This is a genomic window from Pseudarthrobacter sp. rb (assembly GCF_056389225.1).
Map to the genome: position 1 here is coordinate 56,433 of NZ_JBWJAR010000002.1, position 48,666 is coordinate 105,098.

Below are 48,666 nucleotides of genomic sequence, written 5' to 3' on the forward strand. Positions count from 1 at the left end.
GTGCTCCGTGTAAAACGCTTTGTGGCCCTTAGCCTGTTCGTGGTCTGCGCGAGCGCAGTTTTCTCGTTCTGGCTGCTGGGCCAGCCCGGCGCCGGAGCCCGTACGGCCGTTTTCCTGCCCCCGCGTGCGGGAGCCAAGCTTCAGCCGGGGCCCGATGGCATCGCCACCGCCGTGAACGTCACGCGGAGCCCGGACGCCGAGTGGCTTGGCACGGCTGCCGCCCACACCGGAATCCCTGCACGGGCCCTGCGTGCCTACGTCAATGCGGCCGTTGCCGCCAATGAATCCGCTCCGAAGTGTGGCATCGGCTGGAACACGCTCGCCGCCGTCGGCTTCGTCGAATCAGCCCACGGCACGTACGGTGGCGGCAGCTTGAGCCCTGCCGGCCAGGCCAGCGGCCCGATCGTGGGCCCCAGCCTTAACGGTGCGGGATTCGCCGCCATAGCCGACACCGACGGCGGCGCCCTGGACGGCGACGCGAGTTGGGACCACGCGGTGGGACCGATGCAGTTCATTCCCTCCACGTGGCGGATCGCAGGCAGGGACGGGAATGGGGACGGGGCGGCGGACCCGTTCAACATCGATGACGCCGCCCTCAGTGCGGCCACGTATCTTTGCGGCCACGGGCGCGACCTCACCACAGCGCAGGGCTGGACAGCTGCCATTTACGCCTACAACCAGTCCGATGCCTACATCCGCCAGGTGAGCTCCCAGGCCACCTCCTACGCCGCGAAAACGGGCACCGCCGGTTGACTGGATCCCGCGGCGTCCCCGGGTCCGTTCCACGGGCCGGTCAGGCAGGCTGCCAGGTGACGGGAAGTTCCTTCAGCCCGTAAACGATGCTGCTGTCCATCCGCTCCAGTTGCGCTCCGGGAGCCACGGAAAGTCCCGGGAGACGGGACAGCAGCGCTTCCAGCGCAATCCTTGCCTCGAGCCGGGCGAGCGGTGCCCCGAGGCAAAAGTGGATGCCATGGCCGAACGCCAGGTGCCTGTTGGGGTTGCGGTCCACATCGAACTCGGACGCCCGCTGGAACTGCTGCTCGTCACGGTTGGCCGAGCCGATCCAGGCGACGATTGGAGCACCGGCGGGAATCAGTTGGTCACCCACGACGGTGTCCGCCACCGCCACCCGGTACATGGACTGCACCGGCGACCGAAAGCGGAGCACTTCTTCGAGGGCCGGGGGAAGCAAGGCCGGCTCGTCGATGAGCCGCTGGAGGGCGCCGGGAGACTCCGTCAGGCACAAAACGGCGTTGCCGATCAGATTGGTGGTGGTCTCGTTGCCGACTACCAGCAGCAGGGCACAAAACCCGAGCAGTTCGGGCACCGTCAGTTTTTGCCCGTCAATCTCCGCGGACAGCAGGCTGCTGATGAGGTCCGTGCCGGGACGGCTCCTGCGCTGGTCGATCAGGGCAAGGAAGTACTCGACCATCTCCGAAGTGGTGGAGTCCTGCGTTTCGCCGGCGGGGAGGGTCCGCGTCTGGCTGACAATCACGTCAGACCAGTGCTTGAAGCGCTCGCGGTCCTCGCTGGGGATGCCCATCAGCTCGGAGATGACGATGACCGGCAACGGGTAGGCAAGGTCCTTGATCAGGTCAGCGCTTCCCTTGCCGCTGATCTCCGCCAGGAGCTCGTCGGTGAGTCCGGCGATGCGGGGAGCCAGCGCGTCAACAGCCTTGGGCGTGAAGGCCTGCGTAACCAGCGAGCGTAACTGGCGGTGCCTCGGGGGATCGGTGGTGATCAGGCTGGACGCGAACAATTGCCCGGTGCCGGAGGGATTGTCACCACCCATGCGCGACGAGAACGTTGCGTGTTCGGACAACACCCGCTGGACGTCGTCGTACCGGAACACGTGCCAGCTCCCTGACTGGTCATCCTGGAAGACGGGGGCCGTTGCCCGCATGCGTTCATACTGCGGAAAGGGATCAAGCGGGTATTGGGCGGACTGGGTGACATCCATGGTGGCCTCCCTGCTCACCTGGCGCCGTGCGGTCCACGGACGGCGCCAGGCCGTCAAATGACTGACCGTAGAACCTCGATCCTAGCCAAAGCGTTTCCCTGCGTCACCACGATGTCGTAAATGCCGGCGCTTCCTGGTGGACTCCCGGCCCCGGGGTGCGCCTGCCAGTCGCCGGCGTTCGCGCCTGGCGGCAAACCAGATGGCGGCAACCATGACTCCCAACACGTCCGCGAAACCCAGGATGGCCTCCCACGGCATTTGGATGGAACTGCCCCGCAGGTTGTTGTAAAAGGATCCGAGGGGAAGAAGCAGGGGCCAGAGGACGATCAAGTTCCGGACAACGCAGTAGGCCACCGCGTAAACCACGCCGAGGCCGAAGAGGAAGAGCATTTCCTGCGCGTCCATTCCGTAGCCGACATGGTAGGCCGCATAAAGGGCAGCCGCCCCGGCCACCCCTGCTATCGGGCCGAAGCTCGCTTCCAGGCGCGCCTGGATGAAGCCCCGGAAGAATACGGCCTCAAAGAATCCCACGGTGATCGCCAAGGCTGCCAGGGGCACCCAATCGACCGGCCTGGGAAGTGGGTATCCCCACAGCGTGATGGCGAACTGCACGGCGGCAAGGATGAGCCCCAAGGCGACTGCCTGGCGCAGGTTGGCGCGGCCGATGCCCAATTCGGCCAAAGCCCTGCGGCGGATCCATGTGGTGTAGGCGAGCGGGCCGAGGACGCCGAGGAGCATGCCGGCCGCGAAGCAAAGGAACAATCCGAGTGTGTTTCCCTGGGTAAAGACCCTGAAAGCCAGCCAGAAGAGGGCCACAACACCCACATACAATGTGGCAACGGCGCCCACGTCGCGCCAGTCCGGATGTCCGGTCCAACGAGGCCGGGACATGGGCATGACGAGCGCCAGAACCAGTGCTGCGAGCGGGACGCCGACGCCGTAAACAGTAGGGTTTCCCAGCGCGAGCAGCAGGATTGCGCCCACGAGGAATACCGGCCACGCGTACCTTGGCAGGAGCTGGGCCGTTCCACTCAAGTTCGTTCCCGACATGGCTCCCCACTCCACATAACTGCCTGGTTCATGGCTCAAGTCTTCTCCCAGCCGGTGGCCGTCCGTAGGGGCCAAGGGCCCAACTGAACCCACGACGTACGGCCAGTGAGCGGCCTAAGCCAACCGGGCGCCGGTTTTTGTGGTAGCGATGAGGGGTCCCCTAAGGTTATTGCTCGATGAAAGCCCCTGAAGATACATCCGGTCAGTCGCCCGCCATCTCCCCGCGTGGACCCGTGTTTGTCGACGCGTCAGGCCGCCGGCTCCGGCGGGTCAAGATGATCGGCCTCGGGGTCGTCGGGCTTGTAGCGGCATACGTCATCCTCGTACTGGCCGCCTTCATCGGCGGGTCAGGATCCTCGGCACCATTCCTTCCCCTGCCGGCCGCCGCCGGACCCCGCGATACGCCAACAAGTCCGCCCTCTGCCGATCCTCGGGCCGGCCTGACCGGGCCCGCCGTTCCGGTTGTTGAGCAGTCGCCGGCGGCCGTCCCGGTGCCCGTCTCTGCTGTTACTGCCGTACCTCCGGCGGAGGGCGCCGCCGTCGTGCCCGCTGCGCCCGCCGCCCCCGCCGCTGCTCCTGCCCCGGCTCCGGCCGCCGCCCCCGCAGCCCCCGGAACGTCGGGAACCGCCACCGGCTCCGGTGCAACCGCCCCCGGCTCCAGCGGAACAGCGCCGGGCTCCAGCACGACCGCCCCCGGCGCGAGCGGCTCGGCGCCGGGCCAGGCCACACGGCCCACCGCCCCCGCGCACCAGTAACATGACCCGCCGGAATAAAGGTTCCCGACCCGCCGCAAGCAACGTCCCCGCTACTGTCAGGGCGCATTGGTTTGTCCTTCTCGCCACCCTGATGGCCCTGGGGCTCGCCCTGGCCGTGCAGGGATACATCCATCATCTGGGCGGAGCGCCCGGGGACTCTTTGCCGGCGGACACAGCCGCAGGCGCCGTCCCCACAACGCTCTCGCACGGCGGCCCCGTGGTGGATTCGCGCGGCGGCTCCGTGACAACCGTCAGCCCGCCGGACCGGACCATCGCCCTGACCTTCGACGACGGCCCGGACCCGGTTTGGACGCCCCGCATCCTGGACGTACTCCGGGAACACCACGTCCATGCCACCTTCTTCGTCGTTGGTTCCGCGGCGGTGGACCACCCGGACCTGGTGCGCCGCATGGTGGCGGAAGGCCACGAAGTGGGTGTCCACACGCTGACCCACACCGACCTTGGCACAGCCCCGGACTGGCGCCGCGAACTGGAGGTGCAGGGCGGACAGGATGCGATTGTCGGAGTGACGGGCCAAGCGGCTTCCCTGCTGCGCCCGCCTTACACCGCCGGCAACAGCGCCATTACGAACGGCATGTGGTCCGCGCTCCATGGAATGGCGGACGAGGGCTACCTCACCGTGCTCAGCAGCCTGGACAGCGAGGACTGGCAGACCCCGGGCACCAAAGCCATCGAAGCCAACCTGACCCCGTCGGGGCCGCAGGGGCAGGTGGTCCTGATGCACGACGGCGGCGGAGACAGGGAACAGACCGTCGCCGCGCTGGACTCCGCCCTGTCGCGCTTCTCCGCACAGGGGTACAAGGTCACAACGGTCGGGGAAGCCGTGGGCGTGGACAGCATGCGCCCCGCTTCCAGCGTTGAACAGCTGCGCGGCTCTGCCCTGGTCTGGGGGATCCGCCTCAGCGATTTCGTCGTCTGGGCGATCTCCTTGGGGCTCGTCGCCGCCGGCGTCGTGACTTTCCTCCGTGCCGTCCTGGTGATGTTCTTCGCAGCACGCCACAGCCGTGCTGCACGCCGCCTCCCCGGTTCGGGACGTGGCCGGCGCCGCGTCGACGTGATGGTGGGGCCCGTGGTGACTGAAGCGGCGACCGTGATTGTCCCGGCCTATAACGAATCCGCGGGAATTGAAGCCGCCGTCCTGTCGATCCTTGCCTCCACGCACCCGGTCGAGGTCATCGTTGTGGACGACGGGTCCACCGACGGGACGGCGGACATCGTGGAGGCCCTCGACCTGCCTGGCGTCACCGTCATCCGCAAGGAGAACGGCGGCAAACCGTCCGCGCTGAACGCAGGGATCCAGGCCGCCAGCCACGACCTTGTGGTCATGGTGGACGGCGACACGGTCTTCGAGCCTGATACGGTACGTGCCCTCATCCAGCCGTTTACCGATCCCCGGGTGGGAGCGATTTCCGGCAACACCAAGGTGGCCAACCGGGGCGGCATCCTCGGCGCATGGCAGCACATCGAGTACGTCGTAGGGTTCAACCTTGACCGCAGGCTGTTCGACGTCGCCGAATGCATGCCCACCGTCCCCGGGGCCATTGGTGCCTTCCGGATTGAGGCCCTCCGCAATGTCGGGGGCGTCAGCGACGACACACTCGCCGAGGACACCGACCTGACCATGGCACTGTGCCGGGACGGCTGGCGGGTGGTGTACCAGGAGGACGCACGGGCCTGGACGGAGGCACCCGCCACCCTTGGCGCCCTGTGGCGACAGCGGTACCGCTGGTGCTACGGCACCCTCCAGGCAATGTGGAAGCACCGGGGTGCCGTGGTTCAGGGAGGTGCGGCCGGCAAGCTTGGCCGGCGTGGACTGGGCTACCTGCTGGTACTGCAGGTGCTGCTTCCCCTCTTCGCGCCCATCGTCGACGTCTTTGCCCTCTACGGCCTGATCTTCCTGGACCCGCTGCGGATCGGGGCTCTGTGGCTGCTCTTCCTGGCGGTCCAGTTGCTCATGGCCGCCTACGCGTTCCGGCTCGACAAGGAACGGCTGGGACCGCTCTGGACACTCCCGCTGCAGCAGTTCGTCTACCGGCAGCTCATGTACCTGGTGGTCATCCAGGCCGTTGTCACGGCAGTTGCCGGAGTCCACCTTCGCTGGCACCGGATGGAGAGGTACGGCAGCCTGCGCGTCCCGCAGACCCAAAGCCAGGGCTAGGGTAAGTTCGGGCCCATGGAATGTGTCGTGATCTACAGCTTGCGTGAGGGCGTGGACAGATCCACGGTCATGGACGTCTACCCCCGCCACAAGGCGTACTACGAGGCTTTCCGGGCCGCCGGGGGAGGACTGCTCGCCCTTGGCCCCTTGCAGTCCCCGGAGCCCGGCCTGAGCTCGCTGGGCATCTTCACGTCGTACGGGGAGGCCGAACGTTTCATTGCCGGTGATCCCTTCGTGACGGAGGGTCTCGCGGACCCTAAGCTGCTCGAATGGAACGCCGTGCACCTGGCGTAGGCGGGCATGGCAAACAACCTGGACGGCGAAGGGGCTTTCTCATGGGTGACGGACTGACGACGGGCGTGCTGGAGCGCCTGTACACCGGCACGGTGTGGGCGGAGGGTCCATTGTGGGTGCCGTCGTCGCAGACGGTGCGGTGGAGCGATATCCCCAACGACCGCATTCTCGAGTTCCACCCGGACACCGGGATGACGCAGGAATACGCGACCGGCGTGGAGTTCACCAATGGCCGTACCCTCGACGCCGACGGCAGCGTTGTGCAGTGCAGCCACGGCCGGCGCCGGGTGGAGCGCGACCGCGACGGGACCGTCACCGGCCTGGTCGACTCCTTCCAGGGCCACCGGCTGAATTCACCCAACGACGTGGTGATTGCCCGCGACGCCGGCATCTGGTTCACGGACCCGCCCTACGGGATCCTTCCGGGAACAAAGGAAGGGCATGAGGGCGAGCAGGAATACGGGGGCTGCCATGTGTTCCGCTTCGACCCCGCCTCCGGAACGTTGACCCCTGTGGTGACCGACCTCGTGCATCCCAACGGACTGGCCTTCTCGCCTGACGAATCCATCCTCTACGTTGCGGACACGGCCGGCAGCGCCTACGGCGTCCCGCTGCGGATCGCCACCTACGCTGTGCGCGACGGCCACTGCAGCGCCAGGACCGGCACGCTCGAGTTGGAGGACGGCCACGCGGCCGACGGGTTGCGGGTGGACGTCGAGGGAAGGATCTGGACCTCGGCCGGCCCCTCCGTGCGGATTTACTCACCGTCCTTCAAACTCCTGGGCACCATCCCCGTGCCGGAGACCGTCTCCAACCTGTGCTTTGGCGGTCCCGACGGGCAGGACCTCTACCTGACCGCGACCACCAGCCTGTACCGGATCCGCACCACCACCACGGACGCGGCCGCACGCAACCATCCCACCGACCGCAACTGAACGCGAGGACACACCATGCAGCACCGGACACTGGGCCACAGCGGCACCGTCGTCACCAGCTTCGCGCTGGGCACCATGACCTTCGGCGCGGAAGCGACCGAAGAAACATCCCACGACATCCTGGACAGCTACTTCGAAGCGGGCGGCAATTTCATCGACACCGCCGACGTCTACAGCTCGGGAGTGTCCGAGGAAATCATCGGCCGCTGGAGGGCCCGGCGTCCCGGCCTGCGGGACACTGCGGTGATTGCCACCAAGGGGCGTTTTCCCATGGGGACGGCACCGAACGACGTCGGAACATCCCGGCGGCACCTGACCCGCACCCTGGATGATTCGCTCCGCCGCCTGGGCGTGGAGCAGATCGACCTCTACCAGATGCACGCGTGGGACCCCATAACCCCCGTGGAGGAAACCCTCCGGTTCCTGGAAGATGCCGTGACCCGCGGCAAGATCGCCTACTACGGCTTCTCGAACTTCCTGGGCTGGCAGCTCACCAAGGCTGTCCATGTTGCCCGCAGCCAGGGGTGGAACCCGCCGGTCAGCCTGCAGCCGCAATACAGCCTCCTGGTCAGGGACATCGAGTTCGAGATCGTGCCGGCCGCCCTTGACGCGGGAATCGGCCTGTTGCCGTGGTCGCCCCTGGGCGGCGGATGGTTGTCGGGCAAGTACAGGCGTGACCAGAGTCCCTCCGGAGCAACCCGTTTGGGGGAGAACCCCGAACGCGGCATGGAAGCCTGGAAGGCACGCAACGACAATCCTCGCACCTGGACGGTCATCGAAGCCGTGGAAGGCATCGCGGCCGACCACGGCGTGAGCCCCTCCCAGGTCGCCCTGGCCTGGCTGGTAGACCGGCCTGCCGTAACGTCCGTGATCCTGGGTGCCCGGTCCACAGAGCAACTTGCGGACAACCTGGCGGCCGCCGACCTGAGCCTCAGTGCGGACGAAGTCCACCGGCTCACCGAGGCCAGCCGGCCAGAGGCAGGGGTGTATCCCTACGGACCCATGGCCGAGGAGCAGCGCAGCCGCAAAATGGAGGGCGGAAGGTAGCCCCACCCCGGGAGGGGACGCCGCCGGGCCTCACTGATCGTGCTTCAACACGTCCGGCAGCTCCTCCACGTACACCGTTTGCGGCGGGTCGAAATAGATCACCAGCACTTCCGCGCCCACCGGATAATCGCTTTTCTTGTCGAATGGATGCGCGTGGAAGGCCATGGTGCCGCCAAGGTAGGGCAGCATGACTTCGCCGATGGTGCCCGGGCCGATACGCCCGGTTACCCGGCCGATCTTCCCGGTCAGGCTCCGGTCAATGTTCCTGCGGATCATGACGTGGCTGGAGTTCCTACGCGCCCGGCGCCTTGGGCTGGCGCTTGGCGTCTTCACCCTTCCGGAGCGCCGATGCGAGCGCCGGCAGGTAGTCGCCTGCCTGTGCCAGGATTCCGCCCAGCATCTTGTTGACGCCCTCGCCGCCGTTCAGCACGGTCATGTGGCCAACATGGGAGAACGGCTCGGCCGCTGCGGCGATGATGGCCGGCATGTTCTCGGCGAGCTGCTGGGAGATAACCGCGTCCTGGTTGGTACCGAGTGCTTCGGCGCGGGCCTTGATGCCGTCCGCCTCGGCCAGCGCCTTGGCCTTGATTGCAGACGCCGCGGCGTCACCTTTTGCCCTGGTCGCCGCGGCTTCGGCCTCGCCCGTGACCTTGGTGGCTCCCGCCGCGGCAGCCGCGGCGGTGGCGTTGGCCTGGGCCTGGAGCTCCGTCCGGCGGGCATTCGCCTGGGCCTCAAGCTCCGTCCGGCGTGCCAGTGCCTCAGCGGCGCTGATGTCTGCCGATTTCTGGCCCTCCGCATCGGTGCGTTTGGCGTAGGCTTTCGCGTCCGCGGGTTTCCGGATGCTGGTCTGCAGCTTCTGCTCTTCCCGGTCCGCCTCAAGCTTGGCGACTTCGGTTTCCTGCACCACCACCTGCTGCCGCGCCGTGGCCTCGGCCAGCGGGCCGGCCTGGGCGGCATTGGCGCGGGCGCGTTCGGCGTTGGCCTGCGCCACTGACTGCCGGATGGCCGAGACGCTCTGCGCATCCGCGATCAGGGCCGCCGCCTCCGCCTCCTTTTCCGCCGCCTCCCGGTTACGGGTGGCCTCCGCGATCCGGGCCTCCATCTTTACTTGGGCGATATGGGGCTTTGCGATGTTCTGGATGTAGCCGGTGGGGTCCTGCAGGTCCTTGATCTGCAGCGAGTCCACCACAAGGCCCAGCTTCTCCATCTCCACGCCGCTGGCGCCGCGGACCTGCGACGCGAGCTTGTCCCGCTCGCGGATGATCTCCTCCATCGTCATGCTGCCAATAATGGAACGCAGGTGGCCCTCGAAGACGTTGTATACCTGGCTTTCCATCTTTGGTTGCTGGCCCAGGAAGCGGCGGGCGGCATTGGCGATAAAAGGCGGCGCGTCCCCAATCTTGTAAATGACGACGCCCTCCACAACGACCTGGATTCCCTGTGAGGTGACGCATGAAACCTTGAGCTCGGTTTCATTCAGGGTCAGTGACAGGGGCCGCACGGTCTGGAGGCCGGGAAGGACCAGGGCACCCTTGCCCGTGACGATTTTGAAATCCATTCCTTCCCGGGTTTCCAGGGTTCCCCGGGTCAGCCCGGAAATGATCAGGGCCTCGTTTGGCTCAGCCACCTTCCACATCAGCTTCGTGGCAACCCAAATGAAACCAACGGCAAACAGCACTCCGAGAATAATGGCGATAAGTGGAAAGAACGGTGCAAAGTCCGGCATGGCCAGGTCCTTTCGACGCCGCAAACGGCATCACGGTAAAAACCCCAATAAATGCAGCCGTCCAATCACCCGACCAATGAAAGTGCCGTCAATTCCGGTGCACCTGGCCGGCTGTTGTAGACAGTCTGATTGGGCCCCGCCCAAGAGTCCAGAGCCGTGCCGATATTTGCCTGCGGCAACGGAATAAGGCGTACGACGGCGGCACCTGGCATCCGCCGCCGCCCGCGGCCGGGAAGCCGTTGACATGGGCAACTACTGCTCGCACGATGGGAAGACGAACCGCAATGCGGGTCCAGCGCCTGGTTTCACTATTCCTTATCCTTGTTTTGCCGTTCAAACCGGGCGTTCTACTACATCTGACCAATGGAGTGATGATGAGTATTCAAGGAGTGACCCGGGAGCAGGCCGTCAGGCGCGCCACCGTGGCAAGCGTGGTGGGCACCACCATCGAGTGGTATGACTTCTTCCTCTACGGGACTGCCGCCGCACTGGTGTTTCCCCAGCTGTTCTTCCCGGGCCAGGTGGCCTTTGCCGGTGTGCTGGCCGCATTCGGCACCCAGTTCGTCGGCTTTGTGGCCAGGCCAATCGGCGCCGCCATTTTCGGCCATTTCGGTGACCGGATCGGCCGCAAGACAACACTCATGGCCACGCTGTTCCTGATGGCGTTCGGAACGGTACTGATCGGCTGTCTTCCGACATACCAAAGCATCGGCGTGGCCGCGCCGGTACTGCTGGTGGTCCTCCGCATCATCCAGGGCATCGGCGTGGGCGGTGAATGGGGCGGTTCGGTCCTCCTGAGCATGGAATGGGGCGACCCGAACCGCCGCGGCCTGTCCGCTTCCTGGCCGCAGATCGGAGTGCCACTGGGCCTGGTGCTGTCCACCGGCGTCGTCAGGATCACCACAGCCGCCACCGGCACTGACGGATTCGTTGCCTACGGCTGGCGGATCCCGTTCATTTTGAGCATCATCCTGATCGGCGTGGGCCTGTTCGTCCGGCTCCGCGTCATCGAGAGCCCGGAGTTCGACGCGGTCCGGAAGTCGAACAAGGTGGTGCGGGCCCCGATCATCGAGGTGATCCGGCGCCAGCCCAAGGAAATCCTCCTTTCCGCCCTGGTGCGTACATCGGAGCAGGCTCCGTTCTACCTGTTCATTACCTTCGTAATTACCTACGCCACCAAGCAGCTGAAGCTGGACAGCAACTCAATCCTTGATGACACACTGATCGCGGCCGCACTCGGGCTGATCAGTGTTCCCCTGTTCGGGCGCCTTTCAGACCGTTTCGGCCGGCGCCGCGTGTATGGAACCGGCATCGTGCTGACGGCGCTGTTCGCTTTCCCCTATTTTGGGCTGCTCAACACCAGGGACGCCCTGTGGGTTGGTGTTGCCGTCGTGGTCAGCCTGATCCTGCACGACATCCAGTACGGGCCGCAGGCCGCCTTGATCGCCGAAAGTTTTGACACCGACATCCGCTACACGGGCGCCGGTCTGGGGTACCAACTGGCCAGCGTCGTCGCCGGTGGTCCCGCGCCCCTCATTGCCGCCGCCCTGCTGGCGACCTATGGGAACTCGACGTCGATCTCGCTGTACATCATCCTCTGCTGCGTGATCGCCATGGCCGCCCTGGTCTTCCTGCCGAGGGCCAAGGGAGCCCTGGCCAAGGATGCCGCTGCCGCCGCCACGCCAGGAAGCCCGTAGGACCGGATGCGGACAGACTTCGATCCTGAACAACTGGGTCCGCGGGACTTCTACAAATTCCTCACGTCCGTGGTGGTTCCGCGGCCCATCGCCTGGGTTTCGAGCACCTCCCCGGCGGGGGTGGACAACCTGGCGCCCCATTCGTTCTTCACGGTCGCCTCGGTGGACCCCCCGATCATCCAGTTCACCTCCGTGGGCGAAAAGGATTCGCTGCGGAATATCGAGGCAACCGGGGAGTTCGTAGTGAACCTCGCCCCGGCAGCGCTGATCCAGGAGGTCAACGCCACCGGGACCAACTTCAGCGCAGATGTGAGCGAATTCGACGCCGCCGGCCTGGCCCGTGAGCCCAGTGCTGCGGTCCGGCCGCCCAGGGTTAAGGAGTCTCCGGCTGTTCTGGAATGCTCGCTTCACCAGACCTTGCGGATGGGCGACTGCGTCCTGGTGTTCGGGCTGGTGGTGCACGCGTCCGTCTCATCCCAGGTGCTCAACGGCAACCACCCGGAGGTGGCCCGGCTTGATCCGCTGTCCAGGCTTGGCGGGGACGAATGGGGGAGCCTGGGCCCCGTCCACCACCTGCCTCGGATCCGGGCATCGCAATGGCCTGGCCCGTTCACACCGCGGGCCACGGGAGACAGGACGCGTGATACCCCGGATGGATGACGAATCAGGGTCTGTTGCGACGCTTTCTATTGGCAGCGGGGAACGGCTCAATGCCCTCGGCCTGAAGGACTGGCAGGAGCTGCGGCTCGCCGTCCACCGTCTGGCAGCGGTCCCTTCACTCCGCGCCGTCGTTGTGCGGGGCAGGGGAGGGGTGTTCTGTTCCGGCTTTGACGTCCGCGAATGGGAGGGAGCGCCAGACAGCGAGGTCAACCAGACATTCGGCATCATCGAAGCAGCGCTGCAGGCGCTCGAGGACCTGCCCGTTCCCACCGTGGCTGTCGTTGAGGGGGTGGCCGCCGGTGCCGGCTGCCAGTTGGCCCTCGCCTGCGACCTCCAGCTGCTCACCGCCTCAGCCCGCATCGGGATGCCCGTGGCACGCCTTGGACTGCTGGTGCCGGCAACCTTCGCAACCCGCATGGCATTGCGCGTCGGCCCCTCCCGCAGCAAGGACCTCCTTTACGCGGGCCGTATGTTGACCGCGCGCCAGGCGTGGGACATGGGGCTGGTCACCACCCTGGCCCCGGACGACAACGCGGATGCTGCGCTCGCTGCGGTCCTCGACCCGTGGAAGGGAGCCTCAGCGGCCTCCCTGAGGGCATCGAAGGCAGCGGTGGACGAGGGCCTGCGCCTGCTGACGGAAACCGGCCGCCGCGCACCACAGGGACCGGCGGTGGATCCCCATGAGTTCCGGAGCCGGGTCTCAGGCTTTCTCCATCGCCGCCGGGGCAGCCTGTAGCCCGGCTCGGCCGGCGCCGAGGATGCCGGGTCCGGACTAGGACGGGTCGGGTGGCTCCAGGACGGTGATGTCCAGCGGCATCCTGTTTGCACGGCGCAGGCGGCCGCCCAGCACGTTGCGCAGGCCGTGCGTGACCATCCGCCGCCGGGTCAGGAACCGGAATTCCGCGGCATCTGAGGTCACCAGGTCCAGGATCGGTAGCGCCGCCTCACGCGGGGCCTGTCCCCACAGCCCGACCACCACCTGCAGGCCCGTGAGGCGCTGCTCGTACCCTGCCTGCGACGCCACACGCCCCAGGAGTTGGGTCTCCACCAGTCCTGGGTTCATGCCGTGCACCCGGACGCCGGTGCCTTTGGTTTCCAGCCGCAGGGTCTCCGTGAACTGGCGGACCCACCGTTTGCTCGATGCGTAGGCGTTCTGCAGGGCCACCGGACCGCGGTCGCCCTGGCCGTACAGGTTGACCAGGTCGCCATGGCCCTGACCCAGGAACACAGGCAACGCCATCCTGGCACCATGGAACGTGCCAAGGACGTTGGTGCGAACCACTCGCGTGAAGTCATCGATGGGTGTCGACGCCGTGGGCCCGAAAACCCCGGAGGTGCCGGCGTTGTTGACCCAGATGTCCAAGGTCCCCCGGGCCAGGGCCTCGTCCCGGAGCGCCTCAACGTCTCCCGGTTCGGCGGTGTCGCAGCGCTTCCCGGAAGCCGCGATCCCTTCAGCACGCAGGCGCCGGACGGCGGCAGCAACGCCGTCGTCCGCCCTGGCTGCCAGCACCACCTCTGCGCCGTGCAGGCCCAGGACCCGGGCCATTTCAAACCCCAGCCCGCGCGAAGAGCCGGTCACCACCGCCACGCGGCCGCGAAGGACATCGTGGGTGGGCACCGCCCGTCGGGTACGCATTCCTCTGTCCTACGCCCCCGCACGCACGGGGGCAAGAGGGGCCGCCCTAGCGGTCCTTGCCGGCGGACGCGGCCTGCAGTGCTGCGGCGAGGTAAGGGGCCGTGCGGCTGCTGCGGGAACGGGCGACGGCGGCCGGGTCACCGGCGGCGACGATCGTGCCGCCGGCATCGCCACCAGCGGGTCCAAGGTCCATGACCCAGTCGGCGTCGGCCACCACGTCCATGGCGTGTTCCACCACGATTACGGTGTTCCCGGCGTCCACCAGGCGGTTCAACTGCGCCATCAGGAGCTGGACGTCGGCAGGGTGCAGCCCCGTCGTGGGCTCATCCAGGAGGTAAAGGGTGTGCCCGCGCCGGGCCCGCTGCAGTTCGGTGGCCAGCTTGATCCGCTGCGCCTCGCCGCCGGAAAGTTCGGTGGCGGGCTGGCCCAGCCGCAGGTAGCCCAGGCCCACTTCCTGGAGGGTCTGCAAGGACCGTGCGGCCGCGGGAACCCCGGCCAGGAAATCGGCCGCGGCATTGACCGTCATGCCCAGTACTTCCGCGATGTTCCTGCCCTGGTAGGTGACCTCCAGGGTCGCAGGGTTGTATCGGGTGCCGCCGCACTCCGGGCACGGGCCGTAACTGCCGGGAAGGAACAGCAGTTCCACGGCCACGAATCCTTCGCCCTGGCAGGTCTCGCACCGTCCACCGGCCACATTGAAGGAAAAGCGTCCGGGGCCGAACCCGCGGCTCCTGGCGGCATCGGTGGCGGCGAATTCCTTGCGGACGGCATCGAACAGCCCCGTGTAGGTGGCCAGGTTGGACCGCGGCGTGCGTCCGATCGGTTTCTGGTCCACTTTCACCAGGCGGTCGATCCGTTCCAGCCCGGAGACGTGCCCCACGGTCAGTGGTCCGCCCTGTTCCTCGACGTCGTCGTCCGGCTCCCCGGCGGGTGTGGCGGTACCGGCCTCACCGGTGCCGTGGAGTGCGGCTCCGGCAACGTCGGCGAGGACCCGGCTGACCAGCGTGGATTTCCCGGAACCCGAGACGCCCGTGACCGCTGTCAGGACGCCGAGCGGAAAGGCGGCGTCCAGGTCCCGCAGGTTGTGGCGGCTGACGCCCCGCAGTTCCAGCCAGCCGGAGGGTTCCCGCAGGGAATCCGTGCCCGCGCCCTCAGTTGCCGCCCCTGTTTCTTTCGCACCTGTTGCGCCGGGGAACAGGAACGGACGCGTTACCGACTCCGGTACCTCATCGAGGCCCTGCACGGGCCCGCTGTACAGCACCTCTCCGCCGTCCTCGCCGGCCCTGGGTCCAACATCCACAACCCAGTCAGCCCGGCGGACCATGTCCATGTTGTGTTCCACCACGAACACGGAGTTTCCCGACGATTTGAGCTGGTCCAGGACGGCCAGGAGGGGTTCGGCGTCGGCCGGATGAAGACCCGCCGACGGCTCATCCAGCACGTAGATCACGCCGAACAATCCCGACCTGAGCTGGGTGGCGATCCGGAGGCGCTGCATTTCCCCCGGCGAGAGCGTGGGCGTGGCCCGTCCCAGCGCCAGGTACCCCAGGCCCAGTTCCAGCAGTACGTTGATGCGCTGCAGCAGGTCGCGGGTGATGGCCACAGCCACCTCATTGGACTCGGAGGACTGCTTGCGGGACGCGGTTCCCGCTGTGGCCAGCCTGGTGGTGGGGCGGATGATGTCCGCGAGTTCGGTTATGGGCACCGCGTTGAGCCCGGCGATGGTCTGCCCTGCGAAGGTCACCGCGAGGGCCTCGGGCCTGAGCCCGGTTCCACTGCACCGCGGGCAGGGCCCGGTTTCCATGAAGCGCAGCACCTTTTCCCTCATGGCGGGGCTTTTGGAGTCGAGCAGCGTGTGCATGACGTAGCTCCTGGCGCTCCAGAACCGGCCCTTGTAAGGTTTGGCAACCCGGTCCCGCTGCGGCGTTACTTCCACCACCGGCTGTTCTTCGGTGAAGAGGATCCAGTCCCGCTGTTTCCGGGGCAACTGCCGCCACGGGATGTCCACGTCGTAGCCCAGGTGGGTCAGGATGTCGCGCAGGTTCTTGCCCTGCCACGCCCCGGGCCAGGCGGCAATCGCCCCGTCGCGGATGCTCAGGGACGTGTCCGGAACCAGGGATGCCTCACTGACGGTGTGGGCGGTGCCCAGGCCGTGGCACTCCGGGCAGGCGCCCGCCGCGGTGTTGGGGGAGAAGGCATCCGAGTCCAGCGGCGCTGCGCCCTCCGGGTAGCTGCCGGCACGGGAGAACAGCATGCGCAGCGAATTGGACAGCGTGGTGACGGTCCCCACGGTGGACCTGGAGGTCGCCGTTCCCCGGCGCTGTTGGAGTGCGACGGCGGGCGGCAGCCCGGTGATCAGGTCCACCTTGGGGTTGTGGCCCTGCTGGATGAGGCGGCGGGCGTAGGGCGCCACTGATTCGAAGAACCGCCGCTGCGCCTCGGCGTAGATGGTGCCGAAGGCCAGGGACGACTTGCCGGAACCGGAAACCCCGGTGAACGCCACGATCGCATCCCGCGGCACATCCACACTGACGTTCCGCAGGTTGTTTTCGCGGGCGCCGCGCACGCGGACGAACCCGTCTTCCGCGTGGTCGGCCGTGGGTTCGGAGATGTTCAGCTCGGTCAGTTCATCAAAGTTCTGTTTGGCATGCACCGCTTCGACTGTAGTAGCCAACAGTGCGTGGCCGGAACTTTCCCGGACCTGTCGGGACGGCGCGGACGGATTTACACTGAAGCATTCCGCGGCGCAGGCATGCGAAGCCGGCGGCGGAACAGGACATCAACTACATATGTGGAAGGGCCGGCCATGGGCAACGCGTCGCAGGGAGCTAACAGGGCAGTATCCGAGGCGGCCTCGGCGGGCCGCAGCCCGGCAGTTCGCGTGCTGGCCCGTGCCGGATATGTCTTCATTGGCCTGCTCCATATCCTGATTGGCGCCATCGCCCTGCAGTTGACCCGGGGCCAGGGTGGAGAAGCTGATCAGTCCGGGGCCCTGGGAAGCCTGGCATCCAAGCCGGGGGGCGGGATCCTGCTCTGGGCCGGCGCTGTTGCCTGTGCGGCGCTTGCCCTCTGGATGCTCAGCGAGGCTGCTTTTGGGGCGCGCACCGAGCCGGATTCCAAGAAGAAACTGAAGAAAGCTGCCGGTGCTGCGGGGAAAGCTGTGATTTTCGCTTTCCTTGCCTTTACCTTCGGAGTCTTTGCCGCCGGGGGCAGCAAGAACTCCAGCCAGTCGGCCAGCGATTTCACCGCAAAGCTGATGGGAGCGCCCGCCGGGGTGGTGCTTCTGGTGGTGCTGGGGCTGGCGATCATTGCAGGCGGCGTCCTTTACGCCTACCGGGGCGTTTCCAGGAAGTTCATGAAGGACCTGCAGGACCCTGGCAACGCACGGACCGCCGTGGAATGGCTGGGCATCATCGGTTACGCAGCCAAGGGTGTGGTGCTCGCCGTCGTGGGTGTCCTGGTCATCGTGGCGGCAGTAACCGCCGATCCGTCCAAATCCTCCGGCCTCGACGGCGGCTTGAAGACCCTCGGCGCACAGCCCTACGGCGGGTTCCTCCTCGCCGCCATCGCCGCGGGCCTCATTTGCTACGGCGTGTACTCGATGGCCCGGGCGCGGTACGGGAAGTTCTAGGCGCGGTACGGAAAGTTCCACCCACGGCAGGGGACGCTCCAGGCGTCCGGGACCTGAGAACTGCCAGCGCTTCCGCCAGCGGGGCGCCCAGGGCGGGGCCGTGGCCGGGAAGGACAGCCGCGGATTCCATGCCGGCCAGGTTCTGCAGGGCGGCCAGCGCGGCGGCCGGATTTTCGTGGTACATCGGGTGCAGCATCTGCGGTCCGGAAATCCGGCTGATCGGGTGGCCGCTGACAAAGCAGTCGCCCACGGCGATGGCACCAGCCCCGGGCAGGTGGATGGCTGCATTGCCTGGCGTATGGCCGGGCATGGGTACGGCAACGGGCCGCCCAGGCAGGGCCCGGAGCCTGGCAGCGTCCCACGCTTCGGCCGCCGGCACTGGCTTGGCACCCAGGGCGCCCGCCCTGATGACGTGCACCATCCAGCGGAAGATGCGCGGCCTCCAGGCGCGGCGGATGACCTGGCCAAAGGTGACCTGGTGCTTCTCCTTTCCCTGAACGTGGGCCAGTTCCCCGGGGGCGCACAGGACCGGGGTTCCGAATGACTCCGAAAAGAAGGCGGCGGAGCCCGTGTGGTCCACGTGTCCATGCGTGATCAGCAGTGCAAGGGCGTCGCCCGGTTCCAGGCCCAGGTGGCGGATCGACGCAAGGACGTTGCTGCGGTCACCGGGGTAGCCGCTGTCAATGAGGATGAACCCGGAAGGGTCCTGCACCACGATCCAGTTGGAGGCCGGCCCTTCGGCGAAGTAGACGCCGGGCGCCTGCTCGGAAACACTGGTTGCGGGGTTCCACCCGGTTGCCTGCCGCTGCACGGATACAGCGTAGCCCCGCCGGCTTCAGTGCAGCCCGGTAGACACCGGCCGGCATCGACCCCGCACGGCGGCAAGCAGGGTACCTAATGCCCTAAAGGTTCCTGTGCAGTCGCTGTGCATCCTGTTGATCCTGGTCACCTTGGCCCTAAAGTATTCCCACAATTGCCTACGATGGGACACGGACAAGTAGATAAACGGCCGGCGGTCAGTTCCCCGGCCACCCGGAAATTCCAGGCGGGAGGAGGTGCCATGCAGGACAGTGCGCTGCTGCACGGGCATCCCGGCCGGCTGGTGACTGCCGGTGTCGCTGCCCTCCTCCTGGCCGTGACGTCGGGAAGTGCAGCCCGGACCCAGCCCCCGGCCACGGCGGCGCCCCCGGTCCGCGTTGTGGTGGTGGGGGACTCTCTGAGCACCGGTCACGGCACGTCGCCGCAGCAGGCGTGGCCGGCGTTGATGCGCACGGACCCGGAGGTGGCGGGCCTTGAGGTGGTCAACGCAGCCGAGGACGGAAGCGGTTACCTCAGCCTGGGCGACTACAACGGAACCTTCGGCACCCAGGTGGATGATTACGTCACCCCGGACACCGGGATCGTGGTCTTTTTCGGTTCGGAGAACGACCTCGGCTACGCCTCTGCCGACGTCGGCGACGCGGCCCTGGCCGCCATGGACAGGGCAGAAGCCCTTGCCCCGGACGCCAGGATCATCGTGGTGGGGCCGCCGTCGTACACAACGGACCCTGACCCCGGGCTCCTGGATATCAGCGACCAACTCAAGACTGCCACTGCGCGGGCGGGCGGTGAGTACGTGGACCCGATCGCCGAGGGCTGGATCAGCGATGACTTTGATGACCTGATTGGCCCGGACGGCGACCACCCCACAGTGCTGGGGCAGCATTACCTGCTGGACCACATCGGGGCGCACCTTGAGCAGGCTGCACCGGCGGCCGCAGCCGCACTGGAAGCGCGCCAGGACGCGCACAGGCCCGCCGCCTGAACCTGGGACCCCTGAACTCCCGCCATCCACGCCTGGGACGCCCACATCTGGGACGCCTGGACTTCGCTGCCTAGACCAGCGGCCAGGGGTAGCGCCTGCCGGTGTGGTCAACGGGCAGCACCATCTCCTGCAGCATTCGCTGGACCCGGCGTTGAAGGGCAACCACCTCGCCGGGATGGAGCAGCGCTGCCACGTCAGCCGGAACAGTGTCCGCCAGAGGACTGATGTCCGCCAGCAGGTTGTCCGGAATCGGGTCGCCGGCGAAGTCCCAGATCACCGTGCGCAATTTGAAGGCAGCGGAAAAGCACAGGCCGTGGTCAATGCCCCAGATGCGGCCGTCCGCTCCGCGCAGGACATGCCCGCTTTTGCGGTCCGTGTTGTTAGCCACGTAGTCGAACAGGGCCATCCGGGCCAGCTCGTCGTGCGTTTCCGGGGAGTCCGCATACAGGGTGAAGTAGTGCTCCTCGTGGTCGCCCTCAATGAACCATTGCAGCGACCCCACGCCAAGCGGGGCATCCGTGCGGACCACCGTGGCCGGCACCATTCCCCAGCCCAGCGCTTCGCTCAGCAGGTACGCGGCGCGCTCCCGGCGGTACAGGCCGGCGTCGAAATCCGCCAGCGGCCGCTCTCCTGCCTCCGGCTTGTAGACGGCCCAGGCGGAATCGTCACCGCAGGAAAGCTCCGCGAGGAACGTGGCATTGCTGCCGCTCATGATGCGGCCCAGCAACTCCACGCGGCCCTCGGTGAGGAGGGTCAGCTCCCGCCCGGACACCGCATGCCCCGTGCCGCCGCGTCCCGCGGCGAGTCGTTCCCTGCCGGTCCGGATGGCATCACGGCGACCTCAGCCCGCTCAGGGGCTCCGACATCGAATTCACCGTGAGCACCGCCGGCGCCTGGCCGTCGGCATAGGAGATCACCGAGACCGACGCCGGGCTGATCATGATCCGCTGGAACAGGTCCAGGTGGGTGCCCAGCGCGTGGGCCACGGCCGCCTTAATGGGATCGGCATGGGAGAAACAGACCACGACGCCACCACGGTGGGCCGCCCGAAGATCCTCCAGCGTCCCAACCATCCGCGCCTGCATTCCGGAAAAGCCCTCGCCATTGGGGAAGCGGAACGCCGACGGGTTGTGCTGGACAGTCTGCCACTCCGGCAGGCCCGCAAGCCCGGCGAGCGCGGCACCGGTCCAGTCACCGAAATCGCATTCCAAAAGCCCGGCTTCTTCCTTGACCGTCCGGCCGGTGCGGGCGGCCGTAGGCTCCGCTGTCTCCCGTGCCCGCTCCAGGGGTGACGAATACAGCCCGTCGACGGGCAGGCCCGCAAGGCGTTCGGCAACAGCTTCAGCCTGCGTGCGGCCGCGCTCGGAAAGATGCAGGCCAGGGGCCCGCCCCGGCAGGACGGTGCCAGTGGTGGGCGTCTCGCCGTGCCGCACCAGGAGGATCAATGTGTTCTGTGTCATTGGGTCTAAGCGTAGCCGCGCGGGGAGCGGCAAGCGGTACCCGCGGGCGCAGGAATCTGGAGGAATCTATCGATTAGCCGCAGGGCGGGGATTACCGTAGAGGAGTGACTGATCGCCCCGATATCTACACCGTTGGTGAACTGCGCGCGGCAGGATACGTCCACAAGGACCTGCGGCACGAAATCCGCGACAACCTCCTCGCCGCCCTGGCTGCGGGACGTGACCCCTGGCCGGGCCTGTACGGCTTCAGCCGGACGGTGATTCCGCAGCTCGAGCGCGCCCTGCTCGCCGGCCATGACGTTGTCCTGCTGGGTGAGCGCGGGCAGGGCAAGACCCGCCTGCTCCGCACCCTGGCCGGACTGCTGGACGAGTGGTCGCCGGTGATCGAGGATTCGGAGCTGAACGAGCATCCCTTTGAACCGATCACCGAACAGTCCCGTGCCCGGGCACTGACGGAGGGGGACCGGCTGCGGGTGGCCTGGCGGCACCGTTCGGAGCGCTACGTGGAGAAGCTCGCCACACCGGACACGTCGGTCGCTGACCTGATCGGTGACGTGGATCCGATGCGGGTGGCCGAGGGCCGCCGCCTGGGGGACCCGGAAACCATCCACTACGGGCTGATCCCACGCTCCAACCGCGGCATCATCGCCATCAACGAGCTCCCGGACCTGGCTGAACGCATCCAGGTGGCCATGCTCAACGTCATGGAGGAACGGGACATCCAGATCCGCGGCTACGTCCTGCGGCTCCCGCTCGACGTGCTGGTGGTGGCATCAGCAAACCCGGAGGACTACACCAACCGCGGGCGCATCATCACACCCCTGAAGGACCGCTTCGGTGCGGAGATCCGGACCCACTACCCCATCGAACTGGAAGACGAAGTAGCGGTGATCCGGCAGGAGGGCCGGCTCGTTGCGGACGTCCCGCCGTTCATCCTGGAGATCCTGGCCCGGTATACCCGGGCGCTCCGCGAGTCGCCTGCCATCAACCAGACTTCCGGCGTTTCGGCCCGCTTCGCCATTGCCGGGGCGGAGACGGTGGCCGCGGCGGCACTGCGGCGGGCCAGCCTGCGGGGGGAGGAGCAGGCGGTGGCACGCATCATCGACCTGGAGCCCGCCGTGGAGGTGCTGACGGGCAAGATCGAGTTCGAATCCGGCGAGGAAGGGCGGGAACAGGGTGTCCTGGACCACCTCCTGCGCACCGCCACTGCGGAAGCTGTCCGGGCGCACTTCCAGGGTTTGGACATGGGGCCGCTCGTGGCCGCCCTGGATGGGCACCGGACCGTCACCACGGGTGAACAGGTCACGGCGCAGGAGTTCCTGGGCAACCTTCCGTCGCTGAACGGCTCGGGCCTCTACGACGAAATCGGGCGGCGCCTGGGTGCGGCCAATGACGGACAACTCGCCGCCGCCGTCGAACTGGCCCTTGAAGGGCTGTACCTGGGCCGCCGGATCTCCAAGGAATCCGATGACGAGGAAACCATCTACGGTTAGGCACAGGAGGCACCATGGCCATCCACAAGCGGTCCGCCAAGTACGGCCGGTATACCGGCGGCCCGGACCCGCTCGCCCCACCCGTCGACCTGGCCGAGGCGCTTGACGCCGTCGCCGAAGACGTGATGGCCGGCTACTCGCCCCGCCACGCCCTGCAGGAATTCCTGCGGCGCGGGGGCCGGAACCGGGACGGGCTGGATGACCTTGCCCGGCGCGTCCAGCAGCGGCGCCGCGACCTGCTCAGCCGGCACCGGCTGGACGGCACCCTGGACGAAGTAAAGAAACTCCTTGACACCGCCGTGCTGGAGGAGCGTAAGCAACTGGCCCGGGACGCCATGATGGACAATACCGACCGCGCCTTCCGGGAAATGCAGCTGCAGAACCTCCCGCCCTCCACAGCTGCGGCGGTCAATGAGCTGGCATCCTACGACTGGCAGTCAGGCCCCGCCAGGGAAGCCTACGACCGGATCAAGGACCTCCTGGGCCGCGAAGTCCTCGAGCAGCGCTTCGCCGGCATGAAGCAGGCGCTGGAGAGCGCCACCGATGAGGACCGGCAGGCAGTGAATGACATGCTCCGGGACCTGAACGAGCTACTGGGCAACCACCGGCGCGGGGAGGATACCGACGCCGACTTCCAGGACTTCATGGCCAAACACGGCCAGTTCTTTCCGGAGAACCCGGAGTCGGTGGAAGAGCTGGTGGACGCCCTCGCCCAGCGCGCCGCCGCCGCCCAGCGGCTCCTGCAGTCGATGTCCCCGGAGCAGCGCGATGAGCTGATGCGGCTCTCCGCCCAGGCCTTCGGCTCGCCCGAACTGATGGCCCAGCTCAGCGAACTCGATGCGACCCTCCAGGCCCTCCGCCCGGGGGAGGACTGGACAGGCTCGGAACGGTTCGAAGGGCAGGAAGGCCTGGGACTGGGCGATGGCACCGGGGTGCTTCAGGACCTCGCCGAACTCGACGAACTGTCCGAACAGCTCTCCCAGTCCTACAACGGCTCCCGGCTCGATGACCTGGACCTGGACGCGCTTACCCGGCAGCTTGGCGAAAATGCCGCCGTTAGTGCCCGGACCCTCGCGGAGATCGAGCGCGCCATGCAGGACGGCGGCTTGTTGCGGCGCGGCACCGACGGTGACCTCAGGCTGTCCCCGCAGGCCATGCGGCGGCTCGGGAAGTCCCTGCTCCGTGATGCTGCCAGGCAGCTGTCCGGCAGGCAGGGAAGCAGGGACACCAGGATGGCCGGGGCCGCAGGAGAACAGACGGGTTCGAGCCGGCAGTGGGAGTTCGGGGACGCCGAGCCGTGGGATGTCACCCGTACCATGACCAATGCCATCCGGCGCACCATGGCCGACGGCGGTGACCCGGCCCGTGGACTGCGCCTCGCTGTCGGCGACATCGAGGTATCGGAGACGGAGGCCCGCACGCAGGCCGCGGTTGCCCTGCTGGTGGACGTGTCCTTCTCCATGGCTGCAGAAGGGCGGTGGGTTCCCATGAAGCGGACCGCGCTCGCACTGCACCACCTGGTGTCAACCCGCTTCCGCGGTGACCGGCTGGAGCTGATCACCTTTGGCCGTTACGCACAGTCCATGGACATCGGAGAACTTACGGCGCTGCCCGCCCTCCGCGAACAGGGAACCAACCTGCACCACGGCCTGCTGCTGGCCGGCCGGTTCTTCCGCCGGCACCCCTCCATGCAGCCCGTCCTGCTGGTGGTCACCGACGGCGAGCCCACGGCGCACCTCCTGCCGGACGGGGACTCCTGGTTCAACTGGCCGCCGGACGCAGAGACCATCCGCGCCACGGTTGCCGAACTGGACCGCCTTGGCCGCGCCGGCGTCCAGGCCACTTTCTTCCGCCTCGGCAACGACCGCGGCCTGGAGCGGTTCATCCAGCGGATGGCGCGGCGGATCGACGGCCGTGTTGTGGCGCCCGAAGTGGGCGGCCTTGGAGCTGCCGTGGTGGGGGAGTACCTGCGCGCCCACGTCCGCAGCGCCTACGCCGACGGCGACTGGGAAGTTTAGCCTTTGGCGTCCAGTCCGGCCTGCGAGATGAGCTCGGTCAGCCAGGGCCGGTGTTCGCGGTGGAACGTCAAGCCCTCCGGCAAGCCCTGCACCGCAGGTTCGCCGTCTCTGATGTCGATGGTGATGCGGCCGCCGGCCAGGGGAGCGTTGGTGATGTGCAGGTTCCCGTAGGACTGGGGCAGCGCCGGATCCATCCAGAAGCCACCGCGGGAGACGTGGGCGTCGTACCGCATCAGGCAGGTGATCAGCATGATCGGCGCGGTGGCCGCCCAGGCCTGCGGGGAGCAGGCCGTGGGGTATGGCACCGGCTCGGCCACCTGCTCCCGGCTGAAGCCACAGAACAACTCCGGCAGCCGGCCGCCGGAAAAATCCGCGGCTTCGAGCAGGGCGGTGGCGATGCGCTGCGCCTCCTCGACGAATCCGTACCGCATCAGCCCGGCCGCAATAATGGCATTGTCATGCGGCCATACTGAACCGTTGTGGTAACTGGCAGGGTTGTAGGCCCCCATATCTGAGGCGAGGGTCCGGACACCCCAGCCACTGAACATCTCCGGCGACATTAGGCGTTCAGCCACCAGCGGCACCTTGTCATCGTCAACGATGCCGTGCCACAGGCACTGCCCCATATTCGAGGCGCAGGCATCAACCGGGCGTTTTCGGCCGTCCAGGGCTACGGCGAAGTAGCCACGTTCCGGCAGCCAGAATTCCTCGTTGAACCTTTTCTTCAACTGCGCCGCCTCGGCGGTGAGCCGGGCAGCCAACGGCGCCTCCCCGCCGTCGTACGCCATCCATGCCCGGGACAGCAACGCTGAGTAGACCAGGGCCTGCACCTCGCAAAGCGCGATGGGCGGCTCGGCAATGGTTCCGTCCGCGAAATTGATCCCGTCCCAGGAGTCCTTCCACCCCTGGTTGATAAGGCCCTGGTCGTTGAGGCGCTGGTACTCAACGAACCCGTCGCCATCCTTGTCGCCGTAGGTCCTGACCCAGTCCAGGGCCCGGTCGGCGTTGGGCAGGAGGGCGGCTATGGCGTCCTTTCCGAACCCCCAGCGGCTGACCGATGCCAAGGTCATCACAAACTGCGGGGTGGCGTCCACGCTGCCGTAGTAGACGGATTTGCCGCCGAGCGCCAGCCCGGAGGACACGCCCAACCGGACTTCGTGCAGGATCTTCCCGGGTTCCTCCTCGCTCATCGGGTCCACCACCTTGCCTTGCCGGTCCGCCAGCGTCTGCAGGGTGCCCAGGCCCAGGGACGGGTCCACGGGCAGCGCCATCTCCGAAGCCCACAGCGAATCACGCCCGAACAGGGTCATGAACCATGGTGCGCCGGCGGCCACCACTATCCGTTCCGGATGCTCGGGGTCCTCGATCCGGAGCGCTCCGAGGTCGTCATAGCTCCGCCGCAGCGTGCGTTCAATGGACCGGTTCGCCATCTGCAGCCTGGGGATTTTGGCGACCCATTCCTGGTGCCGCCGGTCACTCGGTGACACCCCGTGCCCGGCGGGGCGCGAAACGTTGTGCTGCCCTGCCGGTGCCACGCTCAACCGCGTGCTCCACTGGCCGTATCCGGGAACCACGGCGCGGTATGTGAGTGCCCCGGGGGAGGCGACGGCGCCGCGTCCCCTGACCAGGACAGCTTTCCGCAGGTCCTGCCAGGCCGCGCTGATAATCAGGGAATCGCCGTCGGCTCCGCGGGTGACGTCCCACCGCCGCTGGACCCTCGCCTCCTTCACCTCGAACAGATCGGCGAAGTCCGAGTCGACGGCCACGGAGATGCTGCATTCAACGGGGTTGCCGGAATAGTTGCGGATCGTAATCTCCTCAACCACTCCGGCCGCCACTTCCCGCAGCCGCTCCACGATCAAGGGGCTGTCCGCGTACCCGTCGGCCCGGGGAACGCGGCCAATGAACAGTGCCCGGTAGGGTTCCTTCGTCTCCGCCGCCAACGGCTCAAGGGGCTGGCCGTTCACCGTCATGCTCCACCCCGACAGGATGCGGGTGTCCTCATGGAAGACGCCGTGGGGCAGTTCCGGGTGGATATCACCATTGGCTGCGGAGATACAAAAACATGAGCCCTCGACCAGGGTCACGGTCCCTGCCCCCACAGGCCCTGCCGCTGTGTCTGCATTCCATCCAGCCATGTCCGCTCCTTAGACGGCTACGACGGTTCCGGCGCAATAGACGCTACGCCTGCGGCAGGGCTGATGAAAGGGCCCGACCCTTGTACCGCCGCCCTGGCGGGCATAGCATTGCCGCCAGATCAACGCCGATCAGTCCAAGGAGCCGGCCATGGGAGCCACACCTGCCGAACCGTCCCAGGCACCCCTGATGGTGGACCTGATCATTTCGCTGGACGGTTACGCCTCCGCAGAGGGCTGGCCGGGGTGGTGGGGACTGGAGGGGCCCGAATACCTTGCCTGGCTGGACCAGGAATCGGCGAAGAACTACACCTTCCTCCTGGGCTCGAATACGTACCGGTTGATGTACGGCATGTCCGCGCAGGCCGCGGCGGACCGGTCCGGTTTTTCCGAGGAGGAGGGCGCCAGCCTCACGGGGCTGTCCGCCGTACCGAAAATCGTGTTCTCTTCCTCGCTGCAGTCTCCCCTGGACTGGCCGAACTCGACCCTGGTAACCGGGGACGCGGTTGACGCGGTCCGCGAGCTGAAGCGTAGGGGAACGGGGCCCCTGAGTACCTTGGGCAGCATCAGCCTTGCACGGTCGTTGCTGGTGGCGGGCCTCGTGGACCGGTTCCGTCTGGTGGTTTTCCCCGTGATTACCGGCGCCACCGGGCGCGAGCGGATCTTCGATGGATATCCCGACGTCCGGCTGGACATGGTGCAGAGCAGGACGTTCGACGGCAGGCTCCAGCTGCTGGAGTACGTTCCCACGGTACTCACCGGCCCGCCCGGCACCGGGCAACCGTGACCGTTGCCCTTAGCACCCCGACGTCCGGCTGAACCGTAGGCAGCATTTCCGGTTCGAGCAGGCAGGCCGGGTCCTCCTGGGACTGGGAATCACCGCGCAGTCGTTCCAGGCGCCACGGCGGAGGTCGCGGCTGCTGCCCGGCCGGCCGTTTCCATGTGAGGATCGAGGTATGCCCCAGCGCCTCATGCTGCTCGACACTGCCTCCCTGTACTTCCGCGCCTTCTACGGCCTGCCGGACACCATCCGCCGACCGGACGGCACGCCGGTCAATGCCGTCCGCGGGCTGCTGGACATGATCGCCCGGCTCAGTACCGATTACGGGGCCACCCACCTGGTGGCCTGCTGGGATGATGACTGGCGGCCGCAGTGGCGGGTTGACCTGATCCCCACCTACAAAGCCCACCGGGTGGCCCGTGCAGTCCCGGGCGGCACGGACGTGGAAGTGGTGCCTGAGGGCCTGGAGGCGCAGCTGCCCATGATCCGCCGCGTGCTGGAGTTGGCGGGCATCGCCATTGTGGGGGCAGCAGAGCATGAGGCCGACGACGTCGTGGGCACCTATGCCAGCCGTGCCGGCCTTCCTGTGGATGTCGTCACGGGCGACCGGGATCTTTTCCAGGTGTGCGACGACGACCGTGGGGTCCGGGTGATCTACACGGCCCGCGGCATGAAGAACCTCGAAGTCATCACCGAAGAAACCGTCGTGGCCAAGTACAAGGTCCTCCCGCAGCAGTACGCCGATTACGCCACGCTGCGCGGCGACGCCTCCGACGGCTTGCCCGGCGTGGGCGGGATCGGCGAGAAGACGGCGGCATCCCTGCTGCTCAAGTACGGCACCCTGGAACGGCTGCTGGCGGCGGCGGAAGACGACGACGGCGGCGTGTCCAGTCCTGTCCGGGCCAAACTCTCCGCCGCCGGCGCGTACCTCGAAGCAGCTCCCGCCGTCGTCCGCCTGGTGCGCGACCTCGAGCTGCCCACGCTTGAGCAGGCGGGTGCCCTGCTGAAGCCGGTGACGGGTGACCGGCGCGCCGAACTTGAGCGGCTGGCCATCGACTGGAACCTCGGCGGCTCTGTCCGCCGCCTGCTCGCCGCGCTGGACCAGCGGACGCAGCCGGCATAAGGGCCTGGCCCCGATGACGCCGGATGTACGGCCGTGACCTTTCGTTGCGGTACGCGTCCGCGTGTTTCGGGCGGCTTGAGCGGGCCGCTTGGCTGATGGTTTGGTGAGGTAAAGCTCCAGATGAGAGGCCACTCCATGACAGTCACTTCAGATCTTGCTCCCCGCCGGCTCCGGGATATCTTCGGAACATTCGCCAGCGGCCTGACCGTGGTCACCGGTTCCACCCCCGGCGGGCCCGTGGGTTTCACCTGCCAGTCCTTTGCCTCACTGTCGCTGGACCCGGCGCTCGTGACCTTCAGCCCGGCACGCACATCGAGCACGTGGCCCGTGCTGCGGAGGGCCGGTTCATTCACCGTCAACATCCTCCCCGCGGAACACCAGCACCTCGCCGGACAGTTTGCCCGCCCGGGAACGGACAAGTTCGCGGGCGTCGCGCACACCCCCTCGCCGCTGGGGAATCCGGTGCTGGAGAACGCGCTCGCCTGGATCGACTGCGACCTCCATGCAGAGTACGACGGCGGTGACCACACCATTGTGGTGGCTGCCGTGCGGCACCTCCACGCGCGGGGCGACGCCGAGCCCCTGCTGTTCTTCAAGGGCCGGTACGCCGGGCTCGCGCCGGCCGGGCACCTGCTCGAAGCGGCGGGCTGATTCCGGCCCCCGCCTCCGCACTCTTGATTCCGGCCCATGTGGTAGTAAGCTTACTGAGCATTACTAGTAAGCTTGCTGATTAAATGGGATGGGAGCAGGAGCCATGGGCGCAATATTCGGTACGGCCCTGTCACTTGCGCTGACCTTGGGCGGTGCTGCGGTGGCGGCGGCAGGTGGCCCCGGGGCGGCCCAGCACTACCTGGCCGGCCACGTGCTGCTCGGGGTTGGCATTGGCCTGCTGATCGCCACTGCCCTCCGAACTGCAGCCCGTATCCTCATGGCGCGGCCGGCCCCTCCGGTGCGCGTGGCTGCGGTGCCGACGCCCGCAGTTGATACCGCCACTGTCACGGTCCTGCCCGTGCGTTCCGCGTCCACCCTTCCGCTGCGGGGCAGGCATGCGGCCTGACCCGGAGAAACCGGCCGGACCCGCTCCGGCGCGGGCGTCCACTCCTGTACCCCGCCGCCGGGTCCGCGCCCTGATGATCCTGTGCTGCGCCTTGGTCGCAGCCCTTGTCGCGGGAGCGGCAGCCGCCCGCCCGGGCGGCACGGACGACGACGTACTGCGCGGTTTCCAGATCCGCGTGCTGAGCATCAGCCAGGCTGCCTCGGAGAACAGGATGGACGGGGCGCTGGCCGCCTTGCAGGCGCTCGAAAAAGACCTCGGCGAAGCCGCGGCGGCAGGCCGTGTTTCGGCTGCCCGCTACCGCGGCATCGAGGACGCGCTTTCGGCGGTCCGGGCGGACATCGCCACGCAGGTGGCAGCTGCGTCCGCCCCGGCAGCGCCGGCCCCGGAGCCGGCCGGCGGCGCCCCTGCGCCTGCCCCTGCCCTGGCAGACACCGCCGGGACCGGGCCCAGCCCGGTGGCCCCAGTTGTCGAGGCCGTCGCTCCGGCACCTGCCCCGGCCCCGGAAGCGCCCGGTTCACAACGGTCGGACACCGCAAAGGAAGCCAAAGGCAAGGGCAGGAGCCAAGGCAAACCCTGAGCGCGGCGGAGGAGTGCTTCCCCGTCAGGGCAGAATGGACGGATGATTCCTCCTGACGGCAACCCCGCCGCCGGCGCCTTCGACCTTGCTGCCATCGGTGCCGGTCTAGCCTTCCAAGGCTCCCTGCCCGCACTGCGGCAGGCGTTGAAAAGCGGCGCCGCCGTTGTCCAGGCTCCGCCGGGAACCGGCAAAACCACGCTTGTTCCGCCGCTGCTCGCCAATTTGTATGGCCAGTCCGGCCGCGTCATCGTCACCCAGCCCCGCAGGGTTGCCGCCCGGGCCGCCGCGCGCCGCCTCTCCGCCCTGGACGGCAGCGGCCTGGCCGGCCGCGTGGGCTACACGGTCCGGGGGGAACGCCAGGCGGGCCCGGCCACCCGGGTTGAGTTTGTCACCCCGGGCATCCTGCTGCGCCGCCTGCTGGCAGATCCCGCGCTTGACGGGACGGCCGCCGTCGTCCTGGACGAAGTGCACGAGCGCGGGCTGGAAACGGACCTCCTGGTCGGCATGATCGCGGAGGTCCGTGCGCTGCGCGGCGACCTCGCCGTCGTCGCCATGTCCGCCACGCTGGACGCAACCCGGTTCGCGGCACTGCTGGCCGATTCCGACGGCGGCGGCCCGGCGCCCGTGGTCGGCTGTGCTTCAGTGAATTATCCGCTGGAAGTGCACTGGCTCCCGGCACCGGCGGCGCGGCTGGACGCCAGGGGAGTGGCGCCTGCCTTCCTGGACCACGTTGCAGCGGCAGCGGCGGACGCCCACGCACGTGCGCTCACCGCTGACAACGCAGTGGATGCCCTCGTGTTCCTTCCGGGCGCCAGGGAAGTCTCGCACGTGGCCGCGGCGCTCCGCGGCCGGCTGGGCCGGAGCGTAGAGGTGCTCGAACTTCACGGCCAGGTGGCGGCATCGGAGCAGGACCGGGCCGTGTCGGGGCGGAATCCCGGAGATCCTCCGCGGATCATTGTCTCCACCGACCTTGCCGAGTCCTCCCTGACGGTGCCTGGCGTCCGGCTGGTGGTCGATTCCGGCCTGACCCGCGAACCGCGGCGCGACTCAGGCCGCGGCATGAGCGGGCTGGTCACGGTCTCCTGCTCCCGGGCGTCGGCAGACCAACGCGCCGGCCGCGCCGCACGGCAGGGCCCGGGGATGGTGGTCCGCTGCTACACCCAGCAGGCCTACGGTGCGGCTCCGGCCCACGTCACCCCGGAAATCAACGTGGCGGACCTGACCGGCGCCGCCCTCACCCTTGCCTGTTGGGGAGCGCCCGGCGGGAAGGGACTCATGCTTCCGGACGCGCCGCCGCGCCAGGCGATGGACGACGCCGTCGAGGTGCTCCGGGAACTGGGCGCGGTATCGGACGACGGGCAGGTGACGGCCGCGGGCCGGGTCCTCGCCGCCATCCCCGCCGATCCACGGCTGGCACGGGCACTGCTCGACGGCGGCGCCTCCACCGGCCGCCGGCTCGCCGCCGAAGTGGTGGCCGCGGTCTCCGGAGACCACCGCGCACCTGGCGGCGACCTGCCCAGGCTGCTGGCGCAGCTCCGAGCGGACAAGGGCCCGGCGGGAAGGCGCTGGGCGGAAGAGTCCAGGCGGCTGGCTGCCATGGCGCAGCGGACGGGCGCGGTCGCCCTGCCGGATTCCCCCAGCGCCGCGGATTCCCCCAGCGCCGCGGGGAACTCCGACGCGGTGGGCGCCGTCGTCGCCCTCGCGTTTCCCGACCGCATAGCCCGCCGCGTGCCGGGCAGCGAGGGGGCAGGACAGTACCTGCTGACATCCGGCACCCGGGCAGGACTGCCCGCGGGCAGCACGTTGTCAGGCCACGAGTGGCTGGCCGTGGCCGAAGTGTCCCGGGCCTCGGGCCGGGACGCAGGGGGCACCGGCGCCGTGATTCGGGCCGCCGCGCCCCTGGCCGCCGCCATGGCCGAAACGGCGGCGTCGCACCTGCTGGCAGACACGGTGGAAGCGGACTTCAGCGGAGGCCGGCTGAGTGCGCGCAGGACACGGCGGCTGGGTGCCATCGTGCTCTCGGCCACACCGGTGCGCCCCAGCGCCGAACAGGGACGGAGGGCTGTGGCGGTTGCGTTGCAGTCCCAGGGGCTGGCGGCCCTGCCATGGTCGACGGCGGCGGCTTCCTTCCGGCGCAGGCTCGCATTCCTGCACCGCCAGCTGGGAGAGCCCTGGCCGGATGTGTCGGACACCGCGCTGCTGGAGCGGCTGGAAGAGTGGCTGGGGCCCGAACTGGAGGACCTTGCGGCCGGGAAACCGGTGGGCTCCCTTGACCTGGCGGACCCCTTGCGCCGCCTCCTGCCCTGGCCGGAAGCTGCCCGGCTGGGTGAGCTGGCCCCCGAAAGCCTTCAAGTCCCCAGCGGCTCCCGCATCCGGATCGATTACCCGGAACCCGGCGATGATGGTGCGGCGCCCGTCGTTGCCGTGAAACTGCAGGAGTGTTTCGGACTCGCCGAATCCCCGCGGCTGGTGGACGGCCGTGTCCCGGTGCTGTTCCACCTGCTCTCCCCGGCCCGGCGGCCCCTCGCCGTGACGGATGACCTGACCTCTTTCTGGTCCGGCCCGTATACCCAGGTCCGGGGCGAAATGCGCGGCCGCTACCCCAAGCACCCCTGGCCCGAGGACCCCTGGTCAGCCCCCGCCACCGCACGCGCCAAGCAACGCAGGTAGCCGTGCTCCGGGCGCCCCTGTCATGAGGCGGACCGGCATGTGAGGGAAGGGCCGCCTCCTTGGCTGTGCGCTGCGATGAACGCGGCCACAGGAGCTGCCAGGGACGCACCCACTTCCCCGGCCGGCCGCTTCTTTCCCGCCACCGCGAAGGAGTGGTCACCGCCCTCCGCCCACTGGAGCACGGCGTTGGGCCCGATCCGGGAGACGACATCCTCAAGGATCCCCGGTGTGGCAAACGTGTCCCGGGTTCCCTGCAGGAACAGCATCGGGGTGCCCAGCCCGTACAGGTGCTCATCCCGGAGCTTCTCCGGCTTCCCGGGAGCATGCAGGGGATAACCCAGGTAGACCAGCCCCGCCACGTCCATGCCTTCGGCTGCAGCCATGGAGGCCATCCTCCCCCCGAACGACTTGCCCGCCGCCCACACGGGGCCGCGGTCACCGTGGGCGTCTGCCTGCGCCCGCGCGGCGGCCATGGCGGCCCGCCAGGCGGCGATGGCCATGGGAGGACGGTCAGGGAACTTCCGCCCTGCCTCCCGGTAGGGGAAATTGAAGCGCAGGGTGGCCACGCCCAGGCTGTTCAGGGCATCGGTGAAGCCGTGAAGGAAAGGGTGCCCCATGCCGGCACCAGCGCCGTGTGCCACCACCACGGTGGCGGTGGGCTCTGCGGGGCGGGCATAGACGGCGGAAAACGAGGCGTCCCCCACGGCGACGGTGAGCTGCTCATCGGATGCTGGCATGGCTCCATCATGCCGGAGGGTGGCGGATGTACCCATCCCCGCCGGTGGCGGGGTGTACGTTGTCCCCATGGCGAGTGAACAGACCACCATTACCGTGCAAGGCCCCAACGGACCGCGCGACATGCGCATTTCCAGTCCCAGCCGCGTTCTCTGGCCGGACCTGGGTCTCACCAAACTGGATTTGGTGAAGTACATCTGTGATGTGGGGGAGGCATTCATCGCCGCGAACGGCGACCGGCCCGTGGCGCTGCAGCGGTTCTCCGGCAACATCGACGGCGAACAGTTCTTCTCCAAGAACCCGCCCAAGGGCACGCCGGAGTTCATCCGCTCCGTCAAAGTGGTCTACCCCAGTGCGAGGTCCCACCCCCAACTGGTTTTCGACGAGCCTGCCGCAGCCGTGTGGGCCGTCCAGATGAACACCGTGGTGTTCCATCCCTGGCCCTCGCGGGCAGAAAACATTGACAACCCGGACCAGCTGCGGATCGACCTCGACCCGCAGCCCGGCACCGATTTCGACGACGCTGTCCCCGCTGCCCTGGTGCTGAAGGAAGTCCTGGCCGAGGCCGGGCTCACCTGCTTCATCAAAACCTCCGGGAACCGGGGCCTGCACGTTTACGCCCCGATCGAACCCACCCGCGAGTTCCTGGACGTCCGCCACGCCGTCATTGCTGCGGCCCGGGAAGTGGAACGGCGCATCCCGGACAAGGTGACCACCGCCTGGTGGAAGGAAGAACGCGGCCGGCGGGTATTCCTAGACTTCAACCAGGCCAACCGCGACCGCACCATCGCCGGAGCCTACAGTCCGCGGGCCCTCCCGCACGCCCCCGTGTCCTGCCCCCTGGGCTGGGATGAACTGGAATCGGCGGATCCGAAGAACTTCACCATCCTTACCGTGCCGGAGCGGCTGAAGACGGTGGGTGACCCGTGGGCGGACTTCAGTGCCGCTCCCGGCACCATCGACACCCTGCTGCAGTGGTGGGACCGTGACTGCAAGGCCGGCCTGGGAGAACTGCCCTTCCCGCCCGACTACCCCAAGATGCCGGGCGAACCGCCGCGGGTGCAGCCCAGCAGGGCACGCAAGCAGGACTGACCCGCTGCCCCGGCCGGCGGGTGGTCACTCGAAGCGGGACGGATCGCCCATTCCGCGGCGCACCACCTCGGCCACCCCGCTGGAGAAGTCGACAACGGTGGTGGGCTCGGCGCCGCAGTCGCCGGCGTCGATCACGGCATCCACCTGGTGGTCCAGGCGTTCCTTGATCTCCCAGCCCACGGTCAGCGGTTCCTCCTCGTCCGGCAGCAGCAGGGTGCTGGACAGCAGCGGCTCGCCCAGTTCGGCGAGCAGCGCCTGGACCACACGGTTGTCCGGGATGCGCACCCCCACCGTCTTCTTCTTGGGGTGGAGCAGCCGCTTGGGAACCTCCTTGGTGGCGGGCAGGATGAAGGTGTAGCTGCCCGGCGTGACGGCCTTGATGCTCCGGAAAACGTCGTTGCCGATGTTCACGAACTGTCCCAACTGCGCGAAATCCCGGCAAACCAGCGTGAAGTGGTGCTTGTCATCCAGGTGCCGGATGCTCCTGATCCGGTCCAGGGCCTCCCGGTTTCCCATCTGTGCCCCCAGCGCGTAGCAGGAGTCCGTGGGGTAGGCGACCAGGCCGCCGTCGCGGATGATCTTCACTGCCTGCGCGATGGCGCGTGGCTGGGGGTCGTGGGGATGAACGTCAAAGAATCTGGCCATCCCCCGAGCCTACGTTCCCGGGGGCCGCACCGCACCATGTTCCTACGGCGGCGGCTGGCGTTGGGTGGTGCGCGTTGGTGGGAGAATATGCGTCATGGCTAGGGAACGCATCGTCATCGGCCTCAACGGCAGCGACGACGGAGACCTCCTGGTGCACCGGGCCGCCAAGCTCCTTGAGCGGGCCGGCGGGGGCGAAATCCTGGCCATCCACGTCCGGACGCCCTCCGGCGCCGGGAGCGAATCGCCCCACGCACTCGAGTCCCAGCGGCGGCAGGTGGCGGAGCTGGGCGGAAGCTACCATGCACTGTCCGCCGGTGACGTGTCCGCGGCCCTCCTGGACTACGCCCGGGCTTCGCGCGCCACGCACATCCTTGTCGGGCAGAGCCGCCGCAGGTTTACTGTCCTGTCCGGTGGAAGCGTGGAAGCCAGGGTTGGGCGCGGGGCAGGGGACATCGACGTCCAGGTGGTGCCCCGGCCCGCGGCGGCCAGGACCCGCAGACGCCGCACCGGGCTGGGGCGGCGCAGGGTCATGGCCGGTTTCGCGCTCGCCGCCGTCCTGCCCGCGGGCCTGCAGTTGCTGCTTGCAGTCTTTGACCACAGCGTTGCCACGGCGGCACTGCTGCAACTGGCCGGTGCGGTTGCCGTAGCCCTGGTTGGCGGCTTGTGGCCGGCGGTTGCCGGTGCGCTGTGGAGCAGCCTGCTGGTGAACTATTTCTCCACCCCGCCGCTGTATGACCTTGCCATCCGTGACCCGCAGGATGTCCTGTCCCTGGCGGTATTCGCCGGCGTGGCCGTAGCGGTGGCAGGGGTGGTGGACCGATCCGCCCGGCGGTCCAAGGAGGCATCAACGTCGCGGGCCGAGGCAGCCACGCTGGCAGACCTGGCCCTGGCCGCATCCCGTGAGGAGGACAACCTCAAAGGCCTGCTCGCGGAAGCGGTCAGCGTCTTCGGTGCCGACGGTGCCGCCGTCGTCACCCGCCGGGCCCCGTCCGGGGCAGTGGCAGAGCGCGGAGCAGCGGCGGAGGGCCGGTCCGTTGCCGGGAATGGGTCCGCGAATGAGGCGATGCCCGGCAGTGTGATGGTTGACGGCTTGATGGTGGACGACGCCGGGTGGGCTGACGACGGCGGGTTGGCTGGCGACGGCGGGGCGGGCCCTGGGCGCGGCGCATGGCAGGTGATCGCCGCGGCCGGGGATGCGACCGGCTGGCCGGTGATGCCGGGTGCTCCCGGAACCACGGTTGAACCGGTGGACGGGGAAACGTTCCTGGTGCTGGCGGGCCGTGTGGTTCCGCCGTCCGGGCGGCGGCTCCTGGCAGCCTTCGCAGTGCACGTCAAAGCGCAGCTCGAACGCCGGCAGCTGGCCGCAACCAGGAATGAAATCCTCCGCCTCGCCGAGGGCAACGTCATGCGGACCGCCATTCTCCGGGCCGTCTCCCACGACCTTCGAACGCCCCTGGCCGGCATCAAACTGGCCGCCGGGGGACTGCTGCAGAACGGCGTCGCCTACACCCGGGCAGAGCAGCAGGACCTGCTGGAGACCATCGACGCCTGCACCGACCGGCTGGACCTGCTGGTGGGCAATCTCCTGGACATGTCACGCATTACCGCCCAGTCGGTGGAACCCCTGCTGGGTCCGGTCCGCTGGACCGAGGTGGTGGACGCCGCCCTCCGCGGATTGCCGGCAGGGGCGGTGACGGTGGCGCTGCCTCCGAACATGCCACCCGTTGACGCCGATCCCGGCCTGCTGGAGCGGGTGGTCGCCAACATCCTGGAGAACGCGCTGAAATACGCCGCTGGAAGCCGTGTGGTGGTGGCGGGCGGTCCGGACGGCAGCGTCCTTGGCGGCCATCCCTGCGGTGAACTGCAGATTATCGACCACGGCCCCGGGGTTCCTGCCCGCAAGGTGGTGGACATGTTCAGGCCTTTCCAGCGGCTCGACGACCGGTCCCAGTCCACGGGCATAGGGCTCGGCCTGTCAGTGGCCCAGGGCTTCGTCCAGTCCATGCGGGGCACGCTTACAGCTGCCGAAACCCCCGGCGGCGGCCTGACCATGGTGATCCGGCTGCCCCTCTCCACCGGCATCCCGGCCGGTACCCCGGCTGGCGGGTTCCCAGGCAGCAGCGAGCCCACCACCGCGGCGGGCCAGCCATGACCGCCAACCACGCCGGCACCAAAGCCGGGGGCCTGCCCGCTGCAGCGCTGGTACTGGTCATCGACGACGATCCGCACCTCCTCAAGGCCCTTCGGATCACGCTTGCCGCGCACGGCTACGCCGTGGACACGGCCGTGGACGGCGCCTCCGCCCTTGCCGCGGCCTCGCGCCAGGCACCGGATCTGCTGGTCCTTGACCTCGGGTTGCCGGACATGGACGGGACCGAAGTCCTGCGGAACCTTCGCCGCTGGAGCGCCGCGCCGGTGCTGGTCCTGTCCGCCCGCCACGGGCCCCCGGACAAGGTGGGCGCACTGGACGCCGGCGCCGACGACTACATCACCAAACCATTCGGGCTTGATGAACTGCTGGCACGGCTGCGTGCCCTGCTGCGCAGGGTGCCGGAGCCCGAATCCCGCCCCGTGGTCAGCTCCGCCGGGTTCACCGTTGACCTTGTGGCCCGGCAGGTCCTGCGTGCCGGGCAGCCGGTAAGGCTCACCCCCACGGAGTGGAGCATCCTCGAAATCCTGGTCCGGAACCCGTCCCGGCTGATCTCGCAGCAGCAGTTGCTGTCCGAGGTCTGGGGGCCGTCCTACCGGAAGGAGGTCAACTACCTCCGCGTCTACATGGCCCAGCTGAGAAGGAAGCTGGAGGAGGACCCCGGCAACCCGCGGCACCTGCTGACCGAAGCCGGGGCAGGCTACCGTTTCGTACCCTGAAACGAGGGGTGAACAGGGGATTCTTCCCCTACCCGCCCGCCGCCGGATGGGGCAGGATGTTGAGTGCCCCAGTCCCGGCCGCAGCAGTCCCGGCCCCTGTGAAGGAGATCCTGCCATGCCAACAATCCTCAATCCCTACATCAGCTTCCGTGACAATGCCCGCGATGCCATGAACTTCTACCAGTCCGTCTTCGGCGGCGAACTCACGCTCAGCACGTTCGCCGACTTCCAGGCCAGCGAGGACCCCGCGGAAGCGGAAAAGATCATGCACGGCATCCTGACCACCACCCAGGGCCTGGTTCTCATGGGCGCTGACACCCCGAACAGCATGGAGTACCACCCGGGGTCCTCCATTTCCATCTCGCTCAGCGGCGATGACGAGGTGGAGCTCCGCGGGTACTACGAGAAGCTGAGTGGCGATGGGGGAGCGGTGACCGTTCCCATGGAGAAGGCGCCATGGGGTGACGTTTTTGGCATGTGCACGGACCGGTTCGGTGTCGCCTGGCTGGTCAACGTCAACGCAGCCCGGGCGACGGCGGCACCCTGACCCCCGGGCGGGCGGCGGGCCGGCCGGACTGCTGCCTGACCGCCCGCCGGTGCCGTCCCTTGCTTTCCCACCCCGGGCCCGCTCTGTAAGGACGGCCCAGTCCTTGAGGCACGGGCTTGGGACTGCGAGGATTAACGGGTGAGGTCCTTCATGGAGTTCCTGTCCGACAAATGGTGGATGGTGTTTCCACTGATGGCGTTCGCGGGCCGGTGGGCAGGCGGCTGGCGGCGCGCGGGAGAACGACGGCACCGGCGCCGGGTTGAACTGTACGAGCTCAAGAACCAGGCACTGGAGGCAGAGAAGGCTTCCGCTGCCGAGGTGCAGGCCCTGATGGCCACACACGACGCCACCAACCGCCGGTGGCTCGAGTACGAGCTCGACGTGGGCAAGCTCATCGACTTCCCACTCATGACTGATGTCCGTGAACCGCTCACCGTGGCCTTCCTTCGCGCCAAGCGGGACGCCGATGGCCAGCGCCCCGTCTCGCCCGGGGACCTTCGGTCCGCGTCCGGACTGGAGGCCTACCGGCAGGCGGTCAACAACTATGCCGTGGCCCTCGATGTCGCCGAGCGCGAAGCCCGCCGCATCCGGGACAGCAAGTTCAGCGGACCCGAGCGTGAACGGCTGGCCACGGCCCGCAAGCTGCTGATGCTCGCCGAGGACCAGGCGGCTACCCCGGCGGAACGGCAGGCAGCCTACAAACGGGCCCGGCGCGAGCTGGACGGCCTCATCGTCCTCCCTGACGTCACCCTGGCCGCCCTTGAGGGGAAGATCGCCCCGGAGCTGGATGCGGGCCCCCGCCCGGCACAGTTCCACCAGGGTTGAAGCTGCCGCGGGGTTGCGGCGTGGGCTGCACGCTTTACCTGGACGTCGACGGCGTGGTCTGCCCGTTCGGCCCCCAGGGAACCACCGGCTGGGGTTCCCCCTGGCAGCAGGCCGACGCCGGGCTGTTGCCCGTCACGTTTGCCGCCGAACTCGTGGCCGGGCTGAACACCCTGGCCCTGACACCCGAGCTGCGTTGTGTCTGGCTCACCAGCTGGGAGGAACTGGCGCCCCAATACCTGTGTCCCGCCGTCGGGCTGAAGGGCAGCCGCTGGCCGTACCTGAGCGCGGACGGGGCAGCCGGTGGGACCGGCTGGTGGAAACTAAGGGCCATCCAGGATGACGTCGAAAGCACCGGGCCCGAAGCCGTCGCCTGGGTGGATGACCAGTTGGCGTTCGAGGCAGAAGCGCAGCGCTGGGCACGGTTCCTGGGCAGGCGGATCCTTACCGTCTCGCCCCATCCCCGGCGCGGAATCACGCCCGCCGAACTGGACCGGATCCACTCTTTCCTGGCGCAGCCCGTGTTTTGACCTCATGCCGGGGACGCGTACGATCGATAAGGTTTCCCGCCGGTTGTGCCAGCGCCGCAAGTCATTCCACGCAAACAGCTGGTGAACTATGCTGTCCAAGGCAGCCTGGTAGGAGAAACTGCTGAACGTCGACTCTGCAGATTGGGCAACAGGTGGATATCACCTTCATGGTGGCGCTGGTCATTGGACTGGCACTATTTTTCGACTTCACGAACGGCTTCCATGACACCGCGAACGCCATGGCAACGCCCATCGCAACGGGTGCCATCAAGCCCAAGACGGCGGTGGCCCTGGCGGCCGTCCTGAACCTGGTGGGCGCCTTCCTGTCCACCGAGGTGGCCAAGACAGTGTCCGGCGGCATCATCCGCGAAGGCTCCGGCGGAGTACAAATCACGCCGGAGATCATCTTTGCCGGTTTGATGGGAGCGGTTCTGTGGAACATGATCACGTGGTTGAAGGGCCTGCCGTCCAGCTCCTCCCACGCCCTCTTTGGCGGCCTGATCGGTGCCGCGGTGGTCGGGGCAGGATTCAGCTCCGTCAATTTCGAGAGCCTGCTCCAGAAAGTCATTCTTCCGGCGGTCTTCGCCCCAGTGATTGCCGGCCTCGCCGCCTACGTCTGTACCCGGCTGGCCTATGCCCTCACGGCACGCCACGATCCTGAGACCGGCACCAAGCTCACCCAGAAGCGCGGTGGCTTCCGTACCGGCCAGATCTTCACGTCCAGCCTGGTGGCCCTGGCCCACGGAACCAACGACGCGCAGAAGACCATGGGCATCATCACGCTGGTCCTGATCGCTGCCGGCAGCCAGACGCCCGGCTCCGGTCCCCAGCTCTGGGTGATCACCGCCTGCGCCCTGGCCATCGCAGTCGGAACCTACGCCGGCGGATGGCGCATCATCCGCACCATGGGTTCGGGCCTGACCGAGGTCAAGCCGGCGCAGGGTTTCGCGGCTGAGACCAGTACCGCCTCCGCCATTCTTGCTTCCTCGCACCTTGGCTTTGCCCTCTCCACCACCCAGGTGGCTTCGGGATCCGTCATCGGTTCCGGAATGGGACGGCGCGGCACCACCGTCCGCTGGAACATGGTGGGCAAAATCGCGCTGGGATGGCTCTTCACTCTTCCGGCCGCCGGCATCGTCGGCGCCCTGACCGCCCTGCTGGTGAAGACCGGCGTCGTGGGTGTCCTCATCGCGGCCATCGCCGGCACCGGGGCAGTACTGTTCATGTTCTTCTACTCACGCAAGTCCTCCGTCAGCCACCAGAACGCCGTCGAGGTCGAGGAAGCCGGACAGGCTGTCCGGTTCGCCAAGAAGAAGGCCATGGCCCGTGCCCGGGCCGAAGCAAAAGCCAAAGCGCAGGCCGACGCCAAAGCCAGGAATTCCAAGGAGAATCAGCGATGAAATGGTTGGAACTCCTGACCGTTGCAGGCACCACCCTCGTATCCGCGGCAATCGTGGTGACCCTCTACTCGCTCGGGGTCCGGTTCACCGCCATTGCCGCTGACGCCGAGCAGACGTCCCCCGGGGTCAAGCGCTCTTTTGCCTACGTATGCTTTGGGCTCTGCGTCGTGGCCGTCCTCTTCGGGCTGTACCTGATCATCCCGTACTTCTCCAAGTAGCCGCATCCAAAGGCTAGGCTGGGGCCATGCAGCGCATCCAGTACTTTGTGGCAGCGTCCCTTGACGGTTTCATTGCCACGTCCACGGACGACCTTGGCTGGCTGCTCCAGTTCGACGGCTTTGAGGGCGGAGCTGACAGCTACAACGACTTCATGGCCGCGGTGGGCTGCATCGTCATGGGCGGGGAAACCTACGCCTGGCTGATGGAGCATGAGCCCGGCGCGTGGCCGTATTCCGGCACGCCCTGCTACGTCTTCACGCACCACGAACACCGGGCGCCGGACGGGGCGGACATCACGTTTGTCCGCGGCGACGTGCGGGAGTTCATCGCAGACTTCCGGCAGGCAGCGGGAGGCCTGAACATCTGGGTGGTGGGCGGCGGCAACCTTGCGGCCCAGTTCGCCGATGAAGCCCTTTTGGACGAGATCATCCTCTCCGTCATCCCCGTGGTGCTGGGTGAGGGGAAACGGCTGCTGCCGATGAAGGGCCCCACCCCGCCGCTCGAGCTGGCTGCTTCCCGCACGCTGGGCCGGGGCATCGTCGAACTGCGCTACCTGCTGCTGCGCCCCGGGGCGGACCCGCAGTCCTGATCCGCTGCCTCAGCCGGCGTTGTCGCGGAGCATGTTGGTGATCCGGGCGGTTGACAGGCGCCGGCCCCGGGAGTCCGTCATGACGATCTCGTGGGTGGCCAGGGTCCTGCCCAGGTGGATCGCCGTGCAGGTACCCGTCACCAGGCCTTCGGCGATGGACCGGTGATGCGTGGCGTTGACCTCAATGCCGACGGCGTGGCGTCCCGGTCCTGCATGCATGCCTGCGGCGAAGGAGCCAAGGGTTTCCGCCAGCACCACGTGCGCGCCGCCATGCAGGATCCCCGCAACCTGGGTGTTGCCCTCAACCGGCATCGTGGCGACAGTGCGTTCCGGGCTCATTTCCAGGAAATGGATTCCCATCTTGACCACCAGGGCGCCGACACCGAAAGCGCCCAGCCAGTCATGCATATGGTCGGGAATCCCGGCGGCTGTCAGCTCTTCGGCGAAAGCGCCCGGCGTGAAATTGTCTGTCATGGCAACTAGGCTGGCACCTGTGAGTGAAACAACCAAACCGGCCCCTTTTCCGTCCCAGGCCATCGACGAGGGTGCTGCCGTGCAGCCTTCGTCCCCCGTCCGCAGGCCTGCTGCAAAGGCCGCTGCCCCCGCCGCCGGTGGGTCTGTTTCAGCTACCGAAGCTCCGGTCATTCCCATCACCGGCCAGCCCCGGCTGCTGGTCCTCGACGGCCACTCGATGGCATTCCGGGCCTTCTTCGCCCTGCCGGCGGACAAGTTCTCCACCTCGAACGGCCAGCACACCAACGCCATCCACGGCTTCACCTCCATGCTGATCAACCTCATCAAGGAGCAGCAGCCCACCCACATCGCCGTGGCGTTCGACGTCTCCGATGAATCCACCCACCGCAAGACCGAGTACAGCGAGTACAAGGGCGGCCGGAACGAAACCCCGCGGGAGATGAGCGGCCAGATCGACCTCATCGGCCAGGTCATGGAGGCCTGGGGCATCAAGACCATCAAGATGCCCGGCTACGAGGCCGATGACATCCTTGCCACCCTCGCCGCGATGGGTGAGAAGGCAGGCTTCGAGGTTTTGCTCGTCTCCGGCGACCGGGACGCCTTCCAGCTCATCACGGACAACGTGTTCGTGCTGTATCCGCGCAAGGGTGTCAGCGACATCCCGCGGATGGATGCCGCCGCCATCGAGGCAAAGTACTTCGTCAGCCCGTCCCGCTACTCCGATCTCGCCGCACTCGTGGGGGAGACGGCGGACAACCTTCCCGGCGTGCCCGGCGTCGGACCCAAGACGGCGGCCAAATGGATCAACCTCTACGGCGGCCTCGAAGGCGTCCTGGAGCACCTCGATTCCATCGGCGGCAAGGTGGGCGACGCCCTGCGGGAGAACGTTGACGCCGTCAAGCGCAACCGCCGGCTGAACCAGCTCCACACCGACCTCGCCCTCCCCGTCACCCTGGACGACCTCTACCAACCGCGCCCGGACCAGGCCGCCATCGAGGACCTCTTCGACCAGCTTGAGTTCAAGGCCATCCGGGGCCGGTTGTTTGCCCTGTACGGAGACGCCGACACCCCGGCCGCCGAACGGGAAAGCATCGAAACCCCGGACTACAGCACCCCCGCCAACGCCGCTGAGCTGGCCGCCTTCCTGGCTGCCGGCGCAGGGCAGTGGTCCGCCCTCGCCGTCGACCTCGTCCCCGGCCGGATCGGTGAGGACGCCGACGCATTGGCCATCGTCCGCGGCGACGCCGCGGTCTATGTGGAGCTCGCCGGCCAGGACGCGGAAACCGAGAACGTGCTGGCCGCGTGGCTGCGCGATCCTGAAGCACCCAAGGTGATGCACGGCTTCAAGGCCGCGCTCAAGGCGCTCACGGCCCGCGGCCTGGAACTGGAGGGCGTGGTGGATGACACTTCCATCTCCGGCTACCTCATCCAGCCGGACCGCCGCACCTACGAACTCGCCGAACTCGCCCAGCACCACCTCAACGTGGGCATACCCGCCGCCACGGCCAAGGCGGGGCAGCTTGAGCTCTCCTTCGACGGCGATGACACCGCCGCCGCCGACGCCCTGGTCCAGGCCGGTGCCGTGGTGCTGGCCCTGAGCCGCTTCTTCGAGGACGAACTCAAGGACCGCCGGGCCGAGGAACTGCTGTCCACCCTTGAGCTGCCTGTCAGCCGCGTGCTGGCGGACATGGAACTCGCCGGCATTGCGATCGACATGGACAAGATGGACGACCAGCTTGCCGATCTTGCCCGGGTCATCGACCAGGCACAGGAACAGGCGTTCGCCGCGATCGGCCACGAGGTCAATCTGGGCTCGCCCAAGCAGCTGCAGACCGTCCTGTTCGACGAACTGCAGCTCCCCAAGACCAAGAAGATCAAGTCCGGCTACACCACCGATGCCGCGTCCCTGAAGAACCTGCTGGAAAAGACCGGGCACGAGTTCCTGGTGCAGCTCATGGCGCACCGGGAGGCCGCCAAGCTGCGGCAGATGATCGAGTCGCTGAAGAAGTCCGTGGCGGAAGACGGCCGCATCCACACCACCTATGCCCAGAACGTCGCGGCCACCGGCCGGATCTCGTCCAACAACCCCAACCTGCAGAACATCCCCATCCGCAGCGAGGAGGGCCGGCGCGTGCGCGGCATCTTCGTGGTCAGCGACGGGTACGAGTGCCTGCTCTCCGCGGACTACTCGCAGATCGAGATGCGCATCATGGCACACCTCTCCGGCGACGAAGGCCTGATCCAGGCGTACAGGGACGGCGAGGACCTGCACCGGTTCGTCGGCTCCAACATCTTCCACGTCCCCACCGACCAAGTCACCAGCGCCATGCGATCCAAGGTCAAGGCCATGTCCTACGGCCTTGCCTACGGCCTGACGTCCTTCGGCCTGTCCAAGCAGCTCGAGATTTCCGTCGATGAAGCCCGCACCCTCATGAAGGACTACTTCGACCGCTTCGGCGCCGTCCGCGACTACCTCCGGGGAGTGGTGGACCAGGCCCGGGTGGATGGCTACACGGCCACCATTGAGGGCCGCCGCCGCTACCTGCCGGACCTCACCAGCACGGACCGCCAGCTGCGCGAGAATGCCGAGCGCATCGCACTCAACAGCCCCATCCAGGGCTCCGCAGCGGACATCATCAAGCGCGCCATGCTGGGTGTCCACGCCGAACTGCAGGCCCAGGGCCTGAAATCCCGGATGCTGCTCCAGGTCCACGACGAACTGGTCCTCGAGGTCGCCGCGGGCGAACGCGCCGCCGTTGAGAAGCTGGTCACCGAGCAGATGGGTGCCGCCGCCGACCTCAGCGTGCCGCTGGAAGTCCAGATCGGCGTCGGGCCCAGCTGGTACGACGCCGGACACTAGGGCCCGGCCCGTTAACCAGCAGGAATGTTTGTGCTGGTCAGGTGCCGGATTCATAACTAGGCTCGGGTAAATGGGTGATCTGAGCGGAAACTATGAAATCCGGCGCTTCGAGCCGGCTGCCAAAGAGGATCCTGCCTACCCGCAGACCGTCGACTGGATGCGGGCCGTTGCCTTCGGGTTCCATGATGCGCGCCGCAGCGACGAACGGGTGGACCGGGGCATCGGGATGCAGCGCGCCGACGGGCGGGTGATGACCGGCGCCTACCAGGCAGGGCCAGTGGCCGACCACGCCCTGGGAGCCCACGTCCCGGTGGCAACCTTCGGTACCTTCAATAAGACAATGAACATCGGCTTCGGCCGGATGCTCGACACCCGGCTGGTCACGGCCGTGACGGTCCGGACGTCACACCGGCGTAGGGGACTGCTGCGCCGGATGATGGCAGAGGAGCTGAGCCTGGCCCGCCGGGAGGGGCTGGCGATGGCGGCATTGACCGCGTCGGAGGCCTCGATTTACAGCAGGTTCGGTTTCGGGGTGGCCACCCGGGAGCAGTCAATCAAGGTCGACACCAGCCGCCGCTTCGTCCTCAACCACCACGCCACGGGCCGGGTGGAGGTGGCCGATCCCAAGGTCCTCCTCGATCTGGCGCCGAAGGTCTTTGAGCAGCTGCACCGCCTCACGCCCGGTTCGATCGGGCGCCACGAGTTCTACCGCCAGCTCGCGTCCGGATCCATCAGCCGGGCCGAGGACGAGGACCCCAAGGTCAAAGTTGCGCTGCACTATGGACCAGACGGCGCGGTCGATGGCTACGTCTCCTACAAGTTCGCAGGCTGGGACGCCCGGCCGTACACCATGGAAGTGGTGGACCTGGTGGCAGCCACCGACCACGCCTACCTGGAGCTCTGGCAGTACCTTGGCGCCATCGACCTGGTCGAGAGCGTCACGTGGGAAGAAGCAATGGTCGATGATCCGCTGCCATGGGCGCTCGAGGACTCCCGCTGCGTTGAAGCCTCCGAGCCCCGGGACATGCTCTGGCTCCGGATTTTGGACGTCCCTGAGGCCCTGGCGGCCCGGCACTACCCCTCGGACGGAAGGCTCGTCCTGGAGGTGGGGGACCCGTTGGGCTTCACGGCAGGAACGTTCGTGCTGGAGGTCGACGGCGGCCAGGCCGCCGTCGAACGTGCCGGCGCGGGGGAGCGGCCCGACCTGGCCATGGATGTCTCCGCGCTGTCCTCGATCTACCTCGGCGGCGTCTGCCCGGTGACACTGGCGGCAGCGGGGAAGATTTCCGAACACGTCAAAGGTGCCGCATTCAGGGCGCGGCAGATGTTCGCTGTGGAACGGGCCACGCACTGCATGACCCACTTCTGATACCGCGCGCCAGCTGCACGTTCCCTCTCCGCCGCCGCTTTGACCCCGATTGCCGGCAGCGACTAGAATAAACGGGCGTGTACCACGTGCACGCGCTTGCGGTCCTCTGCGGACTGCATTGAAAAGCAATCCACAAATCAGGATGACCCGGGGAATCCATCGGATTCACCGAGAATCGCGCCTGCGTTCCATAACGCGGGCGCGCCGGTTTGCCTGACCGACTAACTATCCACAACGGAGCCCCTACTACATGACCATCACCTCCACCGAGAAGCCCGGTACCCCCGTCGTCGCGATTAACGACATCGGTACCGCTGAGGACTTCCTCGCAGCTGTCGACGCCACCATCAAGTACTTCAACGACGGAGATCTCGTCGAGGGTACCGTCGTCAAGGTCGACCGCGATGAAGTCCTGCTCGACATCGGTTACAAGACCGAAGGTGTCATCCCCTCCCGCGAGCTGTCCATCAAGCACGACGTTGATCCCGGGGACGTCGTCTCCGTTGGTGATCAGGTCGAAGCCCTGGTGCTCACCAAGGAAGACAAAGAAGGCCGTCTGATCCTCTCCAAGAAGCGTGCTCAGTACGAGCGTGCCTGGGGCGACATCGAGAAGGTCAAGGAAGAAGACGGTGTCGTCACCGGTACCGTCATCGAGGTTGTCAAGGGTGGTCTTATCCTCGACATCGGCCTGCGCGGCTTCCTGCCCGCATCCCTCGTCGAGATGCGCCGTGTGCGCGACCTTGCTCCGTACATCGGTCAGCAGATCGAAGCCAAGATCATCGAGCTGGACAAGAACCGCAACAACGTTGTGCTGTCCCGCCGTGCATGGCTCGAGCAGACCCAGTCCGAGGTTCGCTCCACGTTCCTCAACAAGCTGGAAAAGGGCCAGGTCCGTCCCGGCGTCGTTTCCTCCATCGTCAACTTTGGTGCCTTCGTGGACCTGGGCGGCGTAGACGGCCTCGTCCACGTTTCCGAGCTCTCCTGGAAGCACATCGACCACCCGTCCGAGGTTGTCGAAGTTGGCCAGGAAGTCACCGTCGAGGTTCTCGAGGTCGACCTGGACCGCGAGCGCGTCTCCCTGTCGCTCAAGGCTACGCAGGAAGATCCGTGGCAGACCTTCGCCCGCACCCACGCCCTCGGCCAGGTTGTTCCGGGTAAGGTCACCAAGCTGGTTCCGTTCGGTGCGTTCGTCCGCGTCGAAGACGGCATCGAAGGCCTGGTCCACATCTCCGAGCTCGCCGTGCGCCACGTTGAGCTGGCCGAGCAGGTTGTCTCCGTTGGTGACGAACTGTTCGTCAAGGTCATCGACATCGACCTCGAGCGCCGCCGCATCTCGCTGTCCCTCAAGCAGGCCAACGAGGGCGTCGACGCCGACAGCACCGAATTCGATCCCGCTCTGTACGGCATGGCCGCAGAGTACGACGAAGAGGGCAACTACAAGTACCCCGAGGGCTTCGACCCCGAGTCCAACGAATGGCTCGAGGGCTACGAGAACCAGCGCGCAGCCTGGGAGCAGCAGTACGCTGACGCCCAGACCCGTTGGGAAGCCCACAAGAAGCAGGTTGCCCAGCACGCTGCCGACGACGCTGCAGCTGCAACGTCCGGCGACAGCGACTCGGGCGCAACCAGCTACTCCTCCGAGCCTGCTGCCACCGATTCCGGTGCCGGCACCCTGGCTTCGGACGAGGCACTTGCTGCCCTGCGTGAGAAGCTGACCGGCAACTAATTGCCGCCGGCCCGGACTTCCCGGGCTGACACAGTGGGGCCCCCCCCAACCGGGGGCCCCCCGGTGTGTAAACCCCCAGGGGGGGGTTTGGGGCAACACGGG

44 protein-coding genes are annotated in these 48,666 nt (G+C 67.6%); 31 read left to right on the top strand and 13 right to left on the bottom strand.

Annotated elements, in window-relative coordinates; translation table 11 throughout:
• Positions 1 to 753, top strand: coding sequence for a lytic transglycosylase domain-containing protein (locus ACWRN3_RS02945; protein WP_476739842.1), 753 nt, complete (start codon positions 1 to 3; stop codon positions 751 to 753).
• 40 nt (positions 754 to 793) lie between these two features.
• Here the strand turns inward: ACWRN3_RS02945 and ACWRN3_RS02950 are convergent, their stop codons facing one another.
• Positions 794 to 1,960, bottom strand: coding sequence for a cytochrome P450 (locus ACWRN3_RS02950; protein ID WP_476739843.1), 1,167 nt, complete (start codon positions 1,958 to 1,960; stop codon positions 794 to 796).
• A gap of 81 nt (positions 1,961 to 2,041) precedes the next feature.
• On the bottom strand, positions 2,042 to 3,010 hold the full coding sequence (locus ACWRN3_RS02955) for a CPBP family glutamic-type intramembrane protease (protein ID WP_476739844.1): 969 nt from the start codon (positions 3,008 to 3,010) through the stop codon (positions 2,042 to 2,044).
• 176 nt (positions 3,011 to 3,186) lie between these two features.
• Here ACWRN3_RS02955 and ACWRN3_RS02960 point away from each other — a divergent pair, with 176 nt between their 5' ends.
• Genes ACWRN3_RS02960 through ACWRN3_RS02980 form a run of 5 tightly spaced genes read left to right on the top strand, consistent with a single transcriptional unit; the run spans position 3,187 to position 8,220 of the window.
• The gene (locus ACWRN3_RS02960; protein ID WP_476739845.1) at positions 3,187 to 3,765 is read left to right on the top strand and encodes a hypothetical protein; all 579 of its coding nucleotides are present in this window, start codon (positions 3,187 to 3,189) and stop codon (positions 3,763 to 3,765) included.
• A gap of 1 nt (position 3,766) precedes the next feature.
• A complete protein-coding gene (locus ACWRN3_RS02965) occupies positions 3,767 to 5,944 on the top strand; it encodes a bifunctional polysaccharide deacetylase/glycosyltransferase family 2 protein (RefSeq protein WP_324645149.1) in 2,178 nt (725 codons plus the stop codon).
• A gap of 27 nt (positions 5,945 to 5,971) precedes the next feature.
• A complete protein-coding gene (locus ACWRN3_RS02970; protein ID WP_255175480.1) occupies positions 5,972 to 6,238 on the top strand; it encodes a YciI family protein in 267 nt (88 codons plus the stop codon).
• A 41-nt stretch (positions 6,239 to 6,279) separates the two neighbouring features.
• Positions 6,280 to 7,173, top strand: coding sequence for an SMP-30/gluconolactonase/LRE family protein (locus ACWRN3_RS02975; protein ID WP_476739846.1), 894 nt, complete (start codon positions 6,280 to 6,282; stop codon positions 7,171 to 7,173).
• A 15-nt stretch (positions 7,174 to 7,188) separates the two neighbouring features.
• Entirely contained in the window at positions 7,189 to 8,220 is a 1,032-nt protein-coding gene (locus ACWRN3_RS02980) for an aldo/keto reductase (protein WP_324645153.1), read from the top strand.
• A 30-nt stretch (positions 8,221 to 8,250) separates the two neighbouring features.
• Here ACWRN3_RS02980 and ACWRN3_RS02985 read toward each other — a convergent pair whose 3' ends face one another.
• Together ACWRN3_RS02985 and ACWRN3_RS02990 are read right to left on the bottom strand one after the other, a co-directional pair.
• Positions 8,251 to 8,496, bottom strand: coding sequence for a hypothetical protein (locus tag ACWRN3_RS02985; RefSeq protein WP_420716263.1), 246 nt, complete (start codon positions 8,494 to 8,496; stop codon positions 8,251 to 8,253).
• A 16-nt stretch (positions 8,497 to 8,512) separates the two neighbouring features.
• Positions 8,513 to 9,946, bottom strand: a complete 1,434-nt coding sequence (locus ACWRN3_RS02990; protein ID WP_255175483.1) for a flotillin family protein — start codon at positions 9,944 to 9,946, stop codon at positions 8,513 to 8,515.
• 374 nt (positions 9,947 to 10,320) lie between these two features.
• Here ACWRN3_RS02990 and ACWRN3_RS02995 point away from each other — a divergent pair, with 374 nt between their 5' ends.
• Genes ACWRN3_RS02995 through ACWRN3_RS03005 form a run of 3 tightly spaced genes read left to right on the top strand, consistent with a single transcriptional unit; the run spans position 10,321 to position 13,039 of the window.
• Positions 10,321 to 11,643 (top strand): MFS transporter, encoded by a 1,323-nt coding sequence (locus ACWRN3_RS02995; protein ID WP_255175484.1) that lies wholly within the window; start codon positions 10,321 to 10,323, stop codon positions 11,641 to 11,643.
• A 6-nt stretch (positions 11,644 to 11,649) separates the two neighbouring features.
• Complete coding sequence (locus ACWRN3_RS03000) at positions 11,650 to 12,303, top strand: flavin reductase family protein (protein ID WP_476739847.1); 654 nt, start codon at positions 11,650 to 11,652, stop codon at positions 12,301 to 12,303.
• Positions 12,296 to 13,039, top strand: a complete 744-nt coding sequence (locus tag ACWRN3_RS03005; RefSeq protein ID WP_255175486.1) for an enoyl-CoA hydratase/isomerase family protein — start codon at positions 12,296 to 12,298, stop codon at positions 13,037 to 13,039. Before ACWRN3_RS03000 ends, ACWRN3_RS03005 begins: the two co-directional genes overlap by 8 nt.
• Before the next feature lie 36 nt (positions 13,040 to 13,075).
• Here the strand turns inward: ACWRN3_RS03005 and ACWRN3_RS03010 are convergent, their stop codons facing one another.
• Positions 13,076 to 13,939: an SDR family NAD(P)-dependent oxidoreductase gene (locus tag ACWRN3_RS03010; protein WP_303695330.1), complete on the bottom strand. Its 864-nt coding sequence runs from the start codon at positions 13,937 to 13,939 to the stop codon at positions 13,076 to 13,078.
• A gap of 46 nt (positions 13,940 to 13,985) precedes the next feature.
• Positions 13,986 to 16,565 carry an excinuclease ABC subunit UvrA gene (locus tag ACWRN3_RS03015; protein WP_255175580.1) on the bottom strand — a complete coding sequence of 860 codons (2,580 nt, stop codon included), beginning with the start codon at positions 16,563 to 16,565 and terminating at the stop codon, positions 13,986 to 13,988.
• Positions 16,566 to 16,745: 180 nt separating this feature from the next.
• Here ACWRN3_RS03015 and ACWRN3_RS03020 point away from each other — a divergent pair, with 180 nt between their 5' ends.
• A complete protein-coding gene (locus ACWRN3_RS03020; RefSeq protein ID WP_255175487.1) occupies positions 16,746 to 17,570 on the top strand; it encodes a DUF1206 domain-containing protein in 825 nt (274 codons plus the stop codon).
• Here the strand turns inward: ACWRN3_RS03020 and ACWRN3_RS03025 are convergent.
• The gene (locus ACWRN3_RS03025) at positions 17,518 to 18,381 is read right to left on the bottom strand and encodes an MBL fold metallo-hydrolase (RefSeq protein ID WP_324645161.1); all 864 of its coding nucleotides are present in this window, start codon (positions 18,379 to 18,381) and stop codon (positions 17,518 to 17,520) included. The two genes, ACWRN3_RS03020 and ACWRN3_RS03025, sit on opposite strands and share 53 nt — an antisense overlap.
• A 249-nt stretch (positions 18,382 to 18,630) precedes the next feature.
• Between ACWRN3_RS03025 and ACWRN3_RS03030 the strand changes: the two genes are divergently transcribed.
• The gene (locus ACWRN3_RS03030) at positions 18,631 to 19,374 is read left to right on the top strand and encodes an SGNH/GDSL hydrolase family protein (RefSeq protein ID WP_324645163.1); all 744 of its coding nucleotides are present in this window, start codon (positions 18,631 to 18,633) and stop codon (positions 19,372 to 19,374) included.
• 70 nt (positions 19,375 to 19,444) lie between these two features.
• Here ACWRN3_RS03030 and ACWRN3_RS03035 read toward each other — a convergent pair whose 3' ends face one another.
• Positions 19,445 to 20,146: an SCO1664 family protein gene (locus ACWRN3_RS03035; protein ID WP_324645165.1), complete on the bottom strand. Its 702-nt coding sequence runs from the start codon at positions 20,144 to 20,146 to the stop codon at positions 19,445 to 19,447.
• A gap of 58 nt (positions 20,147 to 20,204) precedes the next feature.
• Positions 20,205 to 20,834: an MSMEG_4193 family putative phosphomutase gene (locus tag ACWRN3_RS03040; protein ID WP_255175491.1), complete on the bottom strand. Its 630-nt coding sequence runs from the start codon at positions 20,832 to 20,834 to the stop codon at positions 20,205 to 20,207.
• A 104-nt stretch (positions 20,835 to 20,938) separates the two neighbouring features.
• On the opposite strand from ACWRN3_RS03040, the gene ACWRN3_RS03045 reads away from it, so the two are divergent.
• On the top strand, positions 20,939 to 22,327 hold the full coding sequence (locus ACWRN3_RS03045) for a sigma 54-interacting transcriptional regulator (protein ID WP_255175492.1): 1,389 nt from the start codon (positions 20,939 to 20,941) through the stop codon (positions 22,325 to 22,327).
• Between the two features lie 14 nt (positions 22,328 to 22,341).
• A complete protein-coding gene (locus ACWRN3_RS03050) occupies positions 22,342 to 24,345 on the top strand; it encodes a vWA domain-containing protein (RefSeq protein ID WP_476739848.1) in 2,004 nt (667 codons plus the stop codon).
• Here ACWRN3_RS03050 and ACWRN3_RS03055 read toward each other — a convergent pair.
• Positions 24,342 to 26,483 (bottom strand): amylo-alpha-1,6-glucosidase, encoded by a 2,142-nt coding sequence (locus tag ACWRN3_RS03055; RefSeq protein ID WP_324645169.1) that lies wholly within the window; start codon positions 26,481 to 26,483, stop codon positions 24,342 to 24,344. The two genes, ACWRN3_RS03050 and ACWRN3_RS03055, sit on opposite strands and share 4 nt — an antisense overlap.
• Positions 26,484 to 26,631: 148 nt before the next feature.
• Here ACWRN3_RS03055 and ACWRN3_RS03060 point away from each other — a divergent pair, with 148 nt between their 5' ends.
• The 6 genes from ACWRN3_RS03060 to hrpB all read left to right on the top strand — a co-directional run bounded on the left by ACWRN3_RS03060 (position 26,632) and on the right by hrpB (position 32,688).
• A complete protein-coding gene (locus ACWRN3_RS03060) occupies positions 26,632 to 27,267 on the top strand; it encodes a dihydrofolate reductase family protein (RefSeq protein WP_476739849.1) in 636 nt (211 codons plus the stop codon).
• Between the two features lie 169 nt (positions 27,268 to 27,436).
• The gene (locus ACWRN3_RS03065) at positions 27,437 to 28,384 is read left to right on the top strand and encodes a 5'-3' exonuclease (protein ID WP_324645171.1); all 948 of its coding nucleotides are present in this window, start codon (positions 27,437 to 27,439) and stop codon (positions 28,382 to 28,384) included.
• A 135-nt stretch (positions 28,385 to 28,519) separates the two neighbouring features.
• A complete protein-coding gene (locus ACWRN3_RS03070; protein WP_324645173.1) occupies positions 28,520 to 29,035 on the top strand; it encodes a flavin reductase family protein in 516 nt (171 codons plus the stop codon).
• Positions 29,036 to 29,138: 103 nt separating this feature from the next.
• Entirely contained in the window at positions 29,139 to 29,441 is a 303-nt protein-coding gene (locus tag ACWRN3_RS03075; protein WP_324645175.1) for a hypothetical protein, read from the top strand.
• The gene (locus tag ACWRN3_RS03080) at positions 29,431 to 30,018 is read left to right on the top strand and encodes a hypothetical protein (protein WP_324645177.1); all 588 of its coding nucleotides are present in this window, start codon (positions 29,431 to 29,433) and stop codon (positions 30,016 to 30,018) included. Before ACWRN3_RS03075 ends, ACWRN3_RS03080 begins: the two co-directional genes overlap by 11 nt.
• 42 nt (positions 30,019 to 30,060) lie before the next feature.
• Positions 30,061 to 32,688 (top strand): ATP-dependent helicase HrpB, encoded by a 2,628-nt coding sequence (gene hrpB, locus ACWRN3_RS03085; protein ID WP_324645178.1) that lies wholly within the window; start codon positions 30,061 to 30,063, stop codon positions 32,686 to 32,688.
• Between the two features lie 20 nt (positions 32,689 to 32,708).
• Here the strand turns inward: hrpB and ACWRN3_RS03090 are convergent, their stop codons facing one another.
• On the bottom strand, positions 32,709 to 33,425 hold the full coding sequence (locus ACWRN3_RS03090) for an alpha/beta hydrolase family protein (RefSeq protein ID WP_324645179.1): 717 nt from the start codon (positions 33,423 to 33,425) through the stop codon (positions 32,709 to 32,711).
• Positions 33,426 to 33,492: 67 nt separating this feature from the next.
• Between ACWRN3_RS03090 and ligD the strand changes: the two genes are divergently transcribed.
• Complete coding sequence (ligD, locus tag ACWRN3_RS03095) at positions 33,493 to 34,515, top strand: non-homologous end-joining DNA ligase (RefSeq protein ID WP_324645181.1); 1,023 nt, start codon at positions 33,493 to 33,495, stop codon at positions 34,513 to 34,515.
• Positions 34,516 to 34,539: 24 nt separating this feature from the next.
• Here ligD and ACWRN3_RS03100 read toward each other — a convergent pair whose 3' ends face one another.
• Positions 34,540 to 35,160: an L-threonylcarbamoyladenylate synthase gene (locus ACWRN3_RS03100; protein ID WP_476739850.1), complete on the bottom strand. Its 621-nt coding sequence runs from the start codon at positions 35,158 to 35,160 to the stop codon at positions 34,540 to 34,542.
• A gap of 94 nt (positions 35,161 to 35,254) precedes the next feature.
• Here ACWRN3_RS03100 and ACWRN3_RS03105 point away from each other — a divergent pair, with 94 nt between their 5' ends.
• The 8 genes from ACWRN3_RS03105 (at position 35,255) to ACWRN3_RS03140 (ending at position 42,135) form a co-directional block, all read left to right on the top strand.
• On the top strand, positions 35,255 to 37,312 hold the full coding sequence (locus tag ACWRN3_RS03105) for a DUF4118 domain-containing protein (RefSeq protein ID WP_476739851.1): 2,058 nt from the start codon (positions 35,255 to 35,257) through the stop codon (positions 37,310 to 37,312).
• Positions 37,309 to 38,028: a response regulator gene (locus tag ACWRN3_RS03110; protein WP_476739852.1), complete on the top strand. Its 720-nt coding sequence runs from the start codon at positions 37,309 to 37,311 to the stop codon at positions 38,026 to 38,028. The genes ACWRN3_RS03105 and ACWRN3_RS03110 overlap by 4 nt, the downstream gene beginning before the upstream one ends.
• 115 nt (positions 38,029 to 38,143) lie before the next feature.
• On the top strand, positions 38,144 to 38,575 hold the full coding sequence (locus ACWRN3_RS03115) for a VOC family protein (protein ID WP_255175502.1): 432 nt from the start codon (positions 38,144 to 38,146) through the stop codon (positions 38,573 to 38,575).
• A 150-nt stretch (positions 38,576 to 38,725) separates the two neighbouring features.
• Positions 38,726 to 39,400 (top strand): hypothetical protein, encoded by a 675-nt coding sequence (locus ACWRN3_RS03120; RefSeq protein ID WP_476740007.1) that lies wholly within the window; start codon positions 38,726 to 38,728, stop codon positions 39,398 to 39,400.
• 20 nt (positions 39,401 to 39,420) lie between these two features.
• A complete protein-coding gene (locus tag ACWRN3_RS03125) occupies positions 39,421 to 39,927 on the top strand; it encodes an HAD domain-containing protein (protein ID WP_476739853.1) in 507 nt (168 codons plus the stop codon).
• A gap of 152 nt (positions 39,928 to 40,079) precedes the next feature.
• A complete protein-coding gene (locus ACWRN3_RS03130; RefSeq protein WP_303695341.1) occupies positions 40,080 to 41,327 on the top strand; it encodes an inorganic phosphate transporter in 1,248 nt (415 codons plus the stop codon).
• Positions 41,324 to 41,545, top strand: coding sequence for a hypothetical protein (locus tag ACWRN3_RS03135; protein ID WP_255175504.1), 222 nt, complete (start codon positions 41,324 to 41,326; stop codon positions 41,543 to 41,545). The genes ACWRN3_RS03130 and ACWRN3_RS03135 overlap by 4 nt, the downstream gene beginning before the upstream one ends.
• A 26-nt stretch (positions 41,546 to 41,571) precedes the next feature.
• Entirely contained in the window at positions 41,572 to 42,135 is a 564-nt protein-coding gene (locus tag ACWRN3_RS03140) for a dihydrofolate reductase family protein (protein WP_255175505.1), read from the top strand.
• Positions 42,136 to 42,144: 9 nt separating this feature from the next.
• Here the strand turns inward: ACWRN3_RS03140 and ACWRN3_RS03145 are convergent, their stop codons facing one another.
• Positions 42,145 to 42,609, bottom strand: a complete 465-nt coding sequence (locus ACWRN3_RS03145; protein ID WP_255175506.1) for a hotdog fold thioesterase — start codon at positions 42,607 to 42,609, stop codon at positions 42,145 to 42,147.
• Positions 42,610 to 42,826: 217 nt separating this feature from the next.
• Between ACWRN3_RS03145 and polA the strand changes: the two genes are divergently transcribed.
• The 3 genes from polA to rpsA all read left to right on the top strand — a co-directional run bounded on the left by polA (position 42,827) and on the right by rpsA (position 48,564).
• Entirely contained in the window at positions 42,827 to 45,469 is a 2,643-nt protein-coding gene (polA, locus tag ACWRN3_RS03150; RefSeq protein WP_476740008.1) for a DNA polymerase I, read from the top strand.
• 70 nt (positions 45,470 to 45,539) lie between these two features.
• Positions 45,540 to 46,838, top strand: coding sequence for a GNAT family N-acetyltransferase (locus tag ACWRN3_RS03155; RefSeq protein ID WP_476739854.1), 1,299 nt, complete (start codon positions 45,540 to 45,542; stop codon positions 46,836 to 46,838).
• 250 nt (positions 46,839 to 47,088) lie between these two features.
• Positions 47,089 to 48,564: a 30S ribosomal protein S1 gene (gene rpsA, locus ACWRN3_RS03160; protein ID WP_255175508.1), complete on the top strand. Its 1,476-nt coding sequence runs from the start codon at positions 47,089 to 47,091 to the stop codon at positions 48,562 to 48,564.
• The last annotated feature ends 102 nt before the right edge of the window (positions 48,565 to 48,666 follow it).

Bases quoted from the DNA above. Each gene is read 5' to 3' on its own strand.
- ACWRN3_RS02950 (WP_476739843.1), bottom strand. From the start codon at position 1,960: ATGGATGTCACCCAGTCCGCCCAATACCCGCTTGATCCCTTTCCGCAG.
- ACWRN3_RS02955 (WP_476739844.1), bottom strand. From the start codon at position 3,010: ATGTCGGGAACGAACTTGAGTGGAACGGCCCAGCTCCTGCCAAGGTAC.
- ACWRN3_RS02960 (WP_476739845.1), top strand. From the start codon at position 3,187: ATGAAAGCCCCTGAAGATACATCCGGTCAGTCGCCCGCCATCTCCCCG.
- ACWRN3_RS02965 (WP_324645149.1), top strand. From the start codon at position 3,767: ATGACCCGCCGGAATAAAGGTTCCCGACCCGCCGCAAGCAACGTCCCC.
- ACWRN3_RS02975 (WP_476739846.1), top strand. From the start codon at position 6,280: ATGGGTGACGGACTGACGACGGGCGTGCTGGAGCGCCTGTACACCGGC.
- ACWRN3_RS02980 (WP_324645153.1), top strand. From the start codon at position 7,189: ATGCAGCACCGGACACTGGGCCACAGCGGCACCGTCGTCACCAGCTTC.
- ACWRN3_RS02985 (WP_420716263.1), bottom strand. From the start codon at position 8,496: ATGATCCGCAGGAACATTGACCGGAGCCTGACCGGGAAGATCGGCCGG.
- ACWRN3_RS02990 (WP_255175483.1), bottom strand. From the start codon at position 9,946: ATGCCGGACTTTGCACCGTTCTTTCCACTTATCGCCATTATTCTCGGA.
- ACWRN3_RS02995 (WP_255175484.1), top strand. From the start codon at position 10,321: ATGAGTATTCAAGGAGTGACCCGGGAGCAGGCCGTCAGGCGCGCCACC.
- ACWRN3_RS03000 (WP_476739847.1), top strand. From the start codon at position 11,650: ATGCGGACAGACTTCGATCCTGAACAACTGGGTCCGCGGGACTTCTAC.
- ACWRN3_RS03005 (WP_255175486.1), top strand. From the start codon at position 12,296: ATGGATGACGAATCAGGGTCTGTTGCGACGCTTTCTATTGGCAGCGGG.
- ACWRN3_RS03010 (WP_303695330.1), bottom strand. From the start codon at position 13,939: ATGCGTACCCGACGGGCGGTGCCCACCCACGATGTCCTTCGCGGCCGC.
- ACWRN3_RS03020 (WP_255175487.1), top strand. From the start codon at position 16,746: ATGGGCAACGCGTCGCAGGGAGCTAACAGGGCAGTATCCGAGGCGGCC.
- ACWRN3_RS03030 (WP_324645163.1), top strand. From the start codon at position 18,631: ATGCAGGACAGTGCGCTGCTGCACGGGCATCCCGGCCGGCTGGTGACT.
- ACWRN3_RS03040 (WP_255175491.1), bottom strand. From the start codon at position 20,834: ATGACACAGAACACATTGATCCTCCTGGTGCGGCACGGCGAGACGCCC.
- ACWRN3_RS03050 (WP_476739848.1), top strand. From the start codon at position 22,342: ATGGCCATCCACAAGCGGTCCGCCAAGTACGGCCGGTATACCGGCGGC.
- ACWRN3_RS03055 (WP_324645169.1), bottom strand. From the start codon at position 26,483: ATGGCTGGATGGAATGCAGACACAGCGGCAGGGCCTGTGGGGGCAGGG.
- ACWRN3_RS03060 (WP_476739849.1), top strand. From the start codon at position 26,632: ATGGGAGCCACACCTGCCGAACCGTCCCAGGCACCCCTGATGGTGGAC.
- ACWRN3_RS03065 (WP_324645171.1), top strand. From the start codon at position 27,437: ATGCCCCAGCGCCTCATGCTGCTCGACACTGCCTCCCTGTACTTCCGC.
- ACWRN3_RS03070 (WP_324645173.1), top strand. From the start codon at position 28,520: ATGACAGTCACTTCAGATCTTGCTCCCCGCCGGCTCCGGGATATCTTC.
- ACWRN3_RS03075 (WP_324645175.1), top strand. From the start codon at position 29,139: ATGGGCGCAATATTCGGTACGGCCCTGTCACTTGCGCTGACCTTGGGC.
- ACWRN3_RS03080 (WP_324645177.1), top strand. From the start codon at position 29,431: ATGCGGCCTGACCCGGAGAAACCGGCCGGACCCGCTCCGGCGCGGGCG.
- hrpB (WP_324645178.1), top strand. From the start codon at position 30,061: ATGATTCCTCCTGACGGCAACCCCGCCGCCGGCGCCTTCGACCTTGCT.
- ACWRN3_RS03090 (WP_324645179.1), bottom strand. From the start codon at position 33,425: ATGCCAGCATCCGATGAGCAGCTCACCGTCGCCGTGGGGGACGCCTCG.
- ligD (WP_324645181.1), top strand. From the start codon at position 33,493: ATGGCGAGTGAACAGACCACCATTACCGTGCAAGGCCCCAACGGACCG.
- ACWRN3_RS03100 (WP_476739850.1), bottom strand. From the start codon at position 35,160: ATGGCCAGATTCTTTGACGTTCATCCCCACGACCCCCAGCCACGCGCC.
- ACWRN3_RS03105 (WP_476739851.1), top strand. From the start codon at position 35,255: ATGGCTAGGGAACGCATCGTCATCGGCCTCAACGGCAGCGACGACGGA.
- ACWRN3_RS03110 (WP_476739852.1), top strand. From the start codon at position 37,309: ATGACCGCCAACCACGCCGGCACCAAAGCCGGGGGCCTGCCCGCTGCA.
- ACWRN3_RS03115 (WP_255175502.1), top strand. From the start codon at position 38,144: ATGCCAACAATCCTCAATCCCTACATCAGCTTCCGTGACAATGCCCGC.
- ACWRN3_RS03120 (WP_476740007.1), top strand. From the start codon at position 38,726: ATGGAGTTCCTGTCCGACAAATGGTGGATGGTGTTTCCACTGATGGCG.
- ACWRN3_RS03135 (WP_255175504.1), top strand. From the start codon at position 41,324: ATGAAATGGTTGGAACTCCTGACCGTTGCAGGCACCACCCTCGTATCC.
- ACWRN3_RS03140 (WP_255175505.1), top strand. From the start codon at position 41,572: ATGCAGCGCATCCAGTACTTTGTGGCAGCGTCCCTTGACGGTTTCATT.
- ACWRN3_RS03145 (WP_255175506.1), bottom strand. From the start codon at position 42,609: ATGACAGACAATTTCACGCCGGGCGCTTTCGCCGAAGAGCTGACAGCC.
- polA (WP_476740008.1), top strand. From the start codon at position 42,827: ATGGCATTCCGGGCCTTCTTCGCCCTGCCGGCGGACAAGTTCTCCACC.
- ACWRN3_RS03155 (WP_476739854.1), top strand. From the start codon at position 45,540: ATGGGTGATCTGAGCGGAAACTATGAAATCCGGCGCTTCGAGCCGGCT.
- rpsA (WP_255175508.1), top strand. From the start codon at position 47,089: ATGACCATCACCTCCACCGAGAAGCCCGGTACCCCCGTCGTCGCGATT.